General features: G+C 63.3%; 48 protein-coding genes (2 of these 48 only partly in view). 30 read left to right on the forward strand and 18 right to left on the reverse strand.

Annotated elements, in window-relative coordinates; all coding sequences use genetic code 11:
• The 3 genes from OXH60_07015 to argF all read left to right on the forward strand — a co-directional run.
• Window positions 1-387, forward strand: partial view of an ABC transporter permease gene (locus tag OXH60_07015; protein MDE0711869.1) — the 3' end only. It extends 393 nt beyond the left edge of the window; 387 of the gene's 780 nt are visible here — the last part of the coding sequence; its start codon lies beyond the left edge, outside the window; its stop codon occupies window positions 385-387.
• A gap of 81 nt (window positions 388-468) precedes the next feature.
• Entirely contained in the window at window positions 469-1,635 is a 1,167-nt protein-coding gene (locus OXH60_07020) for an aspartate aminotransferase family protein (protein MDE0711870.1), read from the forward strand.
• Window positions 1,636-1,654: 19 nt separating this feature from the next.
• Window positions 1,655-2,584 carry an ornithine carbamoyltransferase gene (gene argF, locus OXH60_07025; protein ID MDE0711871.1) on the forward strand — a complete coding sequence of 310 codons (930 nt, stop codon included), beginning with the start codon at window positions 1,655-1,657 and terminating at the stop codon, window positions 2,582-2,584.
• Window positions 2,585-2,623: 39 nt separating this feature from the next.
• Here argF and OXH60_07030 read toward each other — a convergent pair whose 3' ends face one another.
• The 6 genes from OXH60_07030 to OXH60_07055 all read right to left on the reverse strand — a co-directional run bounded on the left by OXH60_07030 (window position 2,624) and on the right by OXH60_07055 (window position 8,122).
• Complete coding sequence (locus tag OXH60_07030; protein ID MDE0711872.1) at window positions 2,624-3,295, reverse strand: nitroreductase family protein; 672 nt, start codon at window positions 3,293-3,295, stop codon at window positions 2,624-2,626.
• A 189-nt stretch (window positions 3,296-3,484) separates the two neighbouring features.
• Window positions 3,485-4,399, reverse strand: coding sequence for an SDR family oxidoreductase (locus OXH60_07035; protein MDE0711873.1), 915 nt, complete (start codon window positions 4,397-4,399; stop codon window positions 3,485-3,487).
• A 290-nt stretch (window positions 4,400-4,689) separates the two neighbouring features.
• A complete protein-coding gene (locus tag OXH60_07040) occupies window positions 4,690-5,154 on the reverse strand; it encodes a type II toxin-antitoxin system VapC family toxin (GenBank protein MDE0711874.1) in 465 nt (154 codons plus the stop codon).
• Window positions 5,108-5,350 (reverse strand): type II toxin-antitoxin system prevent-host-death family antitoxin, encoded by a 243-nt coding sequence (locus OXH60_07045; GenBank protein ID MDE0711875.1) that lies wholly within the window; start codon window positions 5,348-5,350, stop codon window positions 5,108-5,110. The genes OXH60_07040 and OXH60_07045 overlap by 47 nt, the downstream gene beginning before the upstream one ends.
• A 166-nt stretch (window positions 5,351-5,516) precedes the next feature.
• The gene (locus OXH60_07050; protein MDE0711876.1) at window positions 5,517-7,136 is read right to left on the reverse strand and encodes a lysine--tRNA ligase; all 1,620 of its coding nucleotides are present in this window, start codon (window positions 7,134-7,136) and stop codon (window positions 5,517-5,519) included.
• Window positions 7,133-8,122, reverse strand: coding sequence for an ABC transporter ATP-binding protein (locus tag OXH60_07055; GenBank protein ID MDE0711877.1), 990 nt, complete (start codon window positions 8,120-8,122; stop codon window positions 7,133-7,135). Before OXH60_07055 ends, OXH60_07050 begins: the two co-directional genes overlap by 4 nt.
• A 78-nt stretch (window positions 8,123-8,200) precedes the next feature.
• On the opposite strand from OXH60_07055, the gene OXH60_07060 reads away from it, so the two are divergent.
• The 18 genes from OXH60_07060 (at window position 8,201) to OXH60_07145 (ending at window position 33,145) form a co-directional block, all read left to right on the forward strand.
• Entirely contained in the window at window positions 8,201-8,356 is a 156-nt protein-coding gene (locus OXH60_07060) for a zinc-finger domain-containing protein (protein MDE0711878.1), read from the forward strand.
• Between the two features lie 48 nt (window positions 8,357-8,404).
• Window positions 8,405-11,164, forward strand: a complete 2,760-nt coding sequence (gene polA, locus OXH60_07065) for a DNA polymerase I (GenBank protein ID MDE0711879.1) — start codon at window positions 8,405-8,407, stop codon at window positions 11,162-11,164.
• A 299-nt stretch (window positions 11,165-11,463) separates the two neighbouring features.
• Window positions 11,464-12,450 carry a LysR family transcriptional regulator gene (locus tag OXH60_07070; protein ID MDE0711880.1) on the forward strand — a complete coding sequence of 329 codons (987 nt, stop codon included), beginning with the start codon at window positions 11,464-11,466 and terminating at the stop codon, window positions 12,448-12,450.
• 80 nt (window positions 12,451-12,530) lie between these two features.
• The gene (locus tag OXH60_07075) at window positions 12,531-13,409 is read left to right on the forward strand and encodes a P44/Msp2 family outer membrane protein (GenBank protein ID MDE0711881.1); all 879 of its coding nucleotides are present in this window, start codon (window positions 12,531-12,533) and stop codon (window positions 13,407-13,409) included.
• A gap of 324 nt (window positions 13,410-13,733) precedes the next feature.
• Window positions 13,734-14,753, forward strand: coding sequence for a MoxR family ATPase (locus tag OXH60_07080; protein ID MDE0711882.1), 1,020 nt, complete (start codon window positions 13,734-13,736; stop codon window positions 14,751-14,753).
• An 8-nt stretch (window positions 14,754-14,761) separates the two neighbouring features.
• Window positions 14,762-15,646, forward strand: coding sequence for a DUF58 domain-containing protein (locus OXH60_07085; GenBank protein ID MDE0711883.1), 885 nt, complete (start codon window positions 14,762-14,764; stop codon window positions 15,644-15,646).
• A 3-nt stretch (window positions 15,647-15,649) separates the two neighbouring features.
• Window positions 15,650-18,364: a DUF4159 domain-containing protein gene (locus OXH60_07090; protein MDE0711884.1), complete on the forward strand. Its 2,715-nt coding sequence runs from the start codon at window positions 15,650-15,652 to the stop codon at window positions 18,362-18,364.
• A 6-nt stretch (window positions 18,365-18,370) separates the two neighbouring features.
• Window positions 18,371-20,416, forward strand: coding sequence for a glutamine amidotransferase (locus tag OXH60_07095; protein MDE0711885.1), 2,046 nt, complete (start codon window positions 18,371-18,373; stop codon window positions 20,414-20,416).
• Between the two features lie 2 nt (window positions 20,417-20,418).
• The gene (locus OXH60_07100) at window positions 20,419-21,057 is read left to right on the forward strand and encodes a hypothetical protein (protein ID MDE0711886.1); all 639 of its coding nucleotides are present in this window, start codon (window positions 20,419-20,421) and stop codon (window positions 21,055-21,057) included.
• Window positions 21,058-21,226: 169 nt separating this feature from the next.
• Window positions 21,227-22,324, forward strand: coding sequence for an efflux RND transporter periplasmic adaptor subunit (locus tag OXH60_07105; protein ID MDE0711887.1), 1,098 nt, complete (start codon window positions 21,227-21,229; stop codon window positions 22,322-22,324).
• On the forward strand, window positions 22,321-25,533 hold the full coding sequence (locus OXH60_07110; GenBank protein MDE0711888.1) for an efflux RND transporter permease subunit: 3,213 nt from the start codon (window positions 22,321-22,323) through the stop codon (window positions 25,531-25,533). Before OXH60_07105 ends, OXH60_07110 begins: the two co-directional genes overlap by 4 nt.
• A gap of 7 nt (window positions 25,534-25,540) precedes the next feature.
• Window positions 25,541-26,563, forward strand: coding sequence for an FAD:protein FMN transferase (locus tag OXH60_07115; protein ID MDE0711889.1), 1,023 nt, complete (start codon window positions 25,541-25,543; stop codon window positions 26,561-26,563).
• Between the two features lie 435 nt (window positions 26,564-26,998).
• Entirely contained in the window at window positions 26,999-27,787 is a 789-nt protein-coding gene (locus OXH60_07120; protein MDE0711890.1) for an aldolase/citrate lyase family protein, read from the forward strand.
• 222 nt (window positions 27,788-28,009) lie between these two features.
• The gene (locus tag OXH60_07125; GenBank protein MDE0711891.1) at window positions 28,010-28,786 is read left to right on the forward strand and encodes a DUF1499 domain-containing protein; all 777 of its coding nucleotides are present in this window, start codon (window positions 28,010-28,012) and stop codon (window positions 28,784-28,786) included.
• A gap of 718 nt (window positions 28,787-29,504) precedes the next feature.
• Window positions 29,505-30,209 carry a TorF family putative porin gene (locus tag OXH60_07130; GenBank protein ID MDE0711892.1) on the forward strand — a complete coding sequence of 235 codons (705 nt, stop codon included), beginning with the start codon at window positions 29,505-29,507 and terminating at the stop codon, window positions 30,207-30,209.
• 551 nt (window positions 30,210-30,760) lie between these two features.
• Complete coding sequence (locus tag OXH60_07135; GenBank protein ID MDE0711893.1) at window positions 30,761-32,152, forward strand: amidohydrolase family protein; 1,392 nt, start codon at window positions 30,761-30,763, stop codon at window positions 32,150-32,152.
• A 295-nt stretch (window positions 32,153-32,447) separates the two neighbouring features.
• On the forward strand, window positions 32,448-32,717 hold the full coding sequence (locus OXH60_07140; protein MDE0711894.1) for a hypothetical protein: 270 nt from the start codon (window positions 32,448-32,450) through the stop codon (window positions 32,715-32,717).
• Entirely contained in the window at window positions 32,714-33,145 is a 432-nt protein-coding gene (locus OXH60_07145; GenBank protein MDE0711895.1) for a type II toxin-antitoxin system VapC family toxin, read from the forward strand. Before OXH60_07140 ends, OXH60_07145 begins: the two co-directional genes overlap by 4 nt.
• Before the next feature lie 306 nt (window positions 33,146-33,451).
• Here the strand turns inward: OXH60_07145 and OXH60_07150 are convergent, their stop codons facing one another.
• The 4 genes from OXH60_07150 to OXH60_07165 all read right to left on the reverse strand — a co-directional run bounded on the left by OXH60_07150 (window position 33,452) and on the right by OXH60_07165 (window position 36,017).
• Window positions 33,452-33,919, reverse strand: a complete 468-nt coding sequence (locus tag OXH60_07150; GenBank protein ID MDE0711896.1) for a DoxX family protein — start codon at window positions 33,917-33,919, stop codon at window positions 33,452-33,454.
• Complete coding sequence (locus OXH60_07155) at window positions 33,916-34,731, reverse strand: DNA-binding domain-containing protein (protein ID MDE0711897.1); 816 nt, start codon at window positions 34,729-34,731, stop codon at window positions 33,916-33,918. Before OXH60_07155 ends, OXH60_07150 begins: the two co-directional genes overlap by 4 nt.
• A gap of 10 nt (window positions 34,732-34,741) precedes the next feature.
• Window positions 34,742-35,641, reverse strand: a complete 900-nt coding sequence (locus tag OXH60_07160; protein MDE0711898.1) for a DUF692 domain-containing protein — start codon at window positions 35,639-35,641, stop codon at window positions 34,742-34,744.
• A gap of 103 nt (window positions 35,642-35,744) precedes the next feature.
• Window positions 35,745-36,017, reverse strand: a complete 273-nt coding sequence (locus OXH60_07165; GenBank protein ID MDE0711899.1) for a DUF2282 domain-containing protein — start codon at window positions 36,015-36,017, stop codon at window positions 35,745-35,747.
• 594 nt (window positions 36,018-36,611) lie between these two features.
• On the opposite strand from OXH60_07165, the gene OXH60_07170 reads away from it, so the two are divergent.
• Window positions 36,612-37,244 (forward strand): glutathione S-transferase family protein, encoded by a 633-nt coding sequence (locus tag OXH60_07170; GenBank protein ID MDE0711900.1) that lies wholly within the window; start codon window positions 36,612-36,614, stop codon window positions 37,242-37,244.
• A gap of 167 nt (window positions 37,245-37,411) precedes the next feature.
• Here the strand turns inward: OXH60_07170 and OXH60_07175 are convergent, their stop codons facing one another.
• The 5 genes from OXH60_07175 to OXH60_07195 all read right to left on the reverse strand — a co-directional run bounded on the left by OXH60_07175 (window position 37,412) and on the right by OXH60_07195 (window position 43,069).
• Window positions 37,412-38,248, reverse strand: coding sequence for an ABC transporter permease (locus OXH60_07175; protein MDE0711901.1), 837 nt, complete (start codon window positions 38,246-38,248; stop codon window positions 37,412-37,414).
• An 11-nt stretch (window positions 38,249-38,259) separates the two neighbouring features.
• Complete coding sequence (locus OXH60_07180; GenBank protein MDE0711902.1) at window positions 38,260-39,456, reverse strand: ABC transporter permease; 1,197 nt, start codon at window positions 39,454-39,456, stop codon at window positions 38,260-38,262.
• Complete coding sequence (locus OXH60_07185) at window positions 39,441-40,448, reverse strand: ABC transporter substrate-binding protein (protein ID MDE0711903.1); 1,008 nt, start codon at window positions 40,446-40,448, stop codon at window positions 39,441-39,443. The genes OXH60_07180 and OXH60_07185 overlap by 16 nt, the downstream gene beginning before the upstream one ends.
• 107 nt (window positions 40,449-40,555) lie before the next feature.
• On the reverse strand, window positions 40,556-41,716 hold the full coding sequence (locus tag OXH60_07190) for an ABC transporter ATP-binding protein (protein ID MDE0711904.1): 1,161 nt from the start codon (window positions 41,714-41,716) through the stop codon (window positions 40,556-40,558).
• A 387-nt stretch (window positions 41,717-42,103) separates the two neighbouring features.
• Window positions 42,104-43,069, reverse strand: a complete 966-nt coding sequence (locus OXH60_07195) for a PP2C family protein-serine/threonine phosphatase (protein MDE0711905.1) — start codon at window positions 43,067-43,069, stop codon at window positions 42,104-42,106.
• Between the two features lie 1,048 nt (window positions 43,070-44,117).
• Here OXH60_07195 and OXH60_07200 point away from each other — a divergent pair.
• The 8 genes from OXH60_07200 to alaS all read left to right on the forward strand — a co-directional run bounded on the left by OXH60_07200 (window position 44,118) and on the right by alaS (window position 54,995).
• Window positions 44,118-44,639, forward strand: a complete 522-nt coding sequence (locus tag OXH60_07200; protein MDE0711906.1) for a hypothetical protein — start codon at window positions 44,118-44,120, stop codon at window positions 44,637-44,639.
• The gene (locus tag OXH60_07205) at window positions 44,639-45,814 is read left to right on the forward strand and encodes a methyltransferase domain-containing protein (GenBank protein ID MDE0711907.1); all 1,176 of its coding nucleotides are present in this window, start codon (window positions 44,639-44,641) and stop codon (window positions 45,812-45,814) included. Before OXH60_07200 ends, OXH60_07205 begins: the two co-directional genes overlap by 1 nt.
• The gene (locus OXH60_07210; GenBank protein MDE0711908.1) at window positions 45,811-48,192 is read left to right on the forward strand and encodes a SpoIIE family protein phosphatase; all 2,382 of its coding nucleotides are present in this window, start codon (window positions 45,811-45,813) and stop codon (window positions 48,190-48,192) included. Before OXH60_07205 ends, OXH60_07210 begins: the two co-directional genes overlap by 4 nt.
• A gap of 14 nt (window positions 48,193-48,206) precedes the next feature.
• Window positions 48,207-48,758, forward strand: coding sequence for a hypothetical protein (locus OXH60_07215; protein MDE0711909.1), 552 nt, complete (start codon window positions 48,207-48,209; stop codon window positions 48,756-48,758).
• A gap of 74 nt (window positions 48,759-48,832) precedes the next feature.
• Window positions 48,833-49,171 (forward strand): hypothetical protein, encoded by a 339-nt coding sequence (locus OXH60_07220; protein MDE0711910.1) that lies wholly within the window; start codon window positions 48,833-48,835, stop codon window positions 49,169-49,171.
• A gap of 804 nt (window positions 49,172-49,975) precedes the next feature.
• Complete coding sequence (acs, locus tag OXH60_07225) at window positions 49,976-51,913, forward strand: acetate--CoA ligase (protein MDE0711911.1); 1,938 nt, start codon at window positions 49,976-49,978, stop codon at window positions 51,911-51,913.
• A gap of 74 nt (window positions 51,914-51,987) precedes the next feature.
• A complete protein-coding gene (locus tag OXH60_07230) occupies window positions 51,988-52,254 on the forward strand; it encodes a hypothetical protein (protein ID MDE0711912.1) in 267 nt (88 codons plus the stop codon).
• 89 nt (window positions 52,255-52,343) lie between these two features.
• Window positions 52,344-54,995 carry an alanine--tRNA ligase gene (gene alaS, locus OXH60_07235; GenBank protein MDE0711913.1) on the forward strand — a complete coding sequence of 884 codons (2,652 nt, stop codon included), beginning with the start codon at window positions 52,344-52,346 and terminating at the stop codon, window positions 54,993-54,995.
• 13 nt (window positions 54,996-55,008) lie between these two features.
• Here alaS and OXH60_07240 read toward each other — a convergent pair whose 3' ends face one another.
• From OXH60_07240 to OXH60_07250, 3 genes are all read right to left on the reverse strand, one after another.
• Window positions 55,009-56,220, reverse strand: coding sequence for an NADP-dependent isocitrate dehydrogenase (locus OXH60_07240; GenBank protein MDE0711914.1), 1,212 nt, complete (start codon window positions 56,218-56,220; stop codon window positions 55,009-55,011).
• Between the two features lie 52 nt (window positions 56,221-56,272).
• Entirely contained in the window at window positions 56,273-56,914 is a 642-nt protein-coding gene (locus tag OXH60_07245) for a TIGR00730 family Rossman fold protein (GenBank protein MDE0711915.1), read from the reverse strand.
• A gap of 200 nt (window positions 56,915-57,114) precedes the next feature.
• Window positions 57,115-57,671: the 3' portion of a hypothetical protein gene (locus OXH60_07250; GenBank protein ID MDE0711916.1), read on the reverse strand. Its footprint extends 826 nt past the window's final position; only the last 557 of its 1,383 coding nucleotides appear in the window; the start codon falls outside the window, past its right edge — the gene reads right to left on this strand; the stop codon is at window positions 57,115-57,117.

The raw sequence follows: 57,671 nt of genomic DNA on the forward strand, positions 1-57,671 counted from the left end.
TGGGTCTTCGTGCCGATCCGCCTCCAGGACTACCTGGTGCTGGGGTACTACGTGGTTGCGGCTGCGCTGCTGATGTCGCTCCTCGGCGTGCTGACCGGGGTCTGGGCCGAGAAGTTCGACCACATGTCCACGATCACCAACTTCGTCGTGACGCCGCTATCGTTCCTGTCCGGCACCTTCTACTCGATCGAGCGACTGCCGGAACCGTTCTACACCATCATTCAGTTCAACCCGTTCTTCTATGTCATCGACGGGTTCCGTTCCAGCTTCATCGGCCACTCAGATGCGAACCTCGGCCTCGGCATGGCGTTGCTGGCGGTCATCAACCTCGGGTTGTTGCTCTGGGCGCTCTGGATGTTCCAGACCGGATACCGGCTCAAGGACTGATCCCGCCTCATCGCCGGCGGTTCTGCGCTACATTGCGTGGTCTTCCTTCTCAATCCTGCCCCTGTTTCGGATCTGTCATTCATGGACGCGCTGATGCCCACTTACGCCCGGCTCGATCTGGCCTTCGAGCGGGGCGAGGGTCCGTATCTCTTCACGACCGACGGTACGCGTTACCTGGACTTTGGTACCGGCATCGCCGTGACTGCCCTCGGCCACGCCCACCCGAAGCTGGTTGCGGTCCTGGCGGAGCAGGCGGGCCGGCTGTGGCACACCTCGAACCTCTATCGGATCGGCCCGCAGGAGCGTCTCGCCACGCGACTGGTCGAGCACTCGTTTGCCGATCGGGTGTTCTTCTGCAACTCGGGTGCCGAGGCCTCGGAAGGCGTGATCAAGACCGTGCGGCGGTTCCACTACCACCACGGCAATTCCGAGCGTGCCGAGGTGATCGTGACGGACGGGGCATTCCACGGGCGCACGCTGGCGGGCCTGGCGGCGGGCGGCAACGAGGCCCACCGCGCGGGGTTCACGCCGCTCGCGGCAGGGTTCGTGCGGGTTCCCTACGGCGATCTCGAAGCCACCCGGGCCGCTGTCACCGATCGGACCGCAGCAGTGTTTGTCGAGCCCCTGCAGGGCGAGTCCGGCATTGTGACCGCGCCGCAGGGCTATCTCGCCGGACTGCGCAGCCTGTGCGACGAGCACGGCATCCTGCTGGCCCTGGACGAGGTCCAGACCGGGGTCGGGCGGACCGGCCGGTTCCTGGCCTGCGAATGGGAGGAGGTCGCGCCCGATGTCGCCGGTCTCGCCAAGGGCCTCGGCAGCGGTTTCCCGATTGGAGCCGTCCTGGCGACGGAGCGGGCAGCGGTCGGCATGGTGCCCGGCACGCACGGGTCCACGTTCGGCGGGAACTTCCTCGCGAGTGCGGTCGCGGATGCCGTGGTTGAGGAGATCCTGGCACCGGGATTTCTTGCCGGTGTCGAGCAGGCGGGCGTCCGCCTGCGTGATGGATTGGAGCAGCTGCGGAATCAGCACCCGGGGGTGATCTCGGAAGTACGGGGCCGTGGCCTGATGCTTGGCATGACGGCAGCGGTACCAGCGGCGGATCTCTATTCCCGCTTCCGCGAGCACCGGTTGCTGACGGTTCCGGCGGGCGGGGACACCGTGCGGATGTTGCCGCCGCTCAACATCGAGAACGCCCATGTGGACGAGGCGTTGACCGTAACGGAAGCCGTATTTCGCACGTTCCGGTGAGCGGCGGCGGGCCGGCACGATGAACCAACCTCGACACTTCCTTGACCTCGACCGTCTGAATGGTGCCCTGCTGGGACGGCTGCTCGATCGGGCCAGCGCCTACAAGCGGAACCGCGCCGCCCTGCGGGCGGAGCCCGGCGCGGGTCGCGGGCGGACGCTGGCCATGCTGTTCGAGAAACCGTCCACGCGGACACGGGTGTCATTCGAGGTGGCGATGAACGAGCTGGGCGGCCGGGCGCTCACCCTCGACCGGCAGGGGACCCAGATCGGCCGGGGCGAGAGCCTTGCTGACACTGCTCGCGTGCTGTCGCGTTACGCGGACGTGGCGCTGCTGCGAACCGGTTCGCACGACCAGCTGGAAGAGTTTGCCCGACATGCCGAGATTCCGGTGATCAACGGCCTGACCGACCGGAGCCACCCATGCCAGGTCATGGCTGATCTGCTGACCCTCAGGGATCGGTTCGGCTCGCTGGAAGGCCGGCACGTGGCCTGGATCGGCGACGGCAACAACGTGGCCAACTCGTGGATTCACGCGGCGATACAGCTTGGCGTGCGGCTGCGGGTTGCGTGTCCCCCCTCCCGGCAGCCGCCGGCCGATCTGGTGAGTCGGGCGGTCGAGTCGGGATACGTGGACCTGTTGGACGAGCCGGCCGCGGCAGCGCGAGGGGCCTCGGCATTGGTGACCGACACCTGGAAATCCATGGCCGCGGACCCGTCGGTGGACGGTTTGGCGGACCAGCAGGCAGTGTTCCGCCCCTTCCAGGTGAACCAGTCGCTGATGGATGCCGCGGCGCCGGGAGCCGTGTTCATGCATTGCCTGCCGGCCTATCGCGGCGAGGAGGTCACCGCGGAAGTGATTGACGGTCCGGATTCGGCGGTCTGGGACGAAGCGGAGAATCGCCTGCACGTGCAGAAGGCCATCCTCGAGTGGTGCCTTGCCGAGAGCTGATTTCGGGACCCGACCCCGAGCGCCTAGCCGTTCGCGCTTTCAGACGTAGGTCACCACTTCGGCAAGCGGCTTTCGACCGATGGCGGGTACCGTCGCGTTCCGGTCGGGGTAACCCACCACCAGCAACAGGAACGGGCGTTCGGATGACTTCGGGCGGCCCAGAATATCGTTCAGGAACTTCATGGGACTCGGCGTGTGGGTCAGCGTCGCCAATCCGGCGACGTGCAGTGCCGCGATCAGCATCCCGGTCGCCAGCCCGACCGATTCCAGCGGGTAGTAGTGCTTCACTCTTCGGCCGTCGGCCAGACGGCCGTACTTCTGGGCGAAGATCGCGATCAGATAGGGTGCACGCTCAAGGAACGGCTTGTGTTCGTCGGTGCCGAGCGGGGCCAGGGCGTCCAGCCATTCCTGCGGTGCCCGATGCCGGTAGAAGTGGCGCTCCTCCTCCTCGGCCGCCTGCCTGATCCGGCGCTTCGTTTCCGGATCGCTGACGACGACGAAGTGCCACGGCTGGAGGTTGGCGCCGCTCGGCGCCGTCGTCGCCGTGCGCAGGCAGTTCTCGATCACCTCCCTCGGGACGGGGCGGTTCGAGAAATGCCGAACCGTGCGCCGTTTCTTCAGCTCCAGATGGAACTGGTGCGCCCGTTGCATCATCTCGGCTTCGGGATACTCCCGATAGTCGAGGAGCGGAACAAAGGGATTCTTGTCCATCTCGTCACGCATCCGTCCTGAAACCAGTCTCGCGCGCACATCCAGGCCGGTTCAGCCGGCAGGGGGTCACGCCAGTCCGCGCCGGCGGGTCACCGGTCTCCGAGGCACGAATTCTCCTTGTGGGGCTTCCTTGTAGGCCCGCGGCCTGGTGCGGCGCCCGGTCGGGCCACCTGATGAGCGCTGCAGCCGCTACACGGGGTCCCAACTGAACACGTCAGCGGTGCGATCGAGCGGATAGAAGTCGGGCTGCAGCGCGGGGAAGGCATGCTCGACCACGGCTTCCGGAGACCAGCCCGAGCCCTCGTGGATGCCTCGGAGCGGGCGGGACTGGCCGAGCAGGAAGATCTCGTTGCTGCGGACGCCGAAGATCTGGCCGGTCACGTGCGCGGCGCGATCCGAGCAGAGCGCGACCGCGACCGGCGCGATCTTGTCGGGGGTCATCTGCTTGAGCTTCTCGATACGGGCGCGTGCGGCGTCGTCTGCTGCCGGGATGGTCCCGATCATCCGGCTCCACGCGAAGGGAGCGATGCAGTTGGACCGCACGTTGAACCGCGTCATGTCGAGCGCAAGGGACTTCGAGAGACCGACGATTCCAAGCTTGGCTGCAGCGTAGTTCGCCTGTCCGACGTTGCCGACCAGGCCCGACGTTGAGGTCATGTGCACGAAGCACCCTGATTCCTGAGCCCGGAACCGGGTCGCGGCTGCCCTCGCCACGTTGAAGCTCCCCTTGAGGTGGACGTCGATCACCGCGTCCCAGTCGTCCTCGGTCATCTTGTGGAAGATGGCGTCCCGAAGGATCCCGGCGTTGTTCACGACGATGTCGATCCGTCCGTACCGATCGATCGCCTGCGTGACCATGCCTTCCGCGGCGGCAAACTCGGTCACGCTGTCAAAATTGGCTTCCGCGGCGCCTCCCGCCGAGCGGATCGTCTCCACCGTCGCGAGAGCGTGCGCCTGGTCCTGGCCTTCGCCCGATGTTGCGCCGCCCGGATCGTTCACGACGACGCTCGCGCCATGCGCGGCCATCAGCTTGGCGATTTCGGCACCGATTCCGCGCCCCGCCCCCGTCACCAGGGCCACTTTTCCAGCAAGAAGTTCAGTCATGGTGCCGTTTCCGATATGCGTCGTAGGCGTCAACTGCGGAAGCCCGGAAGATCAACGATTGTGCAGCCTTCCGCCGCGAAGGGAATCCCCTCGCAGCATGCCGGAGTACCGGCCCCGAGCATGCGCACGCCGCAATGCCCGGTCGTGTTCACGGAATCCGGTCCGGCAAATGTGGGGACCGGCGCCAGCAATACCGGACGCGGGCACGAATGGAACAGGCGCGGTCAATGCTCACGCGGGTGCGCAGGCGACCCTCCTGTCAACGCAGCATTGGGCCAGGGTGTGCCCTGCTAGCGGTCGGCGGGCGTGTCCAGTCCCGCGGCACGGGCGGCCGTACCAAGGGCTTGGTCCAGCGTGGCGAGAGGCAACTGTCGGCGTAGCGCCAGTTCAAGGTAGATCGCGTCATAGACGGTCAGGTCGTAGGAGTGGGCAAGGCGAAGTGCACCCCCCCACACACGCGAAACCGAGAAAGTGTCGACCTCGATGGGCAGGGCTTCAAGGTGGGCGCATAGCTCCTCCCAACTCTCAACGCCGATGCGCCTCCTCTTGGTTGCGGCGAGTAGGACACTTCCCACCTCTATCGCCCATAGCGACGGGACGACTGCCCGGTCGTCCTCCAGCAGGTCTCGTAGTCGGGCCGTGGCTTCGGTGGCTTCGTCAGGGAATACCCACGCCATGGTGACCGAACAGTCGGGGACGAACACGGGATCAGTACCTGCGGCCTTCTTCGAGTAGCGCGCGAACGGATAGGCCACCAAGACTGTGCGTGTCCTGAAACGCCTTCAGACCGGCAATTGCCGCCCGCACCTTGCCGGAATCATGAGGCTGGAACGGGATCAGTTCGGCGACAGCGCGATTGTGTCTCGTGATGACGAACCGTTCGCCGTTTGCCACGCGGCGCAACAGCTTGGGAAGGTGGGTCTTGGCCTCGAACGCGCCAATCGTGGGCATCGTGTGAACTCCGGGCAGGCTCTGTTCAACTAGTCTATAACTAGTCTAATTCACTGTCTGGTTCAACGTTGCGTTGTGTTCGTCCTGGGCCGACAACCGGTTGCCGTCAGCGGTGCTGCCGTTAATCGATCCAAGGGGGCCGGTCCCCAAGCGGCAGCAGCCGGGGCTAGGAAGCGGGTGTTGCGGCTGCGTCGGACGGACGCCTGCCGGTGGTGACCGCTTCGATCAGCGTAACCGTCTCGGCAATGCCGTAGAGCGCGATGAAGGAACCCATCCTCGGGCCGCGACTCTGGCCGAGCAGGGTCTCGTAGAGCGCCTTGAACCAAATCTTCGGCTCGTCGAACCCGTTGGCCCGCCCGACCTTGAAGATGGTGCCCTGGAGCGTCTCGCCGTCGACGTCCGGAGGGAGGGCGCGGAGGGCCTCGGCCAGTGCCAGCAGGGCGGTGCGTTCTGGCGCGGTGGCTGGCCGGTACCGCTTTTGGGGACGCACCCGGTCCTGGTAGTAGCGGACGGCGAGGGCGACCAGCTGGTCAAGCGCAGGTTCCGTCGCGGGCGTCGCGGCCGGGAGATAACGCTCGATGAATCCCCAGAGGACCGAGGCGTCCTCGGCATTGCAGGCGCTGGCGAGATTGAGCAGCATCCCGAACGCCAGCGGCACGGTCCGGGTGCGCGCCGGCCGGCCGCCGTGGATGTGCCACACTGGATTTTCCAGCAGTTCTGCAGAATCGCCTTCCTGACCCCGTTCGGCGAACTGCTTGAGGTGGCGTTCGTAGTCATCGACATGCCGGGGGATCACGTCGAAGTGAAGCCGCTTGGCCCGGCCGGGCTGGTGATACATGAAGAGCGAGAGACTGTCCTCGGTGCCGTACGTCAGCCATTCCTCGAGCGTCAGACCGTTGCCGATCTTCTTCGAGATTTTCTCCCCGCGCTCGTCGAGGAAGAGCTCGTACGTCATGTTCGCCGGCGGCCGGGCGCCAAGCACGCGGGCGATCTGCGCCCCGAGTTCGTACGACGAGATCAGGTCCTTGCCGTTCATCTCGTAGTCCACGTCGAGCGCCACCCAGCGCATCGCCCAGTCCGGCTTCCACTGCAGCTTGCAGCGTCCCCCCGTCACGGGCGTCTCGACTTCCGTCCCGTCGTCGCCCCGGTAGGTGATCGTGCCGGCATCGGGATTTCGGGCGAGTACGGGGGCCTGGAGGACCCGGCCGGTCGTCGGGCAGACCGGCAGGAACGGGCTGTAGGTCGCGCGCCGCTCGCGCCCCAGCGTGGGGAGGATGATCTCGGTGATTTCGTCGTAGTGCCGAAGCACCATGAGCAGCGTCTCGTCGAAGACGCCGCTGCGGTAGCAGTGCGTGGAGCTTCGAAACTCGTAGTCGAACCCGAACCGGTCGAGGAAGGTGCAGAGCTGGGTGTTGTTGTGTTCGGCGAAGCTCTTGTGCTGGCCGAACGGGTCCGGAATGTCGCTCAGGGGGCGGCCGAGGTGCTCGGCGAGCATGGCCTGCTCGGGCACGTTGCTCGGCACGCTGCGCAGGCCGTCCATGTCGTCGGAGAATGCGATCAGCCGGGTCGGCATTTCGGTCAGGGTCTCGAAGGCGCGACGGACCATGGTCGTGCGGGCTACCTCGCCGAAGGTCCCGATGTGGGGCAGGCCCGAGGGTCCGAATCCCGTCTCGAACAGCACGTAGCCCTTCTCGGGCTGGCGGCCGCCGAGGCGCTTCGCCAATCGGCGCGCTTCGGCAAACGGCCAGGCGCGGGCCTGTTCGGCGGCGGCGCGAAGCGTGGTCACGGGTGGACTGCGTCGGGTCCGGGCTCGCGCGTCAAGGTCCGGAAGAGGTCTTCCAGGTTGGGCTCGCGAGTCGACAGGTCCTCGACCTGCAGTTCCGAATTGCGGATACGGCCCAGGAGGTCGACCGTCCGGGTTCGGGTCGGCTGATATCCGATCACCACCGTGCGGTCGCCCTGGAGATAGGCGTCGAGATCGCTGAAGGCCGTCGGCACCTCGCTGCACGGCTCCGCCAGGTGGACCACCAGCTCCTTGCGGTCCAGCTCGGCCAGCATCTCGTCCATCGGTCCGTTCAGGATCACGGATCCCCGATTGATGATGGCGATCCGATCGCAGATGGCCTCGACTTCCTCGAAGTGGTGCGTCGTCAGCAGGATGGTCGCTCCGGCTTCGTTGATGTACCGAACCTCTTTCCACAGGAGCTCGCGCAATTCGACGTCGACCCCCGCAGTCGGCTCGTCAAGGATCACGATCGGTGGTCGATGCACCAGCGCTTTCGCCATCATCAGGCGGCGGCGCATGCCGCCCGACAGCGTACGCGAGTAGACGTCGGCCTTGTCGGCCAGCCCCACCATCTCCAGCAGCGCCTCGGTCTGACGCCGGCTTGGCGGGACCCCGTAGAGGCCGGCCTGCAACTCCAGCGTCTGCCGGGGCGAGAAGAACGGATCGAGGACGAGCTCCTGCGGCATGACGCCGATGGAGAGCCGGGCCTGTCGCCAGTCCGCGTCGAGGTCGTATCCGTTGATTTCAACCTGGCCGCCGCTCTTCACGACCAGCCCGGCCAAAATATTGATCAGCGTTGACTTTCCGGCGCCATTCGGACCCAACAGCCCGAAGATCGATCCCCTCGGGATTTCCAGACTGACGCCCCGGAGCGCCCGCATGGGCGGCTGGCCGGACCGGGCGCGGTACACTTTCTCTAGGCCGCTAATGCGGATAGCCGCCGCCGACGCGCCGGGCACGGAATCAGGACCGGGATCGTCTAGCATGGCCGTTCCCCTTTCCTTATCATCTAGCCCCGCGCGTGGCAACGACCTGGGCCGCACCGCGCTCAGGGGCCGCGTCCCATGGCGTCTCCCGATACGGTCGAAGTTGATGAGGATCGGGTCGCCTGTGACGGCGGCGGCGCGGATGGTCATCCCCGCGTGTTCCTGTCGCTCCGGGCAGGGGAAGCGGTCGTGTGTCCGTACTGCGGACGACGCTTCGTGCGGCGCGCTGACTGACCTTCCCGTGCTGCCGTGGCTGACCCCGCGCCCGTGACGGAATCACCCTTGGCGCGACCGCGGCTGATCCTGGTCGATGGCTCCGGGTACCTCTTCCGTGCGTTTCATGCGATGCGGGAGCTCACGCGAGCCGACGGCACGCCGGTGAACGCCGTGTACGGTTTCTGCAGCATGCTGTGGAAGCTGTACCAGCAGGAGGCCAGCGACGGACTCGCGGTGATCTTCGACGCCGGCGCGAAGTCCTTCCGAAACGACATTTTTCCCGCCTACAAGGCTCATCGGCCACCGCCGCCGGAGGCATTGATCCCGCAGTTTCCACTGGTGCGCGAGGCGACTCGTGCGTTCGGGCTGCCGTCGATCGAGCTCGCCGGATACGAAGCCGACGACCTGATCGCAACCTTCGCCGAGCAGGCGAGCAACTCGGGATGGGACGTCGACATCGTCTCGTCCGACAAGGATCTGATGCAGTTGGTGGGCCCCCATGTCAGGATGCTGGGGCCGCGCGACCTGGAACCCATCGGTCCGCCGGAAGTGGCCGAGAAGTTTGGCGTCCCACCCGAGCGGGTCGTCGATGTGCAGGCTCTGGCCGGCGACGCGACCGACAATGTCCCCGGCGTGCCGGGAATCGGCGTCAAGACGGCGGCCGAGCTGGTGGCGCGGTTCGGTTCGCTCGAGGACGTGCTGGCGGGGGCTTCCTTGGTGAAGCAGCCCAAGCGTCGCGAGCGGCTGCTCCAGCATGCCGACGACGCGCGCATCAGCATGCGGCTCGTCACGCTCAAGCGCGACGTCCCGGTGGACGTTGGTATCGAGGACATGCGTCGCGCCCCGCCCGACCCGGACTTGCTGCTGGGATTTCTCCGGGCGCAGGGGTTTGCGAGCTTGGTACAGCGAATTGCGGGGCAGCTGGACGGTGCCGGCACGACGGCGGCATCGACCGAGGCCGCTCCGGTCGAGCGAGACTACGAGCTGGTCACCGATCTTCGCCGCCTGGACGCCTGGGTCGCCGCGGCGAACGCAGCCGGCATCGTGGCCGTCGACACCGAAACCACGGGCCTCGAAATCGAAACGCTCGAACTGGTGGGAATCTCGCTGGCCACGGCCCCCGGCCGAGCCTGCTACATCCCGCTTGCGCACGTGGGCGCCGCCGACAGCCCGGGGGAGGACGGCCTGTTTACGCCGCCCGCGCCTGCCCAGGCGCCGAAGGATGAGGTGCTGGCGCGGCTGCAGCCGCTGTTCGAAGACGCCACGGTCCTCAAGGTAGGCCAGAACATCAAGTACGATGCCAACGTGCTGCACCGGGCGGCCGGCATCGAGGTGGCGCCGATCGACGACACGATGCTCCTGTCGTACGTGGTCGATGCGGGCCGCGCGAAGCACGGCCTCGATTCGCTGAGCGAACGCCACCTGGGCATCGAGCCGATTCCGTTTTCGGCGGTGTGCGGATCCGGCCGCAACCAGATTCTGTTTTCGCAGGTACCGCTCGACAAGGCCTGCGAGTACGCCGCCGAGGATGCCGACCTCACGCTGCAGCTGCACCAGCGCCTCCGGCCGCGCGTGCTCAAGGAGCGCATGGTGACGGTGTACGAGACGCTGGAGCGACCGCTGGTTCCCGTCCTGGCGGCCATGGAACGGGCCGGCATCGCCGTGGATCGCGGCACGCTGGAAGAACTCCGCGCCGACTTCGAGGCGCGGATGGCGGCCCTGGAGACACGGATCCACGGACTCGCGGGACGGGCATTCAACCTGTCGTCCCCCGCGCAGCTCGGCGCCATCCTGTTCGAGGAACTCGGGCTCACGCCTGGCGGCAAGACCCGTGTGAAGAAGAGCGCATCGACGTCCCACGCGGTTCTGGAGGAGCTCGCGGGACAGGGCCACGAGATCGCGAGCAGCATGATCGCGTGGCGGCAGGTCCAGAAACTGCTGTCGACGTACATCGAGGCGCTGCTCGAGCGCAGCCGGGCGACGGGGCGCGTACACACGTCCTACCACATGACCGGGGCCGCCACGGGCAGGCTGTCGTCGAGCGATCCGAACCTGCAGAACATCCCGATCCGGACGGAGGAAGGCCGGCGCATCCGGCGCGCCTTCGTGGCCCCGCCCGGCAGGGTCCTGCTGGCTGCCGACTACTCGCAGATCGAGCTCCGCCTGCTGGCCGAGGTGGCGGAGATCGAACCGTTGCGGGAAGCGTTCCGCGACGGCGCGGACATTCACACGCTCACGGCCGCCAGCGTCTTCGCGGTTGCCGTCTCGGAGGTGGACGCGGAAATGCGGCGCCGGGCCAAGACGGTCAACTTCGGGCTGATCTACGGACAGAGCGCATTCGGGCTGGCCCGGCAGTTGGGCATCCCCAAGGGTGAGGCCCAGGGGATTATCGACGCCTACTTCAAACAGTACCCCGGCATCGAACGGTACATGGAGACCACCAAGCAGTTCGCCAGGGACCACGGCTACATCGAGACCATGTTCGGGCGCCGTTGTCACCTGCCGAACATTCGCGCCCGGAACTTCTCGGCTCGGGCTGGGTCCGAGCGGGCGGCCATCAATGCGCCGCTGCAGGGGGCGGCCGCCGACATCATCAAGCGCGCCATGGTTCGCATGCCGGATGCGCTGCGCGGGGCGGGGCTCCAGGCCGACATGCTGCTGCAGGTCCACGATGAACTGGTCTTCGAGGTTCCCGAGGCGGAGGTCGAGGCGACTTCCGCGGTGGTCAAGCGGACCATGGAGACGGCGCCGTTGCCGGCGTGCGCCATGTCGGTGCCACTGGTGGTGGACGTCGGTGTGGGTGCCAGCTGGGAGGCGGCCCACTGAAACACGGATGGTCGGACGCGGGCCTCCCGCCGGTGTCGGTACGAGGACGGGGCTGACACCCGGAACTTGGCCGGGCGGCCATGCGGCGCGGCCGACGCGGTCTCGGCGTCGACGAAATCCGTCCGTCCGGCGCTCCGCGGGCGACCCCGGGACAGCCGCGCACCCGGCGGCGCCCTACGCACCGATTTCCACGCGGCCGTCGGCGGCCCTAATTCAAGCCGCGCCCACGCGCATGTTTCGATGTGCACTTGACCTGGGGCGGTCCTACCGGTCAGGCTGAGGGCAAGGCGGAGGTCTCGATGGCGGTATCGCTCACTCACATGCGCGCCTTCTGGGCAGTGGCCAAAGCGCGGTCATTTACGCGGGCCAGCAAACAGCTGGGCGTGGCGCAGGCCACGATCTCGCAGCACATCTCCAAGCTCGAGGACGAGTTGGGCGCACAGGTGCTGCGGCGCCACGGCGGAACCATCGACCTCACCGACGCCGGCCGGTACCTCCTGCGACGGGTGGAACGAATCCTCAGCGACTACGACGAGGCCATGGACGGGATCGGGCAGTTCACCGCCGGCACGCGGGGCATGCTCAAGCTGGGAATCCTGAGTTCCGTCGCCCGAAACCTGCTGCCGGAGGCGATGCGCAGTTTCGCAGTGTCCTTTCCGAACGTCGAAATTGACGTCCAGGAAGTGCCGCCGGCCGAGACGATCGATCTCCTCTACGCGCGCCGCATTTCGATTGGCGTGGTGGCGTCGGACTCGATCGCGTCAAGCAATCTTCCGTTTGCCCAGACCGAACTCTTCGTGGATCCCTATGTCCTCGCGGTCCCAGAGGGATTGGCGCTCGAAGCGGTCGAGGATCCGACGGAGGACGTCAAGCCGGCCGTCGCCAACGTGCTGAACAGCACGATCCGGTTCGAGTACGGCAACCAGCACAAGCGTCGGATCGATGAGTGGTACAAAGGCGTGCTGCCGAAAGCGCGGGTCGAGGCGACCACCCGGACCTACGAAGTGGCGCTGTCGATGGTCCAGGCCGGACTGGGTGTAGCGGTCGTACCGGCGCTTGCCGCCGAAATCGGGCCGGGCCATGGCTTCCGGGTCGACCTGTACCGGACGCAACTGGAGGACCGACGGATGGCGGCCATGGTGCCCGACCAATACCTGAGGATCGATCCGCACCGGACGTTTATCGGGGCGCTGGCAGAGGCGGGGCAGGCGCTCGAACTGCCGGCAATACTGGAAGCACCGTTTCTCGGCAGACCAACGGCTCGCCAGCGCCAGTCTGCAGCCTGACCGTCGTCCCGGTCGGGGCGCCCGGCAAATTCAGCATCTTCGCCGTCGACGAAACCCAAGGACAATCGGGAGTTCAGCGCATGGGTGCCGTGTCCGGGTTGCTCCGCACCTCCGGCGTGCTGCTGGGCCTGCTGATCCTGTTTGGCCTGCCTGAGGTAGTCCGTGCCGCAGGGCCGGAACGTGCCGCGTGGTACGTGAACGTGGGAAGTGGTGTGGGCTGGAGCGCGACCATGGACAAGGCCGGGCACAACCGCGACACGACGTGCAGTCCGAACCGCGACTGCGGCCGAAGTGTCGAGGGGTTTCGCTGGTTTCAGGATCTGGTTCCCGAAACCGGCCACACCTTCGGGATCGCGGCGGGCCGACAGATCGGGCGGCTGCGGTTTGAACTGGCGGCGACTCAGCAAACCCATCCCGTTGCGCTGGAGTTCATCGGCATCACGTATCTGGACGGCTCTGACCGCGCGCCGTACGTTGTCGACAGCCCCTATGCATCGCGCTCCACGAACCTGGTGGACGAACTGACGACACGCTCGCTGTCGGTGAACGTCTACCGGGACTTTCCGGTGCCGGGGATCCGGGCGACCCCGTATCTCGGCGCCGGCCTGGGCATCACGTACGTCGAGGTTTCCGGGCTCTACTTCCACAGTGACTACTTCTGCCGGGAAGGCCGATCGTGTGACCCGCCCGCGGACCGCTACGACACCGTGAAGTCCGCTGATCTCACCGACGTGGTCCCGGCGGCCCATCTTTTTGCCGGGGTGGCATGGCATGTGAGCGACCGGTGGGCGCTTGATGTCAAGCTTGCCTATCGCACCGTCGGCGACCTCGCGCATCAGTCCGCGTACGTTCAGCACGAATTCCCCGACCTCACGTTTCACGAGGCAGTCCGCGGTATCCGGCAGGGGTCGGTTCTGCTCAGCGCGCGATACACCTGGGCTGACGGCACGACGCCGTAGCCGACCAGCGGCGGCAGGGCACCGGCGTCCGTTGGGGTGCCGCTTTGCGTCGGGTGGTGTTCCGGGCGTCCCGTCGGCGGGTCCCTGCCGTCGGCGTGCGAGGCGCTCGGACAGACGGTCGGGCTCCGGCGGTCACGGCGTCTGCCGCGCGGTCTTGCCGTCACCGGCAGGAGAACGTACGGCGCGGCACGATCGCGTTGCAGGCCGCACGACACACGTGATAGGTTGCCTCTGCACTTTTTGTCCCTGTTCCCGCCATTTGCTCGTCCCGGACGACTGCCATAGGTCGAGGGTCAGGTTTGCTGCGGAAGTACGAACAAGCTCATGCCACCAGCCAAACCTTCGCCTCTGGCGGCGGTCGCCCAGAATGACGATTTTGTCGCCCAGATCGAAGCGGCGAACGAAGCGGTCGCCCGCGCCCGCGCCCACATGGCCGAGCTCGTGTTCGGTCAGCCGCACGTTGTGGACCACGCGATCATCACGCTGCTCGCCGGCGGGCACGCGCTGGTCATCGGCTTGCCGGGGCTGGCCAAGACCCGGCTCGCGCGCTCGCTCGGCACGGTCTTCGGACTGGTGGACAAGCGGATCCAGTTCACGCCGGACCTGATGCCCTCCGACATCGTGGGGTCCGAGGTTCTCGAGGAAGCAGATGGCGGGCAGCGGGCCTTCCGTTTCATCGAGGGCCCGGTGTTCTGCCAGCTGCTCCTCGCCGACGAGATCAACCGGGCCTCGCCCCGAACCCAGTCCGCGCTCCTGCAGGCAATGCAGGAAAACGAAGTGACCGTGGCCGGCCGCGCGCATCCGCTCCCATCACCGTTCCACGTCCTGTCCACGCAGAACCCGATTGAACAGGAAGGCACCTACCCGCTGCCGGAAGCCCAACTCGACCGGTTTCTCATGCGGATCGACATCGGCTACCCCGACCGTGATTCCGAGCGCACCATGCTGATCGCGACGACCGGGCCCAAGGAGACCGACCCCGAGCAGATCATTTCGGCGCAGGAACTCCTCGACATGCAGGCACTGGTACGTTCGATTCCCGTGGGCGACAGCGTGGTGGAAGCCATTCTGACGTTGGTGCGCCGCGGGCGGCCCGACCTCTCTGAAATCGAGATGGTGCGTGAGCACGTGTCGTGGGGTCCGGGGCCGCGCGCCAGTCAGGCGCTGATGCTGTCGGCGCGGGCCCGCGCGGTGCTGGACGGGCGCCTCGCGCCGTCGGTGGACGATGTCGTGGCGCTGGCCCGCCCGGTGCTGCGGCACCGGATGGACGTGACGTTCGCTGCCCGCGCGGACGGCCTGAGTGTCCTGGACGTTATCGATCGTCTGACCGAATCCATCGCCTGAGCCGTTTGGTGCCGACGCCTGATCCCGCTCCTCGGGACCGTGCTGAACGTCTCGCTGCCGGTCTTCCTTCCTTTTCCATCCGCGCGCTCCGTGTTGCCGCCGGTGTAATCAGCGGGGTCCACGGCCGGCGCCGCCGCGGGCGCGGCGAGAGTTTCTGGCAATTTCGGCAGTTTCAGCCGGGTGATCCGGTGTCCTCCATCGACTGGCGGCGCACCGCGGCCTCGCAGGACATCTTCATCCGCGAACGCGAGTGGGAGGTGGCGCAGCAGGTATGGCTCTGGTGCGACCGGTCACCATCCATGGACTACGCCTCGTCACCCGAACTCGAACCGAAGCGGACGCGGGCGGCACTGATCACGCTGGCGCTGGCGGCGATGCTGCTGCAGGGAGGCGAAACCGTGGGGCTGCTCGGCGCGACACCGCGCACCGGCCGGGGACGGGCGATGCTCGGACGGATCGCCGAACATCTCGTGGCCGACGCTCCGCCCGGCTCTGGCATGCCGGCCGCGATCCGGGTGGAGCGCCACGCACAAACGGTCTTGGTTGGCGATTTCCTCGAGCCGCTGGAGACGATTGCTGCCCGCGTGCGCGGTCTTGCCAACCAGGAGGTGGCGGGGCATCTCGTTCAGGTCCTCGATCCGGCGGAGGAGCTGCTGCCCTTCCGCGGTCGTATCCGGTTCTTGGGCGCCGAGGAGGAGGGAGACCTCCTGATTGGCAGAGTGGAAGCCGTGAGCCGCCGCTACGTGCGTCGGGTCGAGGAGCACCGGCAGGGGCTTGCCGACATCGCCCGCAAGCATGGCTGGGGCTTCCTGACCCACCGGACCGACCGGGGGCCGGAACCGACCCTGCTGGCGCTCCATCAAGCGCTCTCCGGCGCGTTCGAACGGTTCTGAGCCGTGCCGTTTTCGTTTGCCGCACCCTGGGCCCTGGCGGCCCTGGCCGGGCTGATCGCCGTGTGGTGGTTGCTGCGGCTTCGACCCCCGGCCCCCCGCCGGCTCCGATTCCCTGCCATCCGGCTTCTGTTCGGCCTCGACGATCGCGAGGAACCGCCGCATACCACGCCGCTGTGGCTGCTGATCCTCAGGATGGCGCTGTTCACACTGGTGGTCCTTGCCGTTGCCGGGCCTCGCTGGGACACGGACCCGACGCTGGAGGCGGACGGCACGCTCGTCGTCGTCGTCGATGACGGCTGGGCAAGTGCGCGCGGGTGGGAGAGCACGCGGCGGTCCCTGCTGCAGGTGATCGATGCCGCGCGGGCACAGGACCGTTCAGTGGTGCTGGCAGGCACGGCACCGGGAACCGACTGGTTCCGCTCGCAGGTGCCCGCCGGTCCCGAAGAAGCCGCGCGCTTGGCCCGGGTGCTGGCACCGCAGCCGTGGGGCGTCGACCGGCGGGCATTTCTCGAATCGCTCGTCGGCGCAGAGTTTGTCGACGTCGGCGAGGTCATGTGGTTCTGGGACGGTACGGACGGGGGTGACCCGGAAGCGACGGCACTCCTGGCGCAACAGTTGTCCCGGGTCGGCGCGCTGTCCGTGATGGCCGGGCCGGAGCACGAGGCCCCGTTGTCGCTGCTGCCGGCCGCGGAAGATGCAGACGGGATGGCACCGCGGCTCCGCCGCACGCACGACACGGGGCTCCAGGAGGCATGGGTGCGGGCGCTCAGTCTGGACGGTCGGGTGCTGACGCGGGTATCGGCAACGTTTGCAGACGGGGAGAGGACGGCCAGTGCGCCGCTGGGCCTTCCGCGCGAGCTGCGCCGCGAGGTCACCCGGATCGAGATCGAGGGTCAGCGCCACGCCGGCGCGGTCGTGCTCGTCGACGATCGCTGGCAGCGTCGCACCGTCGGGCTGGTGACGCTGGGCGACGACTACGCCGCCCGCCCGCTGCTGGCCCCGACCTACTACCTGCGGCGGGCGCTGGAACCGTTCGCCGAGGTCCGCCAGGGGCCGCTGGGGACGCTGCTGGAGGATCCGCCGTCGGTGATCGTATTGGCGGACGTTGGCCAGCTCCGTCCGGAGGGCCGCGACGCCCTTGAAGCCTGGCTGGAGTCAGGCGGCACGCTGGTGCGCTTTGCCGGCGAACGCCTCGTGGACGCGGACAGTCCGCTGCTCCCGGTGCGACTACGGGAAGGCGAAATGCGCTCGCTGGGCGGCGCGTTCAGCTGGGAGCAGCCGTTCACGCTGGGACCGTTCCCCTCGGAATCGCCGTTCGCGGGACTGGCTGTGCCGGAAGATGTCGTGGTCCACCGGCAGATGATCGCGGAACCATCGGCAACACTGGACGATCTGACGCTGGCGCGCCTGGCGGACGGGACACCGCTGGTGACGGCGGCGCGGAGTGGCCGCGGGGAGCTTGTGTTCTTCCACGTGACAGCGAACACGGACTGGTCGAACCTGCCGCTGTCCGGCCTCTTCGTGAACATGTTGCAGCGGATTGTCGAGCGGGCGGAAGGCGGCGATGCGCAACTGGGGTCTGAAGTGCTGCCGCCACTCTCGGTGTTGGACGGTTTCGGCCGGGAGATGCCGCCGCCGGCGGACGCCGTTTCGGTCGACGCTGCGCAGCTGCTGGAAGGGACCCCGGGGCCCGGTCACCCGCCCGGCTATTACGGCCATGACCTGTTCCGGCGAGCCCTGAATCTCGGTGGGACCATGGCGGACGTGCAGGCCTTCCGGGGCCCGCTGCCGGACGGCGTGGAACCCGTTGCCAGGTTCGGCACGACGACCGTCGACTTGTCGGCGTGGCTGTTTGCCCTCGCGCTCGCTCTGCTCCTGGTGGACATCGTGGCGGGTCTGGCGCTGCGCGGGCTGATCGGCGGCCATGGATGGGTCTCCACGGCGGTCGTCATCATCGTGCTCGGCGCCACCGAGGTGCGCGCCGAGGATTCCGTGCCCCTGGGAGCGCTGGCCATCCAGTTTGGCTACGTGGAGACCGGCAATCCGGAGGTCGATCAGACGAGTGCGCTGGGACTGGCAGCGCTCGGCCGGGTGCTGGGCGAGCGCACGTCGGTCGTGCCCGTGCCGCCGAAGCCGATTGACATCGAGCGGGATCCGCTGGTGTTTCATCCATTCGTGTATTGGCCGATCACCGATCGCCAGGAGGCGGTCTCGGAGCGGGCGGTGGAACGCATCGAGGCCTACTTGCAGACGGGCGGCATGATCGTGTTCGACACGCGCGACGGATCGCCGGTGGCCCAGCTTGAGTCGTCGCGTCACGGGGATCCGCGGCTTGCCGCGGTGCTCGGCTCGCTCGACCTCCCGCCGCTGGTTCCGGTCTCCGCCGGGCACGTGCTCGGCCGGTCCTTCTATCTGCTGGGCGCGTTTCCCGGACGCTGGGCGGGCAATCGGGTCTGGGTCGAGAGCACGGCCGAGCGATCCCGCGACGAGGTCGCAAGCGTGGTGGTCGGAGCGGCGGGTTGGGCGGCTGCCTGGGCCACGGATCCCTCCGGCCGGCCGCTGTTCCCGGTAACCCCCGGCGGTGAGCGCCAGCGCGAAATGGCCTACCGGTTCGGCATCAATCTGGCGATGTACGCAATGACCGGCAACTACAAGTCGGATCAGGCGCACACCCGGACCATTCTGCAGCGGCTGCGGCGCGCGGCGGAACGGCGCTGAAGCGGGATGGACGGGTACACGCTGACATTTGCTCCGCTGTTGCCGTGGAGCCTGTTCGCGGTCATGGCAGCGGCCACCACGGCGGTCCTCGGACTGGGTCTTCGAAAGCGGTCGTCCGGGATCGGCTTTCGGACGCTGGCAGCTGCGGCCCTGCTCCTCGCGATCGCACGTCCGACGGTAACCGCAGAGCAACGGACCGAACTCGCCGACGTCGTGCTGGTGGTGGCGGACGCCAGTCCAAGCCAGCAGCTGGGTGACCGCGCGGCGGCGACGTCGGCGGCGGTGCAGGCGATCCAGGACGAATTGACCGACGACGAGGGCCTCGAGGTGCGGGCCGTGACGGTGGCTGGCGGTGGCCCCGGAACAAACCTGTTTGCTGCCGTGCGTTCGGCCGTCGCGGACGTGCCGCCGGACGGTGTTGCCGGCGTGGTGCTGGTCACCGACGGACAGGTGCATGACGTGCCGGAAGACGTGTCGGCACTAGGCTTCGACGCCCCGGTGCATGCCCTGCTGACCGGGGCGCCCGGCGAACGGGACCGGCGCCTGGTAGTCGATGGGGCGCCGCGATACGGCATCGTCGGCGAGGCCGTGAAATTCCGGGTCACGCTGCTGGATGAAGCGGCGGTGGGGCAGGCGGAACCCGTCCACATCACCGTGCCGGGAGGGCACGTTGCGGAGCGGGTGCTGCAAGTCGGGATGCCCGCGGAATTCGAGCTGCCGCTGGAGCGGGCGGGCGTGGTCGCCGTGGCGCTGGAAGTGGCAGCCATTCCCGACGAACTCACGCCCGACAACAACCGGGTCGTCGTCCATGTGAACGCTGTCCGCGACCGGCTCCGTGTGATGCTGGTCTCCGGCGAACCCAGCATGGGATTGCGGCACTGGCGGAACCTGCTGCAGGCAGACCCGGCAGTCGACCTGGTGCATTTCACGATCCTGCGACCGCCCACCAAGCAGGATGCCACCCCGGTCCAGGAGCTGTCCCTGATTCCGTTCCCGGCCCGTGAACTGTTCGACGCCAACCTCGACGATTTCCACCTCGTGATCTTTGATCGGTATCACCTGCGCGGAATCCTGCCGCCGCAGTACCTTTCGAACATCGCCGAGTACGTGGTCCGCGGCGGGGCGCTTCTCGACATTGCTGGCCCTAGCTACGCTGGTCGCTTCAGCCTCGTGAACACGCCCTTGCGGGAAATTCTCCCGACCCTGCCGGCCGGGGACGTCATCGAGCGCCCCTTTGTGCCGGAGCTCTCGGAGGCCGGGCAAAACCACCCCGTGACCGCGGGCCTCGCCGCCGGCGCCGCCGACTGGGGTCCCTGGTACCGGATGGTGCGGGGCATGCCGGTGAAGGGCGAGTCCTTGATGTGGGGCGCCGACGGATGGCCGCTCCTGCAGCTGAGCCGTGTCGGCGAAGGCAGGGTGGCGCAACTTCTCTCGGATCAGTCCTGGGTCTGGACCCGGCCGGGTCCCGGCGGCGGACCGAGGGCGGAGTTGTTGCGCCGCGTCGTGCACTGGCTGATGAAGGAGCCGGACCTCGAGGAACATCTCCTGAAGGCGACGGTGTCCGATCGGCGCATCGATGTCCTTTACCGGAGTGTGGATACCCCGCTCCGCGAGATTACGGCGGTGGCACCGTCCGGCGCGTCTACGACGGTCCCGCTGGGGCCTGCCGCGGCCGGAACCGCGATCGCCTCGTTCGAGGCCAGCGAACCCGGACTGTGGACGTTGCAAGGGGGCAACCTGAGCGCAACGGCACTGGTCGGGGCAGCGGACGCGCTGGAACTGACGGAAATGCGGGCAGATCCCGGACCGCTGAAAGCGTTCGTCGGCGCCACGGGCGGCGGAGTGTTCTGGCTGGTGGATCACGGCGGGCCGCCGCCGTTCCGGCCGGTGACGGCCGGGCAGACCGCGGCCGGCGACAGCTGGCTCGGCCTGCGGCGTCATGGCCGTCACACGGTGACGGGCCTCGCCCAGTCACCGCTGCTGCCGTGGCCGGTGCTCCTGGCATTGGCGATGGGCGCGCTCTTTCTCGCGTGGCATCGGGAAGCGCAGTAGCCTTGAGCAGGGTTCCGGCCCGGGGCACCGTGCCCGAGTGGTGGGATCAGGCCACCCGAGCGCTGGCCCGGCGCGATCCGGTGCTGCGGCGGGTCATCGGCGCCTCGAAGGGCATGGCGCTCAAGTCCCGAGGCAACGCTTTCCAGTGCCTGGCCCGGTCGATCGTCGGTCAGCAGATTTCGGTGAAGGCCGCGCACGCCGTGTGGCTGCGGCTCGAAGCGCGCCTGGGGCGGGTCTCCCATCAACGAGTCACGGCCTCCGACTTGACCGAATTACGGGACGTCGGCCTGTCCGCGCGCAAAGCGGAATACATCATGGAACTGGCGACCTGGTTCGCGTCGCGTGCCGGCCGCCGGGTTCACTGGCCCGACCTCACCGACGCGGAGGTCATTTCCGTTCTCACCGAGCGTCGTGGGATCGGCCGCTGGACAGCGGAGATGTTCCTGATCTTCTGCCTGCTGCGTCCCGATGTCTTTCCGGTGGACGACCTTGGGCTTCTACGCGCGCTCAGTGAGTTGTATGGTAGTGAGAAGGGCCAGCGCTCGGCGGCTGAACAGTTCGGCGAGCAGTGGGAACCATGGCGTTCCTGCGCTACATGGCATCTTTGGCGCCACTTGGACCCGGTTCCAGTCGCCTACTAGCGTTAGGCATGTGGCCAGCCTGGGCGCGGCGTTGCCGCACCCGCACGTATCGCGAAGTTGGGGTTTGCTGGTGATGTGGATTCGGTGTGTCGCAGGTACTGCTCGCTGTCTGCTTGTGGCAGGAGCATTGGTGTGGGTAGCGTCGCCGGCCTCGGCGCAGCAACCCGCGGTGGTGGGGACTGACAAGGTGACGGCGGAAGCGGTCGATCAGACGGCTCCGACCATCGGTCGCTTCGTGACGCTGTTCGAGGCTGTCGTCCCAGCGCTGCTTGCGAGTCATGTAACCGAGATTCCAGTCAACATCGGTGATCGATTGGCCGTGGGCGATATCATTGCGGTGCTCGATATCGACCGACTGCGCTGGCAGGTCCAGCAGGCAAAAGCGAGCGTCGCTCAGAGCGAGGCAGGGCTGGCCGTGGCGCATGCACGGGCGGACCTCGCCCAGCGGCGTTTGGAGCGGGCCGAGGGCCTGCGTGAATCCACGGCGTTCAGTCAGGCGCAGCGGGACGATGCGCGGGGCGAAGCGGACATTGCTGCGGCGCAGGTTCAGGTTGCCCTGGCGGCACTCGAAGAGGCCAATGCGCGGCTGGACACCGCGGAGGATGACTTCGCGAGGGGCACCGTCGTCGCACCGTTCGACGGAGTGGTCGAGGAGCGCCATGCGGACCTCGGCGAGGCAGTACAGCCCGGCGGGCCTGTTGTCACACTGGTCAGCGAGAAGGCCCTCGAGATTGAAGCGGACGTTCCATCACAGCGGGTTGCCGCCCTGAATCCGGGCGCGAGGATCGAGGTGACGCGCGCGTCCGGCGAATCCGTCGGGACGACCGTGCGCGCGGTCGGTACGGTCGAGAATCCGCGGACCCGCACGCGGCGGGTGCGGCTGGTTCCGGAGCTTGCCGACTTGCAGCACATTCCCCCGATCGGCGAGGGCGTTACGGTGCACGTTCCCATCAGTGACACCGCCGTGCTGCCGACGGTTCATAAGGACGCCATCCTGCAGCGGCGGGGCATCTCGGTGGTGTACGTCGTCGTCGACGGCAAGGCGGAGGTTCGCCCGGTACAGCTGGGCGATGCGGTGGGAGACCGGTTCGTGGTGCTGTCCGGCGTGCAACCCGGCGAGGTCGCCGTCGTCCGCGGCAACGAGCGTCTGCTTCCAGGCCAGGCGGTGGCGGTGGCCCCACCCGCTGAAGGTGGGCAGGGAGACCAGTCGGACGCAGTCGCAGAGGCCGCCGCGACATCGGACGACGCGAAAGAATCCGCCCAATGAACCTCATCCGCCTTTCCATCGAGAAGCCGATCGCCGTCCTGGCGCTGGTCGTCATGATCGTGGTGCTGGGCTTTCTGGCCCTCACCCGGATCCCGATCCAGTTGGCGCCCGACGTGTTTACGCCGGTGATCTCGGTGACGACTTGGTGGTACGGCGCCAGCCCGTACGAAATCGAGCGCGAGATCGTCAATCGCCAGGAAGAGGTGCTCAGAGGTTTGGAGGGGCTTGAACGCATGGAGAGCACCTCGCGCGACGGGCAAGCCGAGGTGAAGCTCGAGTTCAATGTTGGGATCAACATGGACCGGGCGCTCCTTCTGGTCTCCAACCGGCTCAACCAGATTGACGACTACCCGGATGATGCCGGCGAACCGCAGCTCGATACCGCCGGTCTCGATGACAACGCGGTCGCATGGTTCATTCTCACGCGCACCGAGGGCAATGAGCGCGCCATTTCGACGTACGGCGATTACGTCGAGGACGTGATCCAGGACCGCTTGGAGCGGGTTCCCGGCGTCGCGCGGACCAACCTGTACGGTGGCACGCAGCGCGAGTTGCAGGTCACCGTGCAACCAGAACAGCTCGCCACCCATCGCCTCACTGTTCCGGCTGTGGTGGATTCGCTGCGGCTCGCCAACGCTTCGGTGTCCGCAGGGGATGTCGACGAGGGCAAGCGCCGCTACGTCGTTCGGGCCGAGGGCGAGCTCCAGACCCCCGAGCAGGTTCGGGATGTGGTGCTGGTGACCGACGAAACGGAGTCCGGTCGTATCGGACGCACCCGGATCGGAGATATCGCCAACGTCGAATTCGGGTACAAGACCCCGCGCGCCGATATCCGCTTCCTCGGGGAGTCGGCACTTGCCGTGAATGCGATGCGCCAGAGCGGCGCCAACATCATTGACACCATGGACGGGGTGCGGGACGCGATTGACGAACTGAACGAGTTCGCTCTGCCGAGCGTGGGCCTCACGATGCGGCAGGTGTACGACGAAACCATCTACATCGATTCGGCGATCGAACTGGTCCGCCAGAACATCTGGATCGGCGGGTTGCTCGCCGTGGTGGTCCTGCTTCTGTTCCTTCGTTCCTGGCGCGCGACGGTGATCATCGGACTCGCTATCCCGGTGTCGGTCGTGGCTTCCTTCGTCGCCATGGCGGCGCTGGGACGTTCGCTCAACGTGATTTCACTGGCCGGCATCGCGTTTGCCGTCGGCATGGTCGTCGATGCGGCCATCGTGGTGCTGGAGAACATCTACCGTCACAGGGAGGGTGGTCGCTCAGGGCCGGAGGCGGCGCATGACGGCACCCGTCAGGTCTGGTCGGCCGTGATGGTCTCCGCGCTCACGACGGTACTGGTCTTCATTCCGATCCTCGTCATGCAGCTTGAAGCCGGGCAGCTGTTCCGCGACATCGCCGTGGCTATCTCGGTGGCCGTCCTGATGTCTTTGCTGGTGTCGGTGACGGTTATTCCCGCGCTCGCGACTTGGCTGCTTGGCCCGGGCCGGGGATACCGCCGGATCAGCCTTGGCCCCATTGACTGGATTCCGCGCTTGGTGGCGCGCTTCTTCACGGGATACGTGAAGCTGGTCCTCCGTTCCCGGATGGCTTCGGCGGCGATTGCGTTGAGTGTCGCGACGGTCGCGCTGTTCGTGAGCTGGCAGCTGCTGCCGAAGCTGGAGTATCTGCCGGAAGGCAACCGCAACCTGATATTCGGCGTGATGCTCCCGCCCCCCGGCTACAATCTTGAAACGCTTACCGAGATTGCGGAGCGAGTGGAGATTCCGGTTCGGCCGCTCTGGGCGAGTGAGACCGGTCCCGAGGCGGAACCCGGTCAACCGCCCAAGATCAAGAACTACTTCTTTGTGGCCATTCGCGATGGTCGAACGTTCTTCGGCGCCAGCGCGATGCAGGAAACGCGGGTCCGCGAGCTCATTCCGGTTCTGACCCGGTCGTTGTTCGGCGAACCGGGAACGTTCGGCTTCTTCACGCAGCCGAGCTTGTTTCAGCGCGGCTTTGGGGGTGGGCGTGCGATTGATATCGATATCAGCGGCCCCTCCCTCGAAAACGTCGTGGCGGTCGCGCAGCAGGCCGCAGGCCTGATCGGCCAGGGATTCCCGCGCGAGCAAGGCAACCAGATGCGTCCGATCCCCGGGCTCGATCTGGGATCGCCTGAGGTGCAGGTCCGCCCGGACCGGGTACGCCTGTCGGACAATGGTGTGACGGCTCGCGAACTCGCCATGAGCGTCGACGCTTTCAATTCCGGGCTCCGCGTCGCCGAAATCACCGTGAATTCGGAGCGGCTTGACCTGACGCTGCAGGGCCCGCAGAACGATATCGACCACACGCAAGGCATCGAGACCCTGCCGGTCGTGACCCAAAGCGGGGAAATTCTCCCGGTAAGCTCGGTTGCCGATGTCCTGGTGACGTCAGGCCCCACGGAAATCCGGCACATCGAGCGGGAGCGCACGATTACGCTCCAGCTGCGGCCCTCTGACCAAATCCCGCTCGAAGCTGCGATTGACAAGGTCGCCGCCGAAGTCGTCGGCCCGCTCGAGGGCCAGGGGCTGCCCGCCGGGGTGAAGATCGCGATTTCCGGAACTGCGGACGAACTTACCCAGACGTGGAACGCGATGGTGGGGAATCTCATCGTCGCGGTGGTGATCGTCTATCTGCTGATGGCGGTCCTGTTCTCCAGCTTCCTCTATCCGTTTGTGATCATGCTGTCCGTACCGCCGGCGACGGCAGGCGGGGTGATCGGACTCTGGATCCTGAACTTCTACACGGTCCAGCCGCTCGACATGCTGACGATGCTCGGATTCGTCATCCTGATCGGCATCGTGGTGAACAACGCCATCCTGCTCGTGCATCAGTCGTTGCTGCACATCCGCCACGAGGGCATGCAGCCGCAGCCGGCGATTGTCGAGGCCACCCGTAACCGGGTGCGCCCGATCTTCATGTCAACGCTGACCACGGTTGCGGGAATGATGCCCCTGATCCTCTTCCCCGGCGCCGGCTCCGAGCTCTATCGGGGCTTGGGTTCAGTGGTCGTTGGAGGCCTGACGCTGTCAGCACTGATCACATTGATTATTGTTCCGCCCATGCTTCGAATCTTCGTCGCAGGTGAATCCAAACCGGCGACCCGGCAGCGCATGGCGGAACCGGAATCGGACGTGCTACCGCCCATACACGCGCCCCAGCCGTCGGAGGTGTAAGGAATTCATGGCTTCACGACGCATCCCGGCGCTCGCCGCCAACGGAATAAGTCGCCGCCGCGTCATCACGATCCTCGGCGCTACTGCGGGCGGCCTCACGTTGGGAGGGGGTGCACTGCTTCTGGGCGGTTCGCGAGAACTTGAGGCCGTCGAATGGAGCGGGGTCGCGCTTGGGTCACCAGCGAGGATCGCGCTGTACAGCGATGACCCGGCGCGTGCCCGGTCGCTGCTCGCGCAGGTCGCTGATGACATCCACACGCTTGAGGATGAGTTCAGCCTCTACCGGCCAGGATCTGCGATATCGCGACTGAACCGCACTGGCCGGATCGACAAACCCGGTCGGGAGTTCCTGCATCTGCTTGACGAATCCGCCCGGATGGCGGAACTGACTGGCGGCGCTTTCGATCCGACGGTGCAGCCGATCTGGGACGTCACGGCTGAGAGCTTTCGGAGCACCGGTCTGCCGCCTTCTCTCGACGCGCTGGACCGGCTCCGTCCGCTTGTGAACTGGCAGGGTGTTGATGCCTCGTCAGATGCCATTCGGTTCGCGCGCCCCGGCATGGCAGTAACGCTGAACGGAATTGCGCAGGGATTCATTACCGATCGCGTAGCGGACCGCCTCCGGGAAGGAGGGCTTCAGCACGTGCTCGCGGAATTGGGTGAAACACGGGCAATCGGGCGGCACCCCGATGGACGCCGTTGGCGGATAGGGATACCGGACCCGGATGGCGAGATGCTGATCGAGACGGTTCAGCTCGGCGACGAAGCCATCGCTACATCCGGTGGATACGGCACACGCTTTGATGCGGAAGGAAAGTGGCATCACATTTTCGATCCTGCTACGACCCAATCCGCCCATCGTCATCGCAGCGTTTCCGTGATCGCACCAACTGCTACCCAAGCAGACGCGCTGGCAACCGCATTCGCTGTGATGCCCGAGCGGGCAGCCGTGGAGGTTGCGACCAGCCTGCCGAACGTGCGCGTCCGCGTGGTCGACAACGCAGGGGTAGCACGCCCGCTGGGCGCGTGAACTTCCGGAGACTATCCCCGCAGTCTGGTCGAGAACTGCGTCGATAGGGATGGGGCGGCCCGACCGTCGGGCAGACCAGAAGTGGCCGCGCAGGCCCCGCGTCGCGTTGCCGTGATTTGCTCGCGTCGCGAGTTTCAGGGTGCCCGACCCCGCCATCGTTCCGTGTGCGAGGCTCGCGCGGCAACTGCGCATGCGGCGGTACGCCGCACGGCCTGAGCTGCTCGGCCAGCACCGGCAGTCCCTAGCCAGGCGGACCCGGGGTTCGGGACCGCTACTATCAATTGATTCCTGGCCAACCCAACGCGACTGCTGGTACATCATGCCGAGCTCCGACACCGGGCTCGATCACGCCGCGCCGGGTCGGCTACTCCGACACCCGAGGGTGCCGGACGCGGAAGTGTTCAACACGCGATGCTCACCCTGAAGGGAACCGCCATGACCCTCAAAGAGATGACCCGGACCCGGTCGTTGAAGACCGGGACGTTCGTCGTCGAATTCAACACCCCTGGAATTGGCCATGTGCTGAAGGCGGCAGGCTGCGACTTTGCCTTCCTGGACACCGAGCACAGCGGCTTCGGAATGGATGCGCTTAAGGCCGCGCTTCGTTACATGGAGGCCGCCGCGCTGCCCACGATCGTGCGGGTCCCGTCGGGAGAAGCCCACCACGTCAACCGGGCGCTGGACGCCGGGGCCGAAGGCATCATGGTGCCGAAGGCCGAATCGGTTGCTGACGTGAAGGCACTCATCGCGGCCTCCAAGTACCCGCCGGCAGGAGAACGGGGCGTCGCCCTCGGGATCCAGCACGACCGCTTCACGGAAGGGGCGGTGGACGACAAGTTCTCGGCGGCGAATGCGCGGACCGTCCTGTCGGTTCTGGTGGAGACGCAAGGTGCGGTGGATGATATCGATGCCATTGCCGCTCTTCCGGACATTGATTTGCTCTGGATCGGGCATTTCGATCTCAGCGTCAGCCTGGGAATTCCTGGCGAGTTCGATCACCCGGCATTCAAGGACGCGGTTGCGCGTACGGAGGCCGCTGCGCGCAGGCACGGCAAGTCGCTTGGGCGCCTGATCATGGATCCGGCGGCGGCTCCACCCCTATTTGCGGCTGGCGTGGATTTCTTCTGTTATTCAGGTGACGCGTGGCTGCTCCAGCAGGCGTTCCGGGATGGAGCCGCCACCATTCGGGGCGCCTGTACCGGCGACGTGCCCCGGGATCCATGACGATCCGGATGGAACAGGCGTCGTCGTCGGCTCCAGCCCCGGTCACCGATCTTCTGCGAACTTGAAGAGGGTCCTGCCTCCCCCTCGGGGAGTCGTTGCGCTCGGATCTCCGTGGCTTCGGACTGCCACGCGGGTCCGGGGCTATGCTCTCCGCCCAGCGGATGCACATACCCGAAGCCGTTCGCGTCGTGACGAGGCGGCTTCAGCGGTGGGGAGGAGATCATGAGCGATCAACGCGATAGCGGTCGAGGGAGTCGGACAAGGATCTCTCGAATCGCCCTGCTGGGGTTTGCGGTCGCAGTTCTGGCGGCGATAACGATGATGGCGGCGGCGCTTGGCTATCGCCTGGGCCTCTGGTCCTTTCGATTCGCCTTGCTGACGCTGACCGACTACGCCGCATACGCGGCGTTTGCCGGCGGCGCCATCTCGCTGATTGGCCTGGGCCGAAGCCTCCCTGGCAATCTTCCAGGCGTGGTCGTGTCGGTGATCGGCATCGCGGTTGGGGGTTACAGCTGCCACATGATCTACCAGCAGTGGGTGACCGTGAAGAGCGTACCGTTCATCCATGACATCACCACCGATACCGTGAATCCTCCGGCGTTCATCGCAGTCGTTGCGGCGAGAGAGGCGGAAGGCGCCAATCCGCATGACTACGCCGGAGAAACGGTCGCCCGTCAGCAGGAATGCGGTTATCCCGAGCTCGAGTCCTTCATCACTGACGCAGAGCCTGCGACGGCCTACGACCGCGCCCTCGATGTCGCCAACAGTATGGACTGGGAGATCGTGGCGGCCGACCGCGCGCTGGGCAGGATCGAGGCAACGGACACGTCGACTTGGTACGGCTTCAAGGATGACATAGTCGTTCGCGTCATCTCGGAAGCTGCAGGCACAGGTTCTCGGGTCGATGTGCGCTCACTCAGCCGGGTTGGGCGCAGCGACGTCGGGGTCAATGCCGCGCGAATCAAGGCTTTTCTTGCTGCACTTGACGTTGCGCTCTAGTGCTGGCCGCGAGTGCCTGTCGTTGTGACCAGGCGTGCCCGCGGAGACCGCCGTACTCGGCCGGGAAATCACTCGAGGCGGCTGCGGCATCGGTTGCTCCCGTAGGGCGAGCGCGATTGGCGGCGACGTCCCCGGGGGCATGAGCTCGCTGCCGCTGCGACGGGGGTGGTCCTGGCAGCTGCCGTAGGGCGCCACCGCGTTGACCGGAGTCGGCGCTCGCGCGGTGTCGTTTCGGGCCAATGCGGTGGTCGTCTGACCCCTTGTCCGCGACAGCGCTGTCGGAAATGCACGGCTGCGGGAAACACGTGCTGACGCGTGTGGCTGTCGTTCCCGCATCTGCCTTGTGAGATCTCGAGTCGATTGAGCGGTCTTTTTGCCGGGTGCAATCGCTGGACTTGAACCGTCCAGCTGCGTGCTGCGATGGAGACTTACTGATACCTCCGATACTGCCCCGGCAGCATCGAGACCCTCAGGGTGCAAGAACCACTTCCGCGATGCCGGGCTACGTGGCACGCAAAACCGATCTACGTGCAACCGGCGTGTCAACTTGTCGCGTATATCGTAAGTTATGACATTACTTGACAAAATAGTGTTTGGATAGTAAGTAATATCAGCCTGAAAGTGCCGGATGAGGGGGGCGCTTCTGTCCGGCTTGTGTAGTGCGTTTTGGATTGCGCGGCCCGCGAAATCCAGAACGCCGTGTCAAGGGGGACAAGTCATGAAACGATCGCTGGTTCTCGGAATTCTCACCGCCTTTCTCAGTATGGCGGTGTACGGCGTGGCGCACGCAGAATTCTCTGGTGGCCTGAAGCTGGCGTCTCACTATGCCTGGCAAGGTGGGTCCGAATCCGACGAGGAGCCGGCGCTGCAAGGCAGCATGTACTACAATTTTGACGCCTGCTATGCGGGGTTCTGGGCGTCGAGCGCTGATTATCCCGGGGGCATTGAAATTGATTATGAAGCCGGGTGCGGAGGTTCGCTGACGGATAACCTCGGGTGGAGCGTTGATTTAATTTATCTGACCTATCCGGGTGCGACCGAAGAGAACCTGTTCGAGGCTCGCTTCAAGCTGAGTGCTGATCTCGGAGTGGCAAGCGTTTGGGGCAGGGTGCTGTTCCCGACGTGGCCGGATCAGGATGGCCCAAACCAAAATACCAGCGGGCACAATCGCCCTCAGTTCGGACTCACTGTGCCGCTCGGGGACGCACCGGTCAGTGTCTCGGCAACCTATGGTCAGGACAACAACCGGCCGAATTGCGACGACTACGACTGGTATCACGTGTCGGTGGACACCTCGTTCAAGGGCTTTGGATTGAGCGCGTTCTATTCTGACCGCAGTGACCGTGAGCCGAGGTGCGGTGAGTCCGGTCCAGGCAAGGCAGAGGACGGAATTTTCGGCGTGTCTATTTCGCGAGGTTTTTGACGACTGACACGCGGGTCATCAACGGGTCACGGCGTGGGGCCTTTGACCTGTTGTTGGCTTGAGTCAGTACGGGCGCGTCGCCTGTGCTTGTGCGTGACGCCACTCAGTCGGGCGTATTGAAACGGATCGGACATTTGGGCGAGTGGCGCTTGCGCCGCCGTCAACTGCAGGTTCCCGCGGGTTCAGGCAAGTTGACGGCGGCACTTTCATTTGGCGCGGTCAGACCTCGCGAGAACAGCCGCAACTTCCTGATGTTGGGGCAGGGCCGGATCTTCCGTGCCGTCGCACAGCGACAGCCCAGCGCAAACCGGGCTGGATCAGCATGAACGGCACATTCCGAAGTCCGGCATTCCAGACCGCGGAAACCTCACCTTCAGGCCGTCAATGTTGGCATTGGCGGCTTGTTGCCGGTGCAAGCGGAAAAGCAGGGGGCTGTTCGGGCGCGTTCCGGGCGGCCGGAGGATTGGTGACGGGCTTCACGGAATAAGTTGGCTACGGTTTGGCGGCTAGCGTACGCTCCCCAACGACAAGCTTGGCTGAGGGAGGCCCTCATGGCTTTTCGGAATGATCCTGACGGCACCAGGCTGCCGGTCAAAGTCGATCCCACATCGAATGGCGAGTTTGTGCCGGTGCCGCTGGATCCGGTCAGTCGCGGCGCCAATCGCCTGGCTCACGGGTGGGCCAACGAGAACGCCGGGCGCCTGGGACTGTCCCGCCGGGCATTCCTGGTGTCCTCGGCCGGTGCGGCCACGACACTCCTCGCCTTCAATCGGGCGAATGCTGATGCAGGCCGAACCGGGGGCTTCTTCGACATCCCGCAGGTTGCTGCCCTCGATGTCGAAGCGGCAAGAGAAAGCCTTGAAGGTCGTGAGTTCGTGTTCGACGTGCAGGGTCACTTTGTTGGCCAGCACGGTTTGGGACGGATTGGGCTTGGTGGATCCGAAGCATTCATCAAGGACATCTTCCTGGATTCCGACACCGACATGATGGTCCTGTCCTTCATTCCTTCGAATCGCGAACGTGAGCTGCTGACCATCCAGGAGGCAGACGAAACCCGCCGGATCATCGACGCCATGGACGGAAGCCATCGCCTGCTGGTCCACGGCCGCGTCAATCCCAATCAGGACGGCGATCTGGACGGCATGGACGAGTTGGCCGAACGTTGGGGCGTGTCCGCCTGGAAGACATACACACAGTGGGGCCCCGACGGTGCCGCGGGGTTTTTCCTGCACGAACCCGGTCCCGGCATTGCGCTGATCGAGAGGGCGCGCGCGCTCGGAGTCAAGAACATTTGCGTGCACAAGGGGCTGCCGTTCGGTCGTCGGTCCTACCGTCACAGCTTGTGCACCGATATCGGGCCGGCTGCGAAGATGTTCCCGGACGTGAATTTCCTCGTCTACCACTCCGGATTCATCAGTGGCCAGTCCGAGGGGCCGTATGACCCCGACCGAGGCGAGGGCGTCGACGAACTGATTCGTTCGGTCGAAGAAAGCGGGATCGGCCGCAACGCCAACGTCTACGCGGAGCTCGGCAGTACCTGGCGGTTCCTGATGCGTGACCCCGATGGCGCGGCGCACACGGTCGGCAAGCTCGTGAAGCATATTGGCGAGAACAACGTGCTCTACGGCTCCGACTGCATCTGGTACGGCTCCCCGCAGGATCAGATCCAGGCCTTCCGCACGTTCCAGATTTCCGAGGCGCTTCAGGACGCGCACGGTTATGCCCCGATGACCGACTCCCTGCGGGCACGAATCTTTGGTCTCAACGCGGCCAGGGTCTATGGGATCGATGTGGAGGAGGTGCGGCAGAGAGCAGGTCGCGACCGGGTCGGCAAGCGGCGCACCGAGTATCGCACTGCCCCCGATCCGCATTTCCTGACCTTTGGCCCGAAGACGCGGCGCGAGTTCGCGGCATTGCTCAAGGCCCGGGGCGGCCCGCTGTAGTCGTCGCCTTGCCGACCAGGTCCCGGAGCGGGTGCGCGCGATTCGGCAGCGGCCATACCGGTTCACACGCCGGTCATGCGAGAGCGAGTCCCACCGGGTTGCCGCGGCTGGGCGGCGATGGCCGCTGGCAGTGTGGCGAGAGGAGGGCAGTGGGGGGGCCGCCCCCGGGGTGACGCGGAGCTGGCGACACTCGTCCTCAAACCGGCCGCGCACGAGAACAGGTGAGCTCATTGCGAACTCCTGTCCAAGTTAAGATGTCATAGACATCAAATCGCTACATCAGTATAGTGCTTTAATGCGTACTACTCTCACTATCGACGACGATATCGCCGCCCGGATCGAAGAGCGACGGCGCACGGACGGGCGATCGCTGAAGCAGGTCGTCAACCAGCTGCTACGCGCGGGTCTACGAAGCAGCGAGGGGCCGCCCGAGGCGAGGCCGTATCGCACAAAGACGCAGAAGCTTCACCTGCGGCCCGGCTTCGACGCCGCGCGGCTCAACCAGTTGGTGGACGAACTGGAGACCGAGGAGCGCACGGCACGGGAGGCCGTTTTGCGCCAGTGATCGTGCCGGACGTCAATTTGCTCGTTTATGCGATCGACGAGACGAGCCCATTCCATGCCCGAGCCCGTCGCTGGTGGGACGAGGCGCTCTCATCGGCCGAGATCGTGGGTCTGTGTTTCCCCACTCTTCTCGGGTTCGTCCGAATAACGACGAACCGGCGTGTCTTCGACTCGCCGCTCGGCATTGGTGATGCGCTCGACCGCATCGAGAGCTGGCTCGATCAGCCTAATACCGAGTTGCTATCGCCCACGCCACGCCACTGGGCCATTCTGTCCGAGTTGTTGCGGGCGGCGGCCATGGGTGCCAACCTGACAACGGATGCACACATCGCCACGTACGCGATCGAGCACGCCAGCACGGTGTACTCGAACGACAGCGACTTCGCACGCTTCGAGGGACTGCGCTGGAGGAACCCGCTGTCGTCCTGAGGATGTCCGCCGGTCCTACCGCGATATCTGAGGTCTGTCGTCTCGTCGCGGAGCCTGAAGGGTGGCCGGGCCCATCGGATGGCCACGTCGTACCGATACCGTCGCGATGGCAGTCCCATCCGGCGGTGAGCAGATTGGCAGTGCGGGTCAGGTTGTAGGCGGTTGCGGTAGGCCGGGCCTGAAGGAGGGGCATCGCCGACCCATCGTCCGACGCGGGCCAGCTTGGCCGCGGCGGAACGACGAACGGCCGCTCGAACCCGTATCGGCAAGCCCGGTCGGCCCGCCAGCGCGCTGTCGTGGAGCCGACTACGCGGTCCGGTTCCGATAGGCCCGTTCGATCAGGTGATCGACCGACGCCTGTCCGGGCCCCTTCCCGATCACGTAGAGCAGCACGAAGAACCAAAGAATATGGAAGGTCCAGAAGCCTTGTGGCGCCACGATCTGGATGACGATGGTCATGACGAACAGCGCCAGGGCGGACAGCCTGGTGGCGAGCCCGACCACCAGCAGGATCGGAAGGATGTTCTCGGCCAGCGCCGCGAGGTGCGCCGATAGCACCGGAAAGGGCATTCCGAACTCGTGCTCGAACAGGAAGATGGTGCTGTCATTCACCGAAAATCCACTGATCTTCGCTTGTCCTGAGCGAAAGAAGGTTGGCGCAATTGCCACCCTCGCCAGAAGCTGCAGCAACCAGTCCGGGATCCGCGCCATCACTGTGTTCGCGCAGCTCACGATCTTGCCGAACTGCCTCATGCCGTTCGCTGGTGCACTCATGACGGGTCTCCATCATCGGAATTACTGGTATCCGCGGCGAGCCGATAGTCCGTAAACGTCCCGCCTGCAAAGAATCCTGCAAGGTGTCCCTGAAGATCAAAGTTCGGATCCAACTTGGAGGCTGCCTCCCAGGCTCCACCCAATGCCAGTCCCCTGCTCAACGCGAACCCGAAGTGATAACCGGCTTCCGAAAGTGTGCGTACTTCCACCTCCGCATCCGGCCGTATAACCATAAGCCATTCAGGTCCGCCCTCAACTTCGATGGGGGCGTCGGGTTCGTTCTCATCGCGTGCGAGCCGCCAAATCTCGGACACCGGATAACGCGATTCCAGCCATTGGCAGCTCGGGTGTACCGTCAGTTCGATCATGCTCATCCGGTCCGGCGGGACAGCCCCGAGTTCACCGATCTGGAGGCTTGGAGCTTCCGTGGCGGCATATGCGCGGTGCCAGGCCACTTCAAGCCGCGCCACGTCGGCAAACCAGGTGTAGGCAGCCGCAGCCTCGTAACCGGAGACAAAGTCGGGAAATTCGGACCCGTACTCGACCAGACGACCATGGGGCGGGGGGTAGGCCCGGGCAAAGTCTGCAGCGATCCGTTCGAAGAACGCCTGGCCCATGAGGCGGCAAAGAGACGGATACAGGGCTTCCATGGCCCTGACTACCGAGTAGGCGATGTTGTTTCGATAGACGTTGAGCCGCGTGGTGATATCAGGGCCGTCGGAGGGCTGCGCGAGTAGTTTCGTGATTCTCTCGTCGCCGCCTTCCTCCATGGCGGTACGAAAGGCCGATTGAACTTCAGCGAGACGGGACAACGCGCATACCCTACGTGCCCGGATCGACACGAACCGGTGCCGACGTGGCACTGTCCCTGGCCGGGGGAGACCAATCGTCGTCAACGTGGGTGATGTGCTCGCGCATAATCCGTGCAGCTAATTGCGCCTCAGCAACCAGATCGCGCAGCTGCGGCAGGTTGGCGTCCCGTTCGATCAGCGTCGGCGTCGGTCCTCGGCGCTGAATGACGGTGCGGTAGAGTTCCCACACGTCCGCCGGCACCGGTGAACCGTGATCGTCGATACGAATGGCCTGTCCGCTTGCCCGATCGACCGCGTGACCGGCCAGATGGATTTCTTGGACGGCCTCCAGGTCGAATGCGTCAAGCCACTCGATCGGGTCGAACCCCTGATTGAACGAAGAGACAAAGAGGTTGTTCACGTCCAGTAGCAGGCCGCAGCCCGTCCGTCGCGACAGTTCACGGAGGAATTCAGGTTCCGGGATCTCTGGTTCGGAAAACTGGAGGTACGCCGAAGGATTTTCGATCAAGAGAGTTCGGCCAAGATGATCCTGCGCCCGGCAGACGTTGGCCGACACGGTTCGCAGCGTTTCGTGTGTCAGGGGGAGTGGGAGCAGGTCAGCGAAGAACGTGTCCTCGATCCGGCTCCATGAGAGATGTTCGGAAACGACGAAGGGCTCGAACCGATCGATCAGGACAGACAATCGATCAAGGTGACTGGGCAAAGGAGGTTCGACCGACCCAAGCGACATGCCTACCCCGTGCAGGGACAGAGGGTAATGGCTTCGGATGGCTTCCAGGTATCGGAGCGGCGGGCCGCCCGCAATCATGTAGTTCTCGGGATGAACCTCAAACCAGTCCACCGGTGGGGAAGTGTCCAGCACTTCCTTGTAGAACTGCGACTTGAGGCCGATGCCACTGCTCTGGGCCATAGACCGGTCCGAGGCAACTGCTGATGCCGGCTCAACTGACGCGTCAGGCATGCGCGGCTGCCCCGGTCCGGGTGACAGGATGTCAGTGGATCAGATGAACCGATCAGCTCTCCTCGAGGCTGCCGCCGACCAGTTTCTCGCAGAGGCCTGTCGGCACAAGAATCCAGGCATTCTTCTGGCCATCCACGGTTGAGGTGCCCTGGCACGTGGTGCCCTCGCCGGCCGCACAGTCGTTCTGACCGGCCTTGGCGACCCCGTAGCATTTTTCCATGTCGCCTTCAGCGGACAGCGCTGTCGTTGCCGGGGCGGCCACCAAGAGCGCGGTCAGTGCCCCCGCTACGACCATGGCGGCGGAAGCCCGTTTGTGATCAGCCATTTTTTTGTTCCTCTCAGGATTTAGACGAAGGTCATGCCGGAAACCGTCAACCAACGGCTTCGCCAATTGTGAACATTCCCACCGTGTGCGGCGAGAGTGAATTCAAACGGCATACACGAGATATATGTTTGGCAAGCCGCCGTGACCACGTGGCCTTGACAGTTGGTGGCCCATATTGCTCCAGCCAGTCACCGCCTGGTGCCGGCACTCGTTTGCTTCCTGCATCGAGCCGCGATCTGGGCGCGGGGGACGCTTGCTGGCATCCCTGCCTGGAGCACTCGGTCGGCCGAAACCCGATACTTGACGCAAGGGAGGCGCCTTGGCGGCGCCGTGCGGCAGCGAGCCGGCGCGGCGACGCGCTTGGCGAGGGAAAGGCGTCCGAGCACGGGTCATTCGGAACGCCGGTGAAGGCTACTCATACAGCCAGCAATGTGTATAACCGTTGCGCGGCTCGGGCTGTGGCTTGTGGCGCAGGTCCTCGCGCCCGGTGGCTCTGCGCGAAGCCCGGGGCCCGTTCGCGCGGTAGTGGGCGGCCATGCGGGATCCCAACTTGGGCCGTGCCAGCGAGTGAACCCCTCTGCGGAGTGCATTGTCTTGAAACTCTACGATTTCGGCCCTGCGGCCAATTCCAAACGCGTACGCATGTTCCTGGTGGAAAAGAACATGGACGTACCCATCGTCGAATTGAACGTGCGGGATGATGAACAGTTCAAAGAACCGTACACTTCGATGAATCCGTTTCACTGCGTACCATTTCTTCAACTCGATGATGGCACGGTGATCGCTGAATCGATCTCAGTCTGCCGGTATCTTGAGGAGTTGCAGCCGGAACCGTCGATGTTTGGTCGTTCGGCTGTGGAACGGGCGACCATCGACATGTGGAATCGCAGGGTGGAGCTCGACGGCTTCATGCCGATCTTGCATGCAACGCGGAACCAGGTCCCCCTGTTCGCGGGCCGTGTCGTGCCCGGAACGCGTACGGACTTGCCTCAGTTGCCTGCGATGGTGGAACGCGGTCAAGAGATGCTGCACATTTTCCTGCAACGACTGGATCCTCAGCTGGCGGGCAATCAGTTTGTTGCTGGAGACCAAGTCAGCATTGCCGACATCACCTGTTTCTTCGTGATCAATATGGCCAATCGTTTCGAGATGGGCGTGCAGGAGCGGTATCCGGGCATTTACCGTTGGCATTCGGAGTTTTCGGAGCGTCCATCAGCGAGTGCCTGAACGAACGGCCGTTTCCCGTTCGTCCTGAGCGTGGGGCCGGGGCGCCGGTGGTTCACGTGACATGTGAGATGGCCTCGATAGAAAGTAACGGAGGCCGGCCGGCGGTTGTGGTGCCGGGTTCTTGGCATCGAAGGTCGGTGGTGGAAGGGTGGCTGCCCGGTTGCCCGCTACCGGCCGACCGGGCCCTGTCCACCACGCTTTCGCAAGTATTCCACCACGCCCAACAGGACGAGTACGAAGGCGACCAGGAACGTAGCCACTGCAAGTATTTCCGGACTGATTTGTTCGCGAATGCCGGCCCACATCTGCCTTGGGATGGTGCGTTGCTCAAGTCCTCCGAGGAACAATACGGTGACTACCTCGTCAAATGACGCGGCAAAAGCGAACAAACCCCCGGCGATGACGCCGGGGGCAATCAACGGCAACTGGACGCGACGAAAGACCGCAAACGGTCCAGCGCCCAGACTCGCAGCGGCACGTGCCAGATTCTGGTCAAACCCGCTGAGCGTGGCCGTCACGGTGATCACCACGAAGGGCGTGCCGAGGGCGGCATGGGCGAGGATCAGGCCGAGGTGCGTCTGAGAGAGGCCCAGCTTCGAATAGAAGAAAAACATGCCAGCCGCCGAAATAATGATCGGAGTAATCATCGGCGAGATCAGTAGCCCGGTGACGAATGCGCGGCCAGGCATCGCGGGGCTGGCCAGTCCGAGCGCAGCCAGCACTCCGAGGACTGTCGCCAGGGCTGCAGCGACGAGGCCGATGAACAGGCTGTTGGTCAGGGCAAGACGCCACTCCTCATTCACGATCACGCTGCGATACCAACGCAACGAATACGCATCAGCATCGAGGGCCAGCATTCCCTGGCTGAACGTGAAATAGGGTTCGGCGTTGAAGCTGAGCGGAACCACGACCAGCATCGGGGCTATCAGGAATGCGAAGACCGCGATGCAGAAGGCAAGGTACAGTCCGCGCCCAAGGCGCTCAGCGAGATTGTGGCCGGTCATGCCATACCGAATCAGGTGAACCGCATCCGTTCGATGCCTACGAGCCGATTGAACAGGCAATAGAGCAACGCGACACAGACCAGCAGGATGGCGCCGAGGGCTGCGGCGAGGCCCCAATTGAGGGATTGCTGCATGTGGTACGCAATCAGGTTGGAGATCAATTGACCCGTGCGTCCACCAACCAGGGCCGGTGTGATGTAGTAGCCGATGGACAGGATGAACACGAGCAGAGATCCGGCCGCTACGCCGGGGACGGACTGCGGCCAATACACACGCACGAACGTTTGCCGAAACGTGGCGCCCAAGGCTGCTGCCGCTCGCATCTGGGACGGCGAAATGGTTCGCATGACGGCGTAGAGAGGCAGGACCATGAAGGGCAGGAGGATCTGGGTCATCGCTACCAACGTGCCCGTCATGTTGTAGATCATGGGGAAGCGTGTCTCGTCAGTGGTCACCCCGACCGCGACCAACAGGTCGTTGATTACCCCTTGATTCTGAAGAAGGACGATCCAGGAAGTGGTACGAACCAGTAACGATGTCCAGAACGGAACCAGTATGAGAAGCAGCAGGAGGTTGGCTTTCGAGGGGCTGCTGTTCGCGATGAGGTAGGCCACCGGATAACCGAGGATCAGGCAGAGCATGGTGATCGCGATGCTGACTGCCAACGTCCGTCCAAGGAGGGGGAGGTAAATGCGCCGATCTGGCGGCTGGAGAACCACCTTCCCAGCTGTGTCTTGTCCCAGATCGAGGGCGTGCAGGAAGTGGCGCGCAGTGTACCGCTCGCCGGAGCGCTGGAGCGCCCGCCACGCCTTCGCCTCTCCCCAAACTGGGTCGGCGGCGGTCACGGCCTCCTGCCACGAGTCGGGGTTGACGTCGTGGAGCTTCCGGGCCGTGCGGACGATCGCACTGCGCATGCCGGTTTCCAGGCGGTTGACGCGCGTGGCGACGCCGCCGAGGGCCCGTTGCTCGTGCAGCTTTCGAAATTCCAGCCCCAGTGCACGAAATACTTTTTCACCCGGAATCGACGTACCGTCCCAGTCGTCAAGCAACGCGAGAGTGTCGGGTAAGGAGTCGGCAACCAAGGGCTCGTGAACACTGCGAACCAGCATCGTGCCCAGCGGAGCCAGGAACGTGACACCGATGAAGGCAACGAGCGGCAGCGTCAGGGCTGCCGCCCGAAACCGCGCTGCCGCTAGCGAGAGAGCCACACGCTAAAGCGCTCGTTCATTTCCTCGCCGTTGTCGCTCCACCACTCCCAATCATTTCGCACCACGCGGCCCATGTTCTCGGGAGCGCTCGGCATGTGTGGCCGCATTTCCACACCGGTTTCGTGGTGCGTAGAAATCAAGTCAATGCCTGAACGACGCGTCGGACTGTAGGCAATGTATCGGCCAATGGCAGCCATGTTTTCAACCCGCGAGGCAAACAACAAGAAGCGTTTGGCCGCTTCTAGGTTGGGCGTCCCGGCGACAATGGCGAACTGCGAATAGTCAAGCATCTGGCCGTCCCAGACGATGGTGAAGGGTTGTTGTTCCAGAACTTGAGCGTTGAAAATGCGTCCGTTGTACGCGGTACTCATGAGGACTTCTTGGTCGGCCAGCATCTGGGGTGGTTGCGCGCCCGCCTCCCACCAAACAATGTGTTCCTTGATCGTGTCGAGCTTGTTGAAGGCCCGGCTCAGACCTTCGGGGGTGTTCAGAACTTCATAGACTTCTCCCGGCGGCACCCCGTCCGCCATCAATGCGAATTCGAGGTTCCCGACGGCCGTTCGACGCATGCCGCGACGCCCCGGAAACTTCTCAATATCGAAAAAATCCTCAATGGTGGTGGGCCGCTCCCCGCCAAAGCTCTCATTGTTGTAGGCGTAGACGGTGGAGTAAAAGATGCCGCCACCGCCGCACTCCGAGTACGTGCCCTCGTAGTAATCGTCGCGTGCGGGCGTGCCGTCTGCAGCCGGCGGTAGTTCGTCGATGTCGATGAGCTCCAACAGGCCCTCGTCACATCCGCGTACCAAATCCGCGAACTCCAGATCGACCACGTCCCAGTGGACGCTGCCGGTTTCTACCTGGGCTCGAATCTGGGCAAGGCCGCCGTTGTAGCTTTCAAGGCGGACCTCGATGTCGGTTTCGTTTGTGAATGGGTCCATCACCGCCTTTCTGCATGCTTCCGCATATGATCCGCCCCAGGACACCACGGTCACGGAACTGTCGGCCACCGCCTGCGGAACTGCAACGGCATGCATTGCCAGTGCGACGATGAATGCCAGGACACCTTGCTGGAGCTTGGTGCGAGATTTGTGAGGCGCACTCATACGCCATCCTCCTGATGAGATTGAGCCAGTAGCGTATCGTTCGTTCGCCCCGTTTTTGGCGTCCCGGCGTCCACGGGGGTTCGCGATTGGTTCTCGGCGCCTTGCTGATTCACTGAGATCGGGCCTGAACCACCTTCCTCGTCAGGCAGGGCGCGGCAGTCCATCACGCTCCAGCCGATGCGGATGCGGTCGCCTTCCAAGACTGCGCTGTGACCCACCGTGTTTTGAATCTTGACAACGAAATTGGGGTTGCCGCACAGGTTGACGCGCAGTCGAAGATGGTCGCCTATGAACAAGATGTCCTCGACGACCGCCTCGAACTCGTTCGTGTAGACACCCGGTTTGGTGAGGCTCACACGTTCCGGGCGGATCGCCAGAACGGATCTATCGCCGGGGCGACAATGGTGCACCGGGAATGCCCTGACGGTTCCGCCCGGCGTCTCGATGTCGCAGAAATCGCGCTCCACTTTCCGGACGTGCCCTCGCAACATGTTGTTGTCACCAATGAAGCTCGCGACGAATTCGCGCTCGGGTTCTTCATACAATGTCTCCGGTGCGGCGACTTGCTGAATATGGCCGCGGTGGAACACCGCGACGCGTGATGACATCGCCATCGCCTCCTGCTGGTCGTGAGTGACGTAAACGACGGTCACGCCCAAGTCCTGCTGCATTCGGCGAATCTCGAATTGCATCTCTTCGCGTAGGCGCCGGTCCAATGCACCGAGCGGTTCGTCCATCAGCACCAGCGACGGGTTGAACACCAACGCCCGGGCAATCGCGACACGCTGCTGTTGACCTCCGGAGAGCTCCGCAGGCCGGCGGTCTTCGAACCCGTCAAGCCGGACAACCTCGAGCGCCTGCCGAATCCGCTGTCTTCGACTGGCTGCCGAGATCCCGCGCACCTCCAGCGGAAACGCTAGGTTCCGTCTTACAGTCATGTGGGGAAACAGAGCGTAATTCTGAAATACCACGCCGATACCCCGCTTCCGCGGCGGCAGGTGCTGAACGGACCGGCCCGACAAACGAATTTCCCCGGACGACGGTGCTTCGAAGCCTGCCAGCATCATCAAACAGGTGGTCTTTCCGGACCCGGACGGGCCTAGCAACGTGAAGAACTCGCCTTCCTGTACGCGTAAATCAAGGTCCTGGACAACCATGGTCCGCCCGTCGTAGGTCTTGCTGACACCTCGGAACTCAACATGCGGCGCGGACTGCATTTCCTACAACCTTCAGGAGCAGATTTTTCGGCAACAATTGTACCTGTTGCCCTGCGGGCGACCACCGAAAATGCCCCTATGGCGGCCTCGCATCGACCTCACTGTGGGTTCAGCAACCGTTCGGGCGACGCGGATTCCAGGCCCGTTCGCACGCAGGCGCCGTGGACCCGGCACCGTTGGCACCCCCACGCGCGCTTCACTTCTGGTCGTGCGCGGCAACGCGGCGACGGCTTTGCGAGGTCTGGGCACCATCCGGAAGGCGGGTATCACGCGTCATCTGAGGCGGCCAATTGGATCGCACCGACTTTTCAGAACGTTGGGCTGATCTCAAAAGTGAACTTTCACCACCGAGAAGTCGTCGGGTAGCGCACCTTCACCGTACTGGGACTGCACCCACTCGTATATTTCTGCCGGTCCCCGACCGGCATCGGCGCTTGCAAAATCGACCAGGTCTTGCTGGGACAGCATCTGGTCGTCTGCGACGGGGATTTCGTACGCTCCGTCGCTATAGACCAGCAATTGATCATGTGTCTTTACGATGGTTGTCGCTTCAGGGAATTGCAGGCCCGGAAACGTGCCGATTGCAACGTTTCCCTTGTTACCCAAGAGCCTGGTGGACACCGCACCACTATCACCCGAGTCATCACGATCAACGCTGAGCAGGATCGCGGCCGGATGTCCTCCGGACGAATACCGCAGCTCGCCGCTTCGCTGATCATGGACGCCGTACCAGATCGTAAAGAACATATTGTTCTGGTTTTCCATGGGAAACGTATCGTTGAGGGCGGCGAGGACCGAACTCGGGTCCCGAAATTCGGCGCTCGACATCGCCTGCGTCCGCAGGACATTGATGATGGTTGCGGACAGGAGGGCAGCGCCGATGCCGTGCCCGCAGACATCAATCAGGTAAATCGCGAAATGATCCGGATCTATATGGTGGTAACCAAACGAGTCACCGCCTAACTCTGTCGATGGCTCGAAATACCATTCGGTGCTCGGCCATTCGGAACGCGGCTCCGGTAGAATCGAACATGCGTAACGAGAGGCATCGTTCAGTTCTTCTTCCAGCCGTGCTTGCGTGCGTTGCAGCAGGATGTTGCTTTCCGCAAGCTGATCCTCAACCGCCTCGCCGTGAGCGATAGTGGCCTCGTAAAGCAGCTGGAGATCACTGTGCTCAGCCTCCAGCTCAGCAAGCTTGCCTCTGGTTTCCGCGAGCATGCCAGCGAGGGCAGGTGCTACCCGCGCTTCTGCCAATTCCTGCTCAGTCAGGCTCTCAGCCGTCTCGGTGGACATCGGCTCCGCTTGGCCTCAGCAATGGACAATGCATCCTTGTGAGAATTTTGATCGCCATGCACGGTCGTGTCAAATCATGAGCTTCGGCATCTGGTGCGCAGAAACGCAAGTAAATGTCTGATCTGCGGCGCACTGTCGGGATGGCGCACACGAGTAGAACCTGATCGGTGCTGCCGGGATCCTGTCACCACTTCCGGCCCGCGCTGGCAAGTCTGCGGACCTCGGCCAAGAATTGGGGTTGGCGCGCTGGTTCGACAGGTTGAAAGATGTGGGAATGGAACGGTCCTGGGAACTCGTGCGCGTGGCGAGGTCCGGGCGGGAAACGTGGCGCGGACTTGCGCGCAAACGGCGATCTCGGTGATCCGGCAATCGGTCAACTAGGTGGTAGCGAGCCCGGCAATGGTTCCTAGCGAGATGAGGTCGAAACCCCCAGTTCGCTGGACGCCCGGAAAGACGTCACGTGTCGTCGTGCAAACCGCTACAAGGCATATTCGTCATGGCGGGAGTGCGGTCGCTGCCGGCTGTTGGTGCACCAATCCTGTTCGGGTCGTGATTGCTCTCTGTCACGTGGCCTCGCGTGCCGCTGTCACGCATCGCCATCGGATGGGCGGGGAAAAATGCGGGGGAGTCCTGCAAGTGGCTATTCGCCGCTGTGACCAGAGGTCAGGGCCAGCCGTGAAACGGTTTCTGTGCAAGTGGGCCTTCCGAAGCAAGCTTGGTCACGCATCCTGGTCGGATCGATCCCGCTGCGAAAACGCGCACATGTGCGCTGGTTGCCCCATTATGGCTAGCTGCAGTAGCCTGTACATAGTAGCCAACCTGTGCTATAGGTCACTGGCAAGCGGTTGGCGATGCTCTGCTAGCCTGTTGTGCGCAATAGCTTCTTCCGGCGATTGTGGAGCAGCATCCGATCTTTCTGAGAGTTCTACATGATGGCGGCCGAACGGTTGCGCACCACTCTGGCCCCGTTCAATGGTGACGGGTGCCGGAGCCGCGGCTTGCCCCGGAACCGCAAATGTGCGGACAGGTGTGCCGGGCTGGTAACTGCATGACCGATACGCAGAACAACAGCCTCCCTGAGGATGGCTACGACCTCCTTCTGGAATTCGATTTGGACACCAAGGTCTTGGATGACCAGTGGGACTATTGCGATTACATGTCGTCGTACGTTGCGCGGATGGTTAGCCATGATCGCGCTGACCCGTTCATGTTTTCGAACCTTCTGTCAGCGACCCTGAATGAGCTATTCGAGACGGTCTACCGCACTCGCAAAGAAGCGGGACAATTCCGTTTTCAGCTTCTGCGAAAAGGCCCCATTGACCGGATCACAATGCTGGTGCCCTGCGCAGCGGACGAACAGGAGTTCTACATCAAGACAGCGGAGGAACTCTGTACGGCGGACGCTTCCGAAAAATACCTGGATCTCCTTTTTTCGGACGAGGGCTTCGACCGTCGTGTCGGGCTGTTCGAACTCGCAATTTCATACAAGGCCGCAGTATCAGCTGATGCGGTTGAGGATCGCGCGCTTCGCCTGACGGTTGACTTGGCGTTGGAGCCAGAGCCGGACTAATGGCAAACCCTGACTCAGCATCGTTTCAGTTCGGGTTCGACGAGAACGACCAGGTGTTCACGTTGAGTGGTTCGATGCGGCCGAAGGAGGCCAGCGAGATCAGTGCGTGTCTGGAGTCACTCCGGGCCTGTGCAATGCGAGCAACCGGGATGTTCTACGTCAACGTCCGGCGGTTACTGCAGTCCAACAACGTCGCATTCAATGGCATGGCTTCCGTGCTGTTGGAAGTCTGCCGGGAACGGCCTGACGTAAACGTTACGATCACGATGTCCAGTGTGGTGGGGTGGACACCCAGAAAATTCAGGGTACTGCAACGAAAGATTCCTCGTATCGACGTTGTGGAGTACGACAAGGATTTCTACCCTGGACAGGCATTTGTCGAAGACAGTTCGTTTGTGTCCGTGTTGCGGAGACAGACGACGATGACATGGCGACACGAGAAGCACATACTCCCGCGTCATGGCATCGGAGAGGGTATGAAGATCGCCGACATTTGCTGCGGTATCGGCGATTTCGCAATATTGCTGTTCAAGGAGTTCAATCCGACTTACGTTGTAGCCCTCGATCACGCCAAGTCCAGTCTCGAATACGCCCGCAAGATGGCAAAGGAATTCGATGTGACCGGTGTCGAGTACGTCTACGGCGATGCTGCGGAGATGTTATTGCCAAATGGCGAGTTCGATTTCGTAACGTGCCGACACTCCCTCCAGGTCTTTGATCAACCTGAGCGCATATTGTCGGAACTGCTCCGAATCTGTAAGCCCGGCGGCCGCGTTTACGTCACCAACGAGAAGAATTCTCACTGCCTGGGCGAGCCGCGCTCAGAATCCATCCAATGGACCTACAACGAAGTTGCTAAGCTTTGGAAGCACTTCAACATGGACATCGAAATCGGCCCAAAGAGTCGCAGGTTGTTACTTGACGCCGGCTTCGTCGATATCCGCATGGAATCGTTCATGGTGACCAATCTTGATGGTGATCCGGAGGAGTTTGCGGAGGTCGTAAGAACTTGGAGGCACATGTTCGCCGAAAGTATGGCCAGAGAGCGCGGTGACGACGAAGCATTCATAGAGAAGTTTAAGAAGGGTTTCGACGACCATATCTTTGCTGCCCTGCATCCCAAGGGATATGCGGGCTGGCCGATATGGGTGGCTTCTGGGCGAAAGCCGCTATGAGCTCCCGTCAGGGTGATAGCGGTAAGTTGTCGTTGGGGCGCTTCTCGCTTCGCAGTTTCCGCGCCAAGTTCGTGCTCGTCGTCGGCGCTGCGGTGGTGTTTGACCTGGCGATGTCTGGCGGGGTGTCAATCTGGAACATGCAGCGACTGTCCGAAGGAGCGCGGGAAGAGATCAGTGAAGGCCTGACCCAATCTACCGAGCAGTTCCTGCAGACGTCCATCGAAATGACGACGTCCCAAGCCGACCTGCTACTGGAACGAGTGCATTCCGAAGTCACGATGTTGGCTAACGGGATGCAACTTCTGATCGACCACCCTGATGTGAAAGGTGAACTCGGCGCCGCGATTGCGGCTGACCCGGACCTGACCAGCCCGTTGGTTTACAGCGCCGAGGGTGGGTGGTCGCAAAATCTGCCGGGTGCGCCTTCCGCCGTCAGCGTCTGGGGGTATCTCTTGGATGAGAACCGCCGGCCTCTCCCCAGCACTGCCCAAGAAATTCAGGACAGCAAGTTTCTCGACCTGATGGGGCCCGCGGTTATGAAGACCGGTGCCCCCAAGTTGCAGGTCTATTACGTCGGCCCCAAGCACGCATCAATCTTGAGAGCCACGCCGTATTCGGAACAGGCCCAGACATTCGACAAACTTTATCCCGGACACAATGAAGGTCCAAATTTCTGGGACTTTTTCTTTCCGGGGGTGTACGAGGGCTGGCAGGCTTGGTTGACTGACCCAGACGCTAGGCAGGTCGATTCCAACATTGTGATGACCGAACCCTACGTGGATGCGATCACCGGCATATTGATTGTGAGCTTTTTCCATCCGCTCTGGACTGCCGATCGCACCGACGTCGCCGGAATGGTTGCCGTCGACATCACGCTCGACCAATTGACCTCGCTCGTTGAGAGCATCACGATTGCCGATACCGGTTTCGGTTATCTGCTGATGTCGAATGGAAATGTGATTGCCATAAACGAGTCCGGTGAAGCGACAATTGGACTGGTTGCTAGCGAAGGTGGGGGACAAGGTGTAACCGGTATTGACAGATCGATCCGTAACAGTGTTCACCCGGCCATTGCGGACATGCAATTGCCGACTGGAAGTGACGTAACCATCCAGCACTTGACACTTGACCAGAATGGCGAGGACACCGACTACCTGATCGTTCAGAAGCAGTTGCGCCCGACAAACTTGTGGAATGTCGACGGCATCGGCAAGGAAAACATGACGGTTGGTTTCGTCGTGTCGGAAGAGGAGGTGTACCAGTTACTGACGGCCGTGGAGAGCGGGATTTCCGACGCCACATCGAGAATCTACAATTTGCAGATCGCCGTATTGCTGGTCAGCCTACTTATCGTTTTCTTCGCAGTTTACGCGATATCCGGACGCATTACGGCGGGTTTAAGTGCGCTTGCCAGCGCTGCGAGGAGTTTGGAACGGAAGGACTATTCGGTTCGGGTCAACATTCCCACGCGCGACGAAGTGGGCAAGGTGGGAGTTGCGTTTAACAGCATGGTGCAGGAAATCCAGTACCATACCGAGAACCTAGAGAACTTAGTTGAAGAGCGCACTCGCAACCTTGAAGAAGCAAACCGGGAAATTGTTTCCCTTAATCAGCAGCTTCGAAGTGAGAACTTACGCCTCGGCGCTGAACTCGATGTTGCGCACCGGATTCAGAAAATGGTGCTGCCGCGGGTCAGCGAGCTGGACCAGATACCCAAGCTGGAAATTGCCGGATACATGGAGCCAGCCGATGAAGTCGGGGGTGACTACTACGACGTGCTTCAGGACGGCTCTCGCATCAAGGTAGGTATCGGTGACGTAACAGGTCATGGCCTCGAGAGCGGCGTATTGATGCTGATGGTCCAGTCAGTGGCCCGGGCTCTTTACGAAAAAGGGGACCAGGACAACGAACGGTTTCTCGAAATCGTAAACCGTGCCATCTTCAAGAACATAGAGCGTACCGAGTCGGACAAACACTTGACCCTCGCTTTCGTCGACTACGAAGAGAACGAAGTCACGCTGACCGGACAGCACGAGGAAGTCTTGTTGGTGCGGAGCAATGGCTCGCTTGAACGTATCGATACCATGGACCTCGGGTTCCCTATCGGCCTCGAATTCGACATAGCGCAGTTTATTGGCACGCGTAAATTGAACTTCTTGAGCGGCGATACCCTCATTCTCCATACCGATGGCGTGACCGAAGCGGAAAATTTGGAAGGCGAGCTCTTTGGGCTGGAACGCCTGTGCGAGAGTGCGAAGCAGAACAGTGATGGCTCTGCTGTCGACGTGGTCAACGGAATTGTCATGGACCTCAAGTCGCACATCGGAACGCAGAAAATTCACGACGACATTACCCTCGTGGTCATGAGGCACCGGTAACCGGGTAGCGACAGATGCGCAAGCAGGTAGGGAACACAGGCATCATCAGCACGTTCAAGGCCGGTTCCTTGCGTTTGAAGCTGTTTCCCGTCCCGCTCGGCCTTGCCTGGAAACATTGCGGAATTACTTCAGATTTCCTTGGGGACTTTTATTCTGCACGTGCTGTTAGAGGTTCCGTCGATGCGAACGAGATACGTCACAATGTGTGTTATCTTGTAAACGAAATATTAGAAAACGCTGTAAAGTTCAGGACGTCGGGTGATATTGTCATCGAATCTTCTTTGGAGAACGGTAACTTTCGGCTTTGCATCGCTAACGCTATCAGTAAAGAGGGTGCACTGCGGTTCCAAGATGTATTGAGTGGGCTGCAGGGGAGGGATCCTTCGGAGCTCTTGATCGAACGGATAGAGCGAAATGCGGCCGATCCCAATTCAACAGGATCTGGCCTCGGCCTGCTGACGTTGATGAGCGACTATGGCGTGCAGTTGGGCTGGGATTTCCAGGCGTCCTCCGACGCGGAGGGCACGGTCCAATTGGCAACCTACGCAGTTTTGCCATTGCCATAGAGTACGATATGCTGGTACTTGCGTGTTTTTCAAGCGCATCCCCCTCCCAAATGAACCACGGGTGATTCTGTCACATGGAAATCAAGACCAGCGAATACCGCATATGGGTAGAGGATGCGGTGATCCATTACGAAGGGACAATGCGACTGTCTGGAACGGAGGCCTATCAGCCGATTATGGCGATGATGAATGACGTCCTGGAGTCGCAACCTGAAGAAATCACCCTTGATTTGGTGGGACTGGAGTTTCTAAATAGTTCCGGCATTAACCTGCTTGCGCGTTTCACAATAGAAGTACGTAAGCAAAAGAGTATTGCAATTGCCGTAAAGGGTTCAACACGAATTCCTTGGCAATCGAAGTCGCTGCCGAACCTACGGAAGCTCCATCCGACGCTGCAACTGAACTTCGTTTAGACATCGCCGATCGTTGCCGCGGAGGCCAAGCCCAAATGCGGCCATTGTCAGAGAGATTGAGGAAGGCGCGCGAAGAAACATAGGGGCAAACTGTCCCAGTTGCGGATAGTGGTGGCATGCCGTCGTGGGCGAACCCCGCCTGCAGAACCTGTCGCGGAGATCGCCGATCTTAAGCATGGCTCTGGGCCCGATTTGGAGGTTCACCTACAAGCGAAGGCATCGGGTTCCGGCTTGCCGTCAGACAAACTTTCCCGGCGCACAAGTCGAACGCGCCGACGACGTGCGCAAGTTCAGTGACCACGTCGGCAGTCCGGTGGAGACGGTGGCCGACGGGCGCTTGAAGTAGCGCTGGAAAGGGAACGTGCAGGCGATACACAGAGGGGAGCGGTTATCGTTTTGAAATGCGCTCGACAGGCGGGCTGGGCACGCTTTAGTTTTGGGTCGTCGGGCCGCGAGTCCCCCAGCGCTGATCAACCATGGACGTACCTGCTTGTCGAGGTGCAAACCGGTCAGTTCTTGCGTACTCGCACCTGATCAAACTGGAGGGTCGTGTCCGTTGCAATGACATTGCCCTACAACGGGTTTCTCGCTTGAGAGTCCGCTCGGAAGAGTCCCGCCGGTATTGCCACCTGACTGGTTCAGGATTCATTCTGGGCATAGTGTTGGAACAGGTAACAGTCTGCGTCCTGATCGGGTTACGATGAAGCGCGGACCGATCGCTCCCGCGGCCGATTCGGCGGGCAATTTTTGCCGGGCATACGGGCCAGAGCGCCGAGCGCGGACCAGCATGTTGGTGAGAGGTACATGAACGACACGTTATTTCCGGTACCGGACGCAACCGCTGCGGCCGCTCACATAGACGCGCAGCAGTACGAGGCCTTATATCGCGCTTCCATCGCTGACTCGGAGACGTTCTGGTCGGAACACGCCCGAACGATCGACTGGATTCGTCCTTACACCCGGGTGCGCGATGTCAGCTACGCATCCGACGACGTCCACATCCGGTGGTTCCAGGACGGGACCCTCAATGTGTCCGCGAACTGCATCGACCGGCATCTCGCGTCCCGCCGGGATCAGGCAGCCATCGTCTGGGAAGGCGACCGTCCCGGAGACAATCGTACTGTCAGCTACGGCGAACTCCATGAGGAGGTTTGCCGCATGGCCAACGTCCTCCTGCAACGCGGGGTTCGGAAGGGTGACCGTGTAACGATCTATATGCCGATGATCCCCGAAGCGGCTTACGCACTTCTTGCCTGTGCCCGAATCGGCGCCATTCACTCTGTTGTCTTTGGCGGCTTTTCTCCGGAGTCGCTGGCGGAGCGGATACTGGACTGTGGGTCAACCTGTGTGATCACGGCCGACGAGGGACCTCGAGGCGGCAAGCTGGTGCCCCTCAAGGCAAATACGGACCAGGCGCTTCAGCGTTGCCCGGATGTGCACACGGTGTTGGTCGTGGAAAGAACCGGCGGCGACGTGGCCATGCAGAATGGCCGGGACGTGTCATGGTCCGCGATGCGTTCAGGCGTCGATGCCAATTGCCCGCCTGCCGAGATGTCGGCCGAGGACCCGCTTTTCATCCTCTACACATCCGGTTCCACCGGTCGGCCCAAAGGCGTTTTGCATACCTCAGGCGGGTACATCGTCTATGCGTCCATGACGCATCGCTTTGTCTTCGACTATCGGGACGGAGAAGTCTACTGGTGCACCGCTGATGTCGGCTGGGTGACCGGTCACAGCTATATCGTCTACGGCCCACTTGCCAACGGGGCGACAACCCTGATGTTCGAAGGTGTGCCCAATTGGCCGGATTCGTCACGCTTTTGGCAAATCTGCGATGAGCACCAAGTCAACATCTTCTATACGGCACCTACCGCGATCCGCGCTCTCATGCGGGACGGCGAGGAGCCCGTGCGCAAGACCAGTCGCTCATCACTTAGGATCCTCGGTTCTGTCGGCGAACCCATCAACCCCGAGGCATGGCTCTGGTACCACCGGGTTGTGGGCGAGGAACGTTGCCGCGTAGTTGATACCTGGTGGCAAACCGAGACCGGCGGCATCTTGATCGCGCCGCTTCCCGGCGCTACCGCGCTGAAACCGGGCTCGGCCACCCTGCCCTTCTTCGGAGTGCGCCCGGGCATCGTCGACGACGAGGGAAATCTCCTGGAAGGGCCCGCGTCCGGGAAGTTGGTGTTGCTGGACAGTTGGCCGGGGCAGATGCGAACCGTCTACGGCGATCACCAAAGATTTGTTGACACCTACTTCGCGACGTACCCAGGAATGTACTTTACTGGCGATGGCGCAAGGCGCGATGAGGACGGCTACTATTGGATCACCGGCCGTGTTGACGATGTCATCAACGTTTCCGGACATCGGATGGGGACCGCGGAGATCGAGAGTGCTCTCGTGGCACACGAAGCTGTGGCTGAAGCAGCCGTGGTCGGTTACCCGCACGAGATCAAGGGGCAAGGAATTTACGCTTACGTGACGTTGGTTGCCGGAGTTCCGGCTTCGGATGACCTCCGGGTAAAGCTCGGTCAGTGGGTGCGGAGAGAAATCGGCCCGATTGCCAGACCTGATCTGCTGCAGTGGGCTCCGGCCCTTCCCAAGACCCGGTCGGGCAAGATCATGCGCCGTATTCTCCGAAAGATCGCTGCAAACGAGCACGATGAGCTTGGGGATACTTCGACGCTCGCTGACCCGGCGGCGGTCGATGATCTCGTTCAGAACAGGCTCAACCGATGATGCGTTCGTTTGCCGTTGCCCTGGCTGGAATCGCATTTCTCGTTCCGGCCGCATCTGCCGCCGAGGCCGTCTGCGTGACTAACACGTTTGAAGTGGCGTGGGTGCACCCGGGAATCTATTTCTACGCCAACGAGGACCAGTATCGCTGCGAAGGGCCCTCCGTGCGTGTGAAGCAAGGGGAGACCGGCTGCTTTGCGGCTGAACTGGTAGCCCCGGGCAGCCGGTATTTTCTGGCTGGCGAACACGCAGTGTCGGGCAAATGCGTGCCGATCTGCGAGACGACCCGAGCCGAGACCACGGTGGTCTTTGATCTAGAGAACACGTACGCCTGCGCCGAGTGACTTGACGCTACTCGGTTAGGCGGACTACCAACCCTTTTGGCCTCGTTCGCGCAGCTTGCAGGCCGCTCACTGCCGGATTTGAAGACGATATGGCGACTGCCACGACCACATCGGAAATTCGTGCCGCGTTCCTAGATTACTTTCGGGCGCACGGGCACGAAGTGCTCCCGTCGTCGCCGCTCGTGCCGCGCAACGACCCCACGCTGCTGTTCACCAGCGCCGGCATGGTGCAATTCAAGAACATCTTTACCGGCCAGGAGACGCGCAGCCATCCGCGCGCTGCCACGTCGCAGAAGTGTCTACGGGCCGGCGGCAAGCACAACGACCTTGAGAACGTCGGCTACACCGCCCGGCATCACACATTCTTTGAAATGCTCGGGAACTTCAGTTTCGGCGACTATTTCAAGGAACAGGCCATTGAGCACGCCTGGACGCTGGTGACGAGGGAGTTTGGCGTCGCTTCCGACCGGTTGCTCGCGACGGTCTATGCGGACGATGACGAGGCATACGATCTCTGGCGGAAGATTTCCGGGTTACCTGAAGAGCGTATTTTGCGGATTGCCACTTCTGACAATTTCTGGGCTATGGGCGACACCGGCCCGTGCGGTCCGTGTTCGGAGCTCTTCTTTGATCACGGAGACCAGATACCCGGCGGCCCACCCGGCAGCCCCGATGAAGACGGGGACCGGTTCGTCGAGATCTGGAACCTCGTATTCATGCAATACGAACAGGAATCCTCTGACCACCGGGTCCTGCTGCCACGACCTTCAATCGACACCGGTATGGGGCTGGAACGCATGGCGGCCGTCATGCAGGGGTTTACGGACAATTACGACATCGACCTGTTTCGCACCCTGATCGAAGCGTCGAAGGCGGCGACGGGCGCGGACGAGAACGAGGGGCGCTCGGTCTCGCACCGGGTGATCGCGGATCACCTGCGCGCTTCGGCGTTCGTCATTGCGGAAGGCGTGCTCCCGTCAAACGAGGGGCGCGGTTACGTGCTGCGCCGCATCGCGCGGCGAGCCATGCGGCATGCCCATCTGTTGGGCGCCCGCGAGCCGGTATTGTGGAAAATCGCCGGAAGTGTCGTTGCGGAAATGGGAGACGCTTTCCCGGAACTTGCCCATGCCCGCACATTGATTGCGGAGACCTTGAAGGGCGAGGAGACGAGATTTGGCGAAACGCTCGAACGCGGCATGCGCCTGCTCGCGAACGAGACGTCGAAGCTTGCAGACGGTGCCGCGTTGCCTGGAGCAACCGCGTTCCAACTCTATGACACGTATGGTTTCCCCATCGACCTGACGGAAGACATTTTGCGGAGCGAGGGGCGCGCGTTGGACCGGGCCGGGTTTGAGGCAGCAATGGCAGAGCAACGTAGGAAGGCGCGCGCCGCATGGTCGGGAACGGGAGACACCAAAGCGGAGCGGGTCTGGTTTGAGGTTCGTGATGAGGCCGAACCCACTGAGTTTCTGGGCTACGCCGGGACCAGTGCGGAGGCGGTGGTGTCGGCGATCGTGACCGATGGCGAGCAGGTTCGTGTAGCCGATTCGGCCAGTGGGACCATCGGCGTGATATGCAACCAAACTCCGTTCTACGCTGAAGGTGGAGGTCAGGTCGGCGACACCGGTACGATCCGTTGGCCCAACGGAGCCATGACGGTGTCGGATACCCACTCCCGCGCCGAAGCACTCCACGTCCATTACGGGACCGTCAACGAAGGCGAATTACGCGTTGGCGAGGCGGTCGAGCTCGCTGTCGACGAGGATCGGCGCGCGGGCTTACGGATTCATCACTCGGCAACCCACCTGTTGCACGCCGCGTTGCGCGAGCGCCTCGGCGGGCACGTCATCCAGAAGGGATCCCTGGTTGCCCCTGACCGCCTCCGCTTCGATATCAGCCACCCGCGTGCAGTTACTGCTGAAGAGCTCGAGGACATCGAGTGCAAGGTCAATGGCTGGATACGGGCGAACGCGTCGGTGGAAACCCGACTTCTACCGCCGGATGACGCCATGAATTCCGGCGCGCTCGGCTTGTTTGGGGAGAAATACGGCGATGAAGTACGGGTGGTTCGCATGGGCGCGGAGGCCGGCCCGACGTTTTCGCTCGAACTGTGCGGAGGAACGCATGTGGGCCGAACCGGCGAGATAGGCGTTCTGAAGATCGTTTCGGAGTCGGCGCTCGCTTCCGGCGTGCGCCGACTGGAGGCGGTAGTGGGCCCCGCCGCGTTGAAGCTGTTCCAGGACCACGCCCATGTGCTTGACGGGCTTGCCGCCGGTCTAGGGGTTCGGCAGAACGAACTCGCGAATCGTATTGAGCGGCTCCTGAAGGAACGGCGCGAACTCGAACGTACGATTGAGGACCTGCGCCAGAAGCTTGCTCGCGGAGATACCGAAACTACTGCCCCGACCGAAATCGCCGGCGTGCGCGTTGCGGGAAGGGTTCTCGACGGCGTCCCTCCGAAGGTGCTTCGCGGCCAAGCCGAAGAGCTGAGGAACACTCTGGGAAGCGGCTTGGCGGTAGTGGTGACGTCCTTCGAAGGGAAAGGTTCGTTGGTGGTCGCCGTCAGCGAGGACCTGACGAATCGATTTGATGCAGTGGACCTGGTGCAGGCCGGCGTGGCGGCGCTCGGCGGGCGAAAGGGAGGCGGCCGTCGCGACATGGCCCAAGGCGGCGGGCCCGATGGTGCGGCCACCCGGAAGGCCCTGCAGGCCGTGCAGCAGGCCATTGGCGAGACGGGCTAGGGCTCTGGTCGGCTCAGAGGGCCTGTCTCAGATTTTCGGCAATCGCGTCAAGGAACGGTTCGGTTTCTAGCCAACCTTGGGCCGGACCGACGAGCAGGGCAAGATCCTTGGTCATCTTGCCGGATTCGACCGTATCCTGGCACACGCGCTCGAGCGTTTGGGCAAACCGCTGTACCTCTGGCGTGTCGTCGAATCGGCCGCGGTGCCACAGTCCCCGCGTCCAGGCGAAAATCGATGCGATTGGGTTGGTCGAAGTCGCTTCACCTTTCTGGTAGGCCCGGTAGTGCCGGGTGACGGTACCGTGGGCCGCTTCCGCCTCGATCGTCTGTCCGTCGGGGGTCATCAGCACCGAGGTCATGAGGCCAAGCGACCCAAATCCCTGCGCAACGAGATCAGATTGAACGTCACCGTCGTAGTTCTTGCAGGCCCATACGAAACCGCCGTCCCACTTGACTGCGCTGGCCACCAGATCGTCGATTAGACGGTGATCGTATTCCAGGCCGGCTTCGTTGAAGCTCGTGGCGAACTCGGCGTCGAAGATCTCCTGGAAGATGTCCCGGAATCTTCCATCATATTGTTTCAAGATGGTGTTCTTGGTCGACAGATAGACCGGCATCTTGAGATTGAGGCCGTACCGCAGACAAGCCCTAGCGAAGCCTCGGATGGATTCGTCCAAGTTGTACATCCCCAGCGCAATACCGGCCTCCCGGAATCGAAACACTTCGGTTTCGGTGGGCGATTCCCGCCCGTCCGGTTCGAAGCGCATCACAAGGCGCCCCGGGCCGGGGACCTGCAACTCGGTGGCGCGGTACTGATCACCGAACGCATGCCGACCAATTACGATCGGCTTGGACCAGCCAGGCACATACTTGGGAATGTTGCGGCAGATGATCGGCTCACGAAACACCGTGCCGCCGAGGATGTTGCGGATGGTCCCGTTCGGGGACCGCCACATTTTCTTCAGGCCGAATTCGGAGACTCGATCCTCGTCGGGAGTGATGGTCGCGCATTTGACGCCGACACCGTGTTCACGGATGGCGTGTGCCGCCTCCACCGTCACTTTGTCGTCGGTCTGATCGCGGCTCCTGACGTGCAGGTCGTAGCTGACCAGGTCCACGTCGAGATGGGGGAGAATGAGACGCTCCCGGATCATTTCCCAGATGATCCGGGCCATTTCGTCCCCCTCTAGTTCGACGAGAGGGGAAGCAACCTTGATCTTGCTCACGGAATGCGCGCTCCAAATGACAAAGATGAGTGACTGCAGGGGATGACTACGTTTAGCCGCCAGGTGCAACCGACGCCGGTGTTGCGAGCTGCTCGCTCACTGCCTGAACCGCCGCCTCGGCGGATTCCACCTTGATCACCATTGAATCAAGAATGTCGGGAAGAAATTTCTGTTCGACCATGCGTTCGAGCATCGCGAACATCGGCGCCCAGTACTGATCGATATCGATCACCACGATGGGGCGCGGGTGTTGCTTGAGTTCGCGCAGCACCAGCGTTTCCATGATCTCGTCCATGGTTCCGATCGCACCGGGGAGCGCTACACAGATGTCAGAGGCGTTGAACATCATGGTTTTGCGATCAGCCAGTGAATCCACGACCACCGTTCGCTCCAGCGCTGAATGCATTTCTTGCATGGACGCAATGTAGATGGGGATGAAACCGGTCGTACGTACGCCTGCTTCCAGGGCGCCGTCGGTTACGGCGCCCATAAGCCCATGCTGTGAACCGCCGGTGACAAGACCGTAGCCAGCTTCGCCCAGCTTCCGACCCAGCTCGCGGGCCTCCTCGGCAAACCTAGGGTTGCTGCCCACCCGCGAACCACAAAACACCAGCACGGTGCGCTTCTTACCATCTTCCGAGCGGCTACGTTGATCGCACGCAGGTAGCGTCGTCCTGCCCAAAGACTGTTCCATCTACAACCCGTCTCAAGACGCGGTGAACCTACCGGCCCCCCGCGGGTTCGTCCAGCAAAAGTCACGTTCCGTGTCTGGGAGTGATTTAGCTCTTCCGGATGGCCGATCCAGCATCTGGCGGCCCGGTGATTCGCCGGCTGCCAAGCAGCCTTGAAACAGGCAGTCGCACAGGGCGGGACCGACCGAACGCGACGGTCCGTCTACCGGGTCCAAAACCAGGGGCTGAGCACCGCTACGAGGGCGATCACCTCAAATCGTCCAAGCAGCATCCCGGCCATCAACACCGTCGTGCCAGTGGAGCCGCCCGGAACCGTTACTGCACCGACGAGAGTGGACATGCCTGGGCCCGTATTGGTGAGCGCGGCCACTGCGCCCAAGATGGCGTCTTCCGCAGTCACTCCAGTCACGGAAAGGAGCGCCGCCAATCCAGCGCAGGCGCTGAACCAAAGGACCGCAAACGCGAACAGAGCCGAGACCAAGCCCGGTTCTGCAGTCTGACCGCCATAGCGCAGAGTTCGGACTTCATGGGGCTGCACACCGCGATTCAGCTCGTTCCAGATGACCGCGCCCAGGAGCCATGCGCGGCGGAGACGAAGGCCGCCTGAAGCTCCAGCCACCGAGCCGCCGACGACCGCGAGAGCAAGCAGCGGCGTAATGGAGGCGTCTCGAGCCTCGGTTACGATGCCGGACGTGCTGATCAGGGAGGCGGTGACAAAGAAACTGTCGATCAGGCCCATGTCCGGCACTGCCAGCCAAG

It is taken from the genome of Rhodospirillales bacterium (assembly GCA_028824295.1).
GTDB lineage: Bacteria > Pseudomonadota > Alphaproteobacteria > TMED109 > TMED109 > VXPW01.

Coding starts and splice junctions, on each gene's coding strand:
- OXH60_07020 (MDE0711870.1), top strand. CDS start 469: ATGGACGCGCTGATGCCCACTTACGCCCGGCTCGATCTGGCCTTCGAG.
- argF (MDE0711871.1), top strand. CDS start 1,655: ATGAACCAACCTCGACACTTCCTTGACCTCGACCGTCTGAATGGTGCC.
- OXH60_07030 (MDE0711872.1), bottom strand. CDS start 3,295: ATGGACAAGAATCCCTTTGTTCCGCTCCTCGACTATCGGGAGTATCCC.
- OXH60_07035 (MDE0711873.1), bottom strand. CDS start 4,399: ATGACTGAACTTCTTGCTGGAAAAGTGGCCCTGGTGACGGGGGCGGGG.
- OXH60_07045 (MDE0711875.1), bottom strand. CDS start 5,350: ATGCCCACGATTGGCGCGTTCGAGGCCAAGACCCACCTTCCCAAGCTG.
- OXH60_07055 (MDE0711877.1), bottom strand. CDS start 8,122: ATGCTAGACGATCCCGGTCCTGATTCCGTGCCCGGCGCGTCGGCGGCG.
- OXH60_07060 (MDE0711878.1), top strand. CDS start 8,201: ATGGCGTCTCCCGATACGGTCGAAGTTGATGAGGATCGGGTCGCCTGT.
- OXH60_07070 (MDE0711880.1), top strand. CDS start 11,464: ATGGCGGTATCGCTCACTCACATGCGCGCCTTCTGGGCAGTGGCCAAA.
- OXH60_07075 (MDE0711881.1), top strand. CDS start 12,531: ATGGGTGCCGTGTCCGGGTTGCTCCGCACCTCCGGCGTGCTGCTGGGC.
- OXH60_07080 (MDE0711882.1), top strand. CDS start 13,734: ATGCCACCAGCCAAACCTTCGCCTCTGGCGGCGGTCGCCCAGAATGAC.
- OXH60_07095 (MDE0711885.1), top strand. CDS start 18,371: ATGGACGGGTACACGCTGACATTTGCTCCGCTGTTGCCGTGGAGCCTG.
- OXH60_07110 (MDE0711888.1), top strand. CDS start 22,321: ATGAACCTCATCCGCCTTTCCATCGAGAAGCCGATCGCCGTCCTGGCG.
- OXH60_07115 (MDE0711889.1), top strand. CDS start 25,541: ATGGCTTCACGACGCATCCCGGCGCTCGCCGCCAACGGAATAAGTCGC.
- OXH60_07120 (MDE0711890.1), top strand. CDS start 26,999: ATGACCCTCAAAGAGATGACCCGGACCCGGTCGTTGAAGACCGGGACG.
- OXH60_07125 (MDE0711891.1), top strand. CDS start 28,010: ATGAGCGATCAACGCGATAGCGGTCGAGGGAGTCGGACAAGGATCTCT.
- OXH60_07130 (MDE0711892.1), top strand. CDS start 29,505: ATGAAACGATCGCTGGTTCTCGGAATTCTCACCGCCTTTCTCAGTATG.
- OXH60_07135 (MDE0711893.1), top strand. CDS start 30,761: ATGGCTTTTCGGAATGATCCTGACGGCACCAGGCTGCCGGTCAAAGTC.
- OXH60_07140 (MDE0711894.1), top strand. CDS start 32,448: ATGCGTACTACTCTCACTATCGACGACGATATCGCCGCCCGGATCGAA.
- OXH60_07150 (MDE0711896.1), bottom strand. CDS start 33,919: ATGAGTGCACCAGCGAACGGCATGAGGCAGTTCGGCAAGATCGTGAGC.
- OXH60_07160 (MDE0711898.1), bottom strand. CDS start 35,641: ATGGCCCAGAGCAGTGGCATCGGCCTCAAGTCGCAGTTCTACAAGGAA.
- OXH60_07165 (MDE0711899.1), bottom strand. CDS start 36,017: ATGGCTGATCACAAACGGGCTTCCGCCGCCATGGTCGTAGCGGGGGCA.
- OXH60_07175 (MDE0711901.1), bottom strand. CDS start 38,248: ATGACCGGCCACAATCTCGCTGAGCGCCTTGGGCGCGGACTGTACCTT.
- OXH60_07190 (MDE0711904.1), bottom strand. CDS start 41,716: ATGGTTGTCCAGGACCTTGATTTACGCGTACAGGAAGGCGAGTTCTTC.
- OXH60_07195 (MDE0711905.1), bottom strand. CDS start 43,069: ATGTCCACCGAGACGGCTGAGAGCCTGACTGAGCAGGAATTGGCAGAA.
- OXH60_07200 (MDE0711906.1), top strand. CDS start 44,118: ATGACCGATACGCAGAACAACAGCCTCCCTGAGGATGGCTACGACCTC.
- OXH60_07205 (MDE0711907.1), top strand. CDS start 44,639: ATGGCAAACCCTGACTCAGCATCGTTTCAGTTCGGGTTCGACGAGAAC.
- OXH60_07210 (MDE0711908.1), top strand. CDS start 45,811: ATGAGCTCCCGTCAGGGTGATAGCGGTAAGTTGTCGTTGGGGCGCTTC.
- OXH60_07215 (MDE0711909.1), top strand. CDS start 48,207: ATGCGCAAGCAGGTAGGGAACACAGGCATCATCAGCACGTTCAAGGCC.
- OXH60_07220 (MDE0711910.1), top strand. CDS start 48,833: ATGGAAATCAAGACCAGCGAATACCGCATATGGGTAGAGGATGCGGTG.
- acs (MDE0711911.1), top strand. CDS start 49,976: ATGAACGACACGTTATTTCCGGTACCGGACGCAACCGCTGCGGCCGCT.
- alaS (MDE0711913.1), top strand. CDS start 52,344: ATGGCGACTGCCACGACCACATCGGAAATTCGTGCCGCGTTCCTAGAT.
- OXH60_07245 (MDE0711915.1), bottom strand. CDS start 56,914: ATGGAACAGTCTTTGGGCAGGACGACGCTACCTGCGTGCGATCAACGT.